This window comes from Litorilituus lipolyticus (assembly GCF_006439335.1).
GTDB classification, from domain to species: domain Bacteria; phylum Pseudomonadota; class Gammaproteobacteria; order Enterobacterales; family Alteromonadaceae; genus Colwellia; species Colwellia lipolytica.
On sequence record NZ_SAWY01000005.1, the window covers coordinates 57,672 to 115,342 of the forward strand.

Here is a 57,671-nt window from a genome sequence, read left to right on the forward strand (position 1 = left end):
ATCGACTTGAGTAAACTGCTCAAAAATGAAGTCGATCATTTCTTTAGCGATACCTACACCGGTATCTTTTACAGAAAAATAAAGAAATGCTAAATCGTTATGGATATGAAAAGTAATCTCACCATTTTTAGTAAATTTACAGGCATTACTTAATAAGTTTAAAAATACTTGCATCAACTTTTGTCTATCAATAAATAAAGTTGTCGCTAACTCACCTACATCCATAGTTAATTTATTATTGTTTGCTGCCGCCATTGGAGTGATGGTATCTATTGTTTCACTAAGTAATAGCTGTATATCAGTCTCTTTAGCATGGAGATCCATTCTTCCTGCTTCAATTTTTGCCAAATCAAGAATGTTGTTTATTAGCGCTAATAAGTTGTTTGCACTGCGAATGCTTTTGTTGAGATCTTCTACTTGAGCGTCCATACACTCTAGTTCTAAATCTTCTCTTACTAAATCAGTGTAGCCTATAATAGCTTGTAACGGGGTTCGCAACTCGTGGCTAATATTGGCAAGAAATTCAGATTTGTGACGACTTGCTGTTAAAGCGCCATCTCTTGCTACGACCAGCTCTTGTGTTCTAATCTCGACCTCAGACTCTAAATTGTCTCTACTTTTTGCTAACTCGGCATTTTGTACTTCTAAAATAGCCATTAACTGATTATAGGCGTGAGCAATCTGTCTTAGTTCAAGCGCACCTGATACGGTCGCTTTAGGGTAACGTCCTGTTTCACGGGCAGTTTCCATTGTCTGCGATAGTGTGAGTAAAGGCTTAGTCATTTTAGTAATGATAAAACGCATTAATAAGGCAAGCAGTAGTGCGATTATACATCCCGTCACTATATTACTGATAAAGATGGTACGTTGAATTTGGTGTAGTTCTTTCTTGCTGTACTCAACTAAAACATAACCTAATAATTCATGTGCTGGCATTTCGCTATCAGGTTCAATTAACTCACTATCGTACTGTTCGTTTTGTAAATATACGGGTGAGCTAAATACCCAAAATTTATCTGATTCATGGATTAATTGGCTATGATTTTTTAGCGCGTTGATATCTGATACGAGGTCATTTATCACAATGGACTCTGATGATAGCAGTACTTCACCTTTGGTATTAAATATTGAAACAGCCATTATTGCTCTAAACCCTAGAGTACTAGCTATTGCTTCATTGGCATTTTCGATACTTCCGGTTAGTAAGGCTAAAACACTTTGCTCAGCAAAGTTGTGGGTGATTTGTAGGCCATTTTCAATGGTTGCTTCACTGATAGTTTTACTACTTTGCCATGCAGTTAGTGCGGAAGTGGTTAATGCAAGAATTATTACCATAAACAAGAATAAGCCTATTAATTGGCTCTTAAAGCTGCTTTTATATGAAAATAAATGAGAAAATTTCATCATATAAGGTTACTTCGGAAAGGTGAGCTTAAAAGCTTCTTGTTGCTTACTTGTGTATTTAAACCCTAAGTGAGCAGCAGTTCTTAAATTGACAGCCAGTAGTGTTGATTTCAAAGGGGCAAAATTTTTCTGCAATGGCTGTTGAGACAGCTCATTTACCATCGTAAATAGTTGCGCGCCCATAGAGAAATTATCAGGGTAGGTTGAAAACAAAACCCCACGTTTTGCATGAGAAGGTTTACTCGAAAAAACGACCACTTCTTTTGACCAAGCTTTTTCTAAAATGAGCGGTAAAGTCACTTTGTCATTTGAAGCAACTCTATCTAATGGTAACCAAATAGCATCCTTGTTTGAAATGTTGGTCTTAAAAAGGTTTTTATAATAACTAAAGGCTTCTTTTGTGCTCGTGACTTTATGGGCATTTAGTACTAAACCTTTATCGATTGCTGCTTGCTTAGCTATATCAAGCAACCATTCACTTTGTTTACTGTAAGCAAAGTGAATGGTTTTAACCGTTGGCGCAATATCGGTTAAATAGTCAAATAAAGCTGATGGTGCGGTTATTAAACTAATTCCAGATAATCCATTAGGACTTATAGGTAAAGCACCAGAAACTATTTGAAATGACGAACGACCATCTTCTTCTTTATAAACAGAGAGTTCTTTTGCTAACTTCCAACCAAGTCTTCCAAGAACAATAGTTTTAACAATTCCCTTCGCTTTGAGATCTAGAGCAATAATTTCACTGTTAAAGTTTTTATCTAAAATCATACGTTCAAAAACGATAGGTTGCGATGAGGATTTTGCTTTGCTATCACTACCTTTCATGATGGCTTGGTAAATACTACGATATGGCTCTTTTGAACGAGGGTAAAAGATCGCTATTTTTTGACTTGAAGATTCAACAGAACTTGAGTCGCTCGCTATTGCCACCTCCACAAAGAGAAGTGCCCATGACAATAGACAGGAAAAGAAGAGAGTAATTGAAAAAAGCTTTTTCAAGACATTACTTCCCAATGGGTGAGACCTAATATAACTAAGACAATGTTTAGTATACACTTATAACAAAAAGGGTCAAAAGTACCATAAATACTTTTGACCCTTTTTTATTGGGTAATATGTTTTAAAACAAAGAATTGAGTTTGTTATTAAAAGTTATAAACCAATGTTAATGATGTTTCAGTGTTGGTGTTTTCAAACTCAGGCTCTACTTCTGTGTCGTAATCGATTCGAAGTGCAAATTTAAGCTGCATTGATTCAATTAATTTAGTAGTAATTGATGTTTCAGATTGATAAACACTGTTTTTTCCTGATTCAAAGGTTTGCTTAGCCACTAAATACTGCTTGAACTCAACAAATTCATTAATTTTAGTTGTGTAAAGTGCTTGTGCTTGAACGATGAAGTTTGTTTCTTCATTTTTAGGTTGGGTGTCAGTTTGACGAATAACGTCATATTTTACACCCGGACCAATATCAGCAAAAAGTGAACTGGTTTCAGTGTCGATCCAATGACGACCCCAACCCATAGATAAAGAGCTTTGGCTTTCAAAACCGCTGAACTTATCTTGTTGGTAACCTAAGTTAGCATATAAATAGTTTTTGCCATTCTCATGTAACGCGTAGTTAGTTTGCGTTTTTAAATCCCACTTGTTGTCTGTGGTTACAAACTCTTTATCACCGGTGTCGTCATCTTTTTCTTCAAGTTTCTTTGCTAAGGCATTAACAGCAAGAAGGTTAGTCCATTGGTTCTTCTTATGTTTTACATTAAAGCCGGCTTTAATGTCGCCGCTTTTGGTGTTTCCTGATTTGAATAAAAAACCAAGTTCAGCTGACATAGTTAATTCTGAAGCATCTTTTGCTTCTTCAGCAAAAGCCGTTTGGCTAGCTAATGGTAATAAGCATAGGGCGGTAATCGCTAATTTTGTTTTCATGATCATCCTTTACAATAGAATATGAGGTGTTACTCCCTATGAGTTACGAGCTCTTTAAAAAAGACTCAAAAGGAGCAGAGAATAATTTGACGCGATTCTAACAAATTTTTAACACTAGCTGTGCATTTTTTGTAAAGTTTTCTGAGTTTTTTATTTTTTAATTATCTTTTTAGGCCGATGAAAAAAGTGACTACAATTTGGCTGTAAGATTAATTGTTTTAACATCGACCCAGTGACTATTTATGTCTCATTCAATAATATCGTTTCACCATTTGAAAGCCCTGAAATAACAGATACTTGGTCAATGCTGACGCGATTGCCTACTCTGATGAAACGCTTTTGCTTGATACCATTTTCAATCAGCCAGACAAAATCGAGTTGACCTATTTGGGTAATACTTGATGTAGGGATAGTTATTTTCTCACTAAAACCTGCAGGAATTAGCATGCGTGCATACATCCCCGGCAATAACCCTTGTTGATAATCAATACTGACCTTAACTAAAAAGCTCCGTGAGCCTGTATTAGCCGCAGGTACTATTTCTTCTACTTGTCCTTGAAATACTTTCATTAAGCTAAGCAATTCGACATTAATGGTTTGCCCAGGTGTTAATGTCAGAGCGACGGCTTCTCTTACTTGTGCCTCCACTCTTAGTGAAACTGGGTTATAAAGGGCAAGTAGCTTTGTACCTGGTTGCGCGGTATTGCCCGGCTCGGTAAAACGATCTACTACTTTGCCTGAAATGGGAGATTTGATTGTGGCATAGCTTAAGGCGGTTACTGCTTGGGCTTTACTTTGTTCTGCGGCGGTTAACTCAGCGCTAATACTATCGAAATTAGCTTTGGCTTTATCAAGGTCAAACGCTGAAGCGATCTTTTTGTCAAATAACTCTTTAGCACGTTCAAAGTTGGCTTGTGCTTCTTGTACTCTAGCATTGATGGCCGTTATCTGTTGCTCAGCTTCTTTGACTTGCGCTAATAAATCGCTTTTTTCTAACTCGATTAAAATATCGCCCTGTTTAACGTCATCACCTGCTCGCACGTTGACTTTGGCAACTCTTGCTAACATACGAGAAGAAATGGTTGTCCCTTGTTTTGCAACTAAACTTGCCGCAACACCTTCAATGTTTTGCGTTAAGGTACTTTGCACAATAAAGGTATCGGCTTTGTTTATTTGGCTGTCTGCTGTTAAAGGCAGTGTTTCTGGTGCGACTTGCTCATTAAAAAAACCGGCTAACCAAGCAACCATCAATAATAAAATAATTAACGCTAGGCTAGGTATCAACCATGATGTTTTTTTAGTTGAGCTTACTGAGTTTGAATGTTGTGCTGTCATGTTACACCTTTTAAGTGTCAATAGTTGTTGATGCTTGCTGCTGTGCTACTTGAGTGTTTTTTTCTGGTTGATCAAACACTAATGAGTAGACAATAGGCACCACTAACAAAGTAAAAATGGTTGAAGAAATAATGCCAAAAATAATGGCAATGGCGAGGCCACTAAATACGGGGTCTAATGTGATGATTAAATTACCGAGCAAAGTTGTGCCAGCCGTTAATAACACCGGACGCATACGAACAGCTCCTGCTTGTAATAACGATTCTTTAATCATTAGTCCTTGCTGTTGCGCTTGGTTAATAAACTCAATCAAGATGAGCGAGTTACGCACAACAATGCCGGCAAGCGCAATCATGCCTATCATGGCCGTAGCCGTAAAAAGTACGGGTTCAGGTGCACCTGCAATTTCCCTTTCACCAAACTGATTTAAAAGTAAAAAGCCGGGCATAATACCAATAACCGTTAAGGGGATAGCCGACATAATAATGCCTGATAATGCTGCAGAGCCTGTTTGAATGCGAAGTACTATAAAAATAGCTGTCAAAGCAAAAGCAAAGGCAAGCCCCATATCACGAAATACTCTAATAGTAATGCGCCATTCACCTTCGCCACTAAACGATAAGTTAATATCTTCTGGTAATTGCCAGTATTGTTTTGCTCCACTGGTTAAAAAGGTTCGCGATGACCAATGTGGGCTTTCATTATCTTTATCGGCTATTGTTGAAGATAACTCGCTATTACCTTCATTGGATAGCAAGTCGCTGTTAATATCTGCAATGACTTCAGCGGGTGTTCTGCCTGATATATCGGCGGTGACATAAACAACAGGCTTTAAGTCCTTACGAAAGATAACTTTGTCATTAATGGATTGCTCAAAACGGCCTAATTCACCTAGTGATACAATGGATTGTGGCGCCATATCAATACCTTGTGGTGTTTGACTTTGCACAATACCGGCTTCACCTTTTACGGTAATTCGAGATAATTGGCTTAAGGTTTCTCGTTCATCAATGGCTAATTTTAACTTAATCGCAAGCGGGGTGGCTTCTTGCTCTATGTGCAAATAACTGACGACTTCGCCTTGATTCGCAATGTTAAGAACTTGGTTAATATTTTGCGTAGAAACACCTGATAAAGCCGCTTTGGTTTTATCGGTAACAAAACGTTGTTGTGTTTGGCTATCACCTACGGTGGTATCAACTTCTACCACATGTGGCTCGGCTTCAAGACGCTTTGCCACGATTTTTGACGCGTCTCTTAAGGCATCATATGAGGTGAACTCATTACCATAAACTTCAGCAACTAAAGTACTTAATACTGGAGGGCCTGGTGGCACTTCGACAACCTTTATTTTGATATTGCCAGATTCAAGTAATTGATTTAACGGTGCAAGTAAGGCACGTAAACGTAAAACGATCCCATGAGATTGATGCTCACGCTGACTTTTATCCAATAAGGTTAAGCGTAAGTCTGCCAAGTTATTTGCATGACGTTGATAATACTGTCTGACCATACCGTTAAAGTCGATAGGTGAGGGCAGTCCAACATAGCTTGCTATGGCAACCACTTCAGGTAGTTGCTGGCTAATTAGTGATACTTTCTTGGCCATTGCTGCTGTTTGTTCAAGACTTGCAGACTCAGGCATGTCAATAATAATTTGAACTTCATTTTTATTATCGTAAGGTAATAGTTTCAACGGAACTAGCCTTAGCACAGGTAACATGGCCGCCAGTATAAACAGAGCTAATACTAGCCATAATGCAGTCTTCCCTTTGCGTTTGTCTTCAAGTAATGGTGTTAGTAGCTTACGATACAAACTTGTAAACCCTGTGTGCTCCACAGTACTTGTCACAGCTGAGTTGTCTTGCTTAGGTGCTCTGATGAACTTGGCTGCCAGCCAAGGCGTAACGAGAAAAGCAACTAAAGTAGAGCTAATAACACTTAAAGGTACGTTAAATGCCATCGGTGCCATGTAAGGCCCCATCATTCCTGTTATAAAGGCTAGTGGTAAAAAAGCTAATACTATGGTGATAGTTGACATAAGTAAGGGCACGCGAATTTCATTGATAGCGCCAACAATGTTCTCGGTAAGAGAAGCTTTTTTTCGTTTTAAATAGCGCTCGATATTATCAACGCCAGTAATGGGATCATCAACTAATAACCCTAAAGACAGGATAAGTGCGAAGAGGGTGACACGGTTTATGGTGTAACCAAAGGCTAAATCTAAAGCGAGTGTTATGCCATAGCAAATAGGTACCGCAAGACCAACGACCAAAGCTGAACGCCAGCCAAGAAATACACCGATAAAAACCACTACCGTAAATACCGCAAAGGCAAGGCTTGTCGTTAAGTTATTGACTTTTTCGTTGGCTGTTTGGCCATAATCTCTCAATGTGACCAGCTGTACCGGTTCAGGAAATATTTTCTCTTGCAATTCAGCCATGACTTGATGCACGGATTTAGCCACAGAAACAGCATTACTGCCCGCTTGCTTTGCAATACTTAAGGTGACTAAAGGATTATCACTTGATGCTTGTTGCTGGTTGTTTGAGGCAAAATCAATCCACGAATAATGGTCTTGCTCAGTAGGGCCATCAGTTATGGTAGCCACGTCTTTTAGCATCACGACGCTGCCATCAATGACACTAATAGGCGTAGTGGCTAAACTTTCTACATCACGAAAAACATCACCACTTTGTAGGGCGACACTTTCATGTTTTAATGTGATATTGCCAATATGTGATAATTGATTTGATGATTGAATAGCTTGCACAATTTCTTGCATAGATAATTGCCTAGCCGCTAATTGCTCGGGTATGACATTGATTTGAATTTCCCTTGTTCTGCCTGCAACAATGTTTACTTCACTGGTATTCTCAATGGCTTGCAGGTGTATCGAGACTTCTTCTGCTAGGCGTCTGAGGGTAAAATCGTCTACTTGCTTGCTATCAGAGCTCCATAAGCCGAGCATTAAAATAGGCACGTCGTCAACTTCAATAGGTTTTACTTGCCAATGGTTAACAAGTGCTGGAATTTTATCGGTATTAGAGTGAAGTTTGTTGTAGGTGTTTAATAAAGAACGCTCTCTGCTTTCGCCAACATGAAATCTCAAGGTAACAATAGCTTGGCTTTCTTTGCTTACGGAATAAATGTGTTCTACGCCATTTACTTGGGCAAGAAGTTTTTCAAGGGGCGTGGTAACTAAACGCTCCACTTGTTTGGCACTAACCCCTGGTGCTTGAACCATCACATCTATCATTGGTACTACAATTTGAGGCTCTTCTTCACGCGGGGTGAATTTTAGCGCCAACATGCCGGCAATGATTGACAAAATCAATACAAATAGCGGCAGCTTACTTTGTAGCACGTAAGCTAAAAATCGACTTGTTTTATTCGTGGCTGTATTCATTTTATGTTCATCTATGCTTAAGAAATTTGACCATGATGTATGACATGCTGCGCGAATTAATCGGCTTTATGACAAAATTTTTCCTGCAAAATCACCAATAATTCTTTGATTTGCTCATTGGCCACGCGGTAATAAATGGTTTGAGATTCACGACGTGTGGTCACGATATTACTCTCTCTTAATTTAGCTAAATGTTGAGAAAGTGCAGATTGAGATAAATCAATTTGCTCATTTAATTCACCCACGGTGAGTTCATGATCACTGATGCAACATAAAATCATCAACCGATAAGGGTTTGATAATTTCTTTAACATGTCGGCAACCTGTAAGGCATTTTGTTTGAGTTCTTGTTGTTCAATATTCATCAGTTAAAGCTCACTGTTATGACAATCTAATCAATTCTTGTATTTTCGCTAAGTTTATAGTTGTTTTCTAAATTAGTAAAGGCTAATATATATAATATTAGTAATTGCTAATATTTGTTTGGCAATTACCATTGCAATGCAAATTAAACGAGGAGAGTTACTATGACAGTTAATGAAGCGTTAAGATTAATTGCCGGCGCTATGATTTTACTTTCGCTATTTTTAGCGGTGAATGTGTCGATGAACTGGCTTTGGTTCACAGTATTTATCGCCGTTAATTTAATTCAATCATCATTTACCAAGTGGTGTTTAATGATGACAATATTAAGAAAATTTGGCTTACAAGAAAGTCGCAATTGCAGTTAAAGTTATTAAATACTCATACAGTGTACACCCTGTTACTAAGGAAAATTTATTATGTTAAAAACAATCCCGGAAATTGTTGCCAGTATTAAAGAAGAACTTACAGTAGTCAGTGCAGAAAAGGCCGTAGCTGAATGTCAGCAAAATCAAGGTGTTATTATTGATGTGAGGGAGCCGGCAGAGTTTGCGCAAAAATCAGCAAATAATGCCATTAATATCCCTCGTGGCTTATTAGAAATGCAAGTGTTGCAAAAATTTCCTGATGCTAGCAAACCTATTTATCTACATTGTGCAACGGGGGCGAGAGCTTCGTTTGCAGCTGAGCAACTCAAACGTGTTGGTTACGAGCAGGTGTCAATTATTGCTTGTCAATTAGATGATGTTTGTCAGGCGTGTGATTAAGCTAACAAAGGCAGTATGTCAATAAAATGCCTTGTTAGGTCATTAGCAAGGCATTAATTAGGAATGAGTTAGGCATTAAGTAGCGTTGGTGATATCTAATATTTAACTAATACCTAACTAATGCCTGTAGGTGCAATCTTGCAACAAGATCAGGCTAACCAGTCAGGTACAATGTCTTGTTTGATTAAGTCATCATAACTTGGTCTTTTGCGAATAAGGGCAAAATTATCTTTGCTAACTAAGACTTCAGGTACGGTTAATCTGGCATTGTAATTCGACGCCATTACCGCACCATAAGCACCACAGCTCATTATAGCGATAAGATCGCCAGCTTCTGAGCGGTTAATTTTTCGTGATTTTGCAAAAGTATCGCCTGTTTCGCAAACAGGGCCAACAATGTCATAGGCCTGTTGTTCTGTTTGGCTATTATCAACCGCCAAAATGTCGTGGTAGGCATCATAAAGGCTAGGTCTGAGTAGATCATTCATGCCCGCATCTAGCATTAAAAATTCACGCTCTTCACCATGTTTGACAAAAACAACGCTGGAAACCAAGATACCGGCATCACCTAATAATGAGCGCCCTGGTTCAATGACTATTTGGCAATTTAAATCCCCTAAGGCGTCATGCACCACTTGTGCATATTCCGCTTTAGTCGGTACTTGCTCACCTTGATAGTCAATGCCAAGGCCACCACCAATATCAACAACGCTAATAGTATGACCATCCTCATTTAATTGAGTGACTAACTCAGCTACGCGAGCAAATGCCTCTGCAAAAGGAGAAAGTTGGGTGAGTTGTGAGCCTATATGGACATCAACTCCTTGCACTTTAATGGCAGGTAATGATGCCGCTTGTTGGTATGCTTGACGCGCTTTAGAAATAGGCACACCAAATTTATTTTCAGCTTTACCCGTTGAGATTTTTTCGTGGGTTTGTGCGCAAACATCAGGATTAATTCGAAAGGCTATAGCGGCTGTCGTATTTAAACGACTGGCTACTTGAGATATTAATTCTAGCTCAGGCTCAGATTCAACATTAAATTGAAAGATATCTTGCTCGAGGGCGAATTCTATTTCACTTTCAGATTTTGCTACCCCCGAGTAAACAATTTTATTAGCTGGAATACCAGCGCTCAATGCTCGCTTTATTTCGCCTACAGATACTACATCGGCACCTGAGCCTAAATTAGCTAGCGTTGTTAATACTGCTTGGTTACCGTTCGCTTTTACGGCATAACAAATTAGCGCATCTTGTTTTGCAAAAGCTTGCTGATAACTTAAATAGTTTTCTTCAATTGCCTGTTGTGAGTAACAATAAAAAGGGGTTTTGACTTGTTTAGCAATATCGGCAATGGCGACTTGCTCAGTAAACATGTGCGAATTGATATAGGGAAAGTGCTTTGCTGCCGTCATGAGTATTATTTAGCCTTTTGGTCGTGAGCATCAAGTATGAAACTGACATTATAAAGAGTTAGCTATGCTAATATGCTTGAGTAATTTATGCCAACTCGTCATTATATTCAAGGGATATGACTTATGCTTTAGTGCATGCAAAACTTGTTAAAGGGTCAAGAGTGAAAAAAAATAACCGAGAATCAATCATTGGAAAAGTTATTGCTAAATTAAGGGGCATGGGCACTTTCATGCTTGTTACTTTTGCCGTTTCGCTTCCTGCATTAGCTGAGCCTACAGCGCAAAGTCAACGAGTTATCCATCAGCAATTAAAAACTGATGTAATTGATATACAAGCAGAACACTTAACTGCGAAATATTGGCTAAATAAGTTACCTGCGCCAGATAAGGTTTTAATGAGTCAGCAAGAGATAAGTGCATTCAATCAAACGTTAGTTAACACAAATCCATATATTACTGACCCTTTGGCCATAAAGCCTGTATTGACAAAGTCTTTATTGCTGGGAAAGATAAACCAAATTAGCTCAATTCCTAGCAGCGCTCGACATTTTGCCAATAAAACGCCATTAACAGAATCTGATTACCAAGAACTGCGTGATAAGGTCAATCTAGCTGCTATAACCGAGGCTAATTCGGTTGCTTATGGCTTAGTTACTAGACGCTCTGTGTTAAGAAAGTTTCCAACATGGCAACGAGCGTTTAAATTAAATGATGATGACACCATTGATCATGAATTAGACCTATTTCAAGAAAGTGGTATTTTCCCGGGCGAAGTTGTTGCTGTGTTGCATAACAGTAAAGATGGCCTTTGGTCGTTAGTACAGGCTTATAATTACCTTGCTTGGATGCCGAGCAAAGATTTAGCGATAGGTGAAAAAGATCAAATAGCACAATTTAATAAGGCGGCTCACTTTATCACAATAACGGGAGGCAAAGTCTTTGTTGATATCCCAAGAAATGCTCAAAATAATGAAGCAGAATTATTGCAACTAGATATGGGCGTTCGTTTACCCTTGGTAACTCACTTAGAACTTAGCCTAAACGATAGCTCAAATAACGATAGCCTTTATAACGTTAATGGGCAAAATCCCTATGCTAACCACATTGTTCGATTCCCAACGAAAAACTCATTTGGTAAGTTAGCGTTTACTACGCTATCTATTCCTAAAAGTAAAGATGTGACTGTAGGCACATTGGCGATGACACAGGGTAATATCATTAAGCAATCGTTCAAGTTTTTAGGTGAGCGCTATGGCTGGGGTCATGATTTTAATGGCAGAGATTGCACTGGTTTTATTGGTGAAATTTATAAAAGCTTTGGACTATTAATGCCAAGAAATTCAGGGCAACAAGCTAAGAGTGATTATGGTTACAATATTCGATTTCAAATGCCGATAAATGAACAGTTACAAGCTAAGAGTAAGCATGAGCAAGATACATTAATCGAACTTCAATATAAGAAAAAGCAACAAGGCTTAGAATCGTTGCAAGTGGGTGATTTATTGTATTTACCAGGACATGTAGTGATGTTTTTAGGTATGGATAAAGGTCAGCCTTATATTATTCACGACGTAAAAGATTATAAGGTTTTACAAGAAAATGGTCAGTTGTATGAAGGGGTACTCAATGGTGTTTCTGTTACGCCACTACAACCGATGCATGATTATGTTAACCAGCTAAGTGTAATAAAGCGACTTGCTTACAGCACCAGCCAAGGTGACTTAAGTCATAATAATCATTAAAACTTAGCAAAGGTTTATGAAAATTAGCAAAGCAATTAAAGTATTTTCCTCGATATGAACATTACTGAAATCCGTTTAGCCAAACTGAACGTACCGCTAGTAACGCCATTTAAAACGTCACTACGTAGTGTGACTGAAATTGATGATTTAGTGGTGGTTATTCATACTGATAGTGGCGAAGTGGGCTATGGCTCTGCACCTGAAACGCCATTAATTACCGGTGATACGCATCAGAGTATGATTGATGTTATTCGTAACACTTTTACGCCATTACTTGTCGGTAAGAGTATCGAAGATACTTGGGCATTAGCTGCAACATTGCAACAAGCAATCCCGTTACATAACAGCGCCAAAGCTGCGTTAGAAATAGCACTATTTGATTTGTACGCTAAACGGCTTAACTTGCCTTTGTATCAAGTTTTATCAACAACTCGTGCTGGCGAGTCTCTCGATAATCAAAGTAATATCCCTTTGGTGTTAAAAACAGACATCACTATTAGTATGAATGATTTTGATACCATGTTCGTCGATTCGAAAAAGGCGATAGCACAAGGCTTTGATGTATTAAAAGTTAAAGTTGGTAATAACTTACAACAGGATATTGATTCGGTAATACGCTTATATAAAGAGTTTGGTGAAAGTGTTGCTATCAGGCTAGATGTAAATCAAGCATGGACAGCACAGCAAACGGTACAAGCAGCTCAATGTTTTACAGATAATCACGTGAGCATAGAACTTATTGAACAACCTGTTAAAGCTGATGATATTACAGGTTTAAAGTATATTGCTGAGCGAACGGCTATACCGATTATGGCTGATGAATCAGCGTTTAATTTAACGCAAGTCAAAAATTTAATTGAGCAACAAGCGGCAGATATTATAAATATTAAACTGATGAAAACAGCAGGTTTAACCCAAGCATTGGCCATTACTGATTATTGTCAATCAAAACAAGTTACTTGTATGATTGGCTGTATGCTAGAGGGGAGTATTGCCGTGGCTGCAGCTGCGCATTTAGCATTAGCTAAAAGTCAGACGATTTCAAAAATTGATTTAGATGGCCCAAGTTTAGGGTTATATGATCCTGTTCATGGTGGTGTTTGTTTTGATAAAGCCAATATTTATATATCTAATGAGGCGGGCTTAGGTATTAGTACTATTGAGGGGTTACAATTTTTGTCGTGAACTAGTCGTTAAATTTTAACATAAGCATAGAGCTCTCATTAATTGAGCATGAAAGAGCATAAAGGTAACCATGAAGAAAATAATCTTATATTTTATGAGCAGTGTACTGGTTAGTTCGGTACTTATATCAGCCTCTCAAGCAACAGCGTCTCAAGTAAAAACGCAAACGATTATTAGTGAACAGCATCAACAGCTTTTATTAATGATTTCTGATGATTGGCAAGCAACGCAGGGTAAACTATTTCAATTTGAAAAGCAGCAAGGGCAGTGGCTTCGCATTGAAGAGAGTACCTCAGTTACCTTAGGCAGAACTGGCTTAGCATGGGGGTTAGGTTTACATAATAAACAAAAAGGACAATACAAAAAGGAAGGTGATGGCAAAGCGCCTGCTGGCGTTTTCACCCTGGGTGATGCTTTTGGTTATTTACCTGATTTAGTGACAGGTTTAACCTACCAAGCAATGTCGGCAAATGATTACTGTATTGATGTAAAGGGCTCTAAGTTTTATAACCAAATAATTTCTAGCAAACAGTATGGTAAAAAGGCCATCAAAGGCTCAAGTGAGCCAATGCGCCGTGATATTCATTTAAACAATGATCAGGTCTATAAGAAAGGTCTTATCATTAATCATAATAGCCAAAATATTTCAGGTGCTGGGAGTTGTATCTTTATGCATGTTTGGCGAAGTATTGATAAACCAACGGCAGGCTGCACTGCGATGGAAGAAACTCAAATGGCCAATATACTGAAATGGTTGGATAAAACAAAACAACCTGTGTATGTTGCTTTACCTAAAGCTGAATATAAAAAACTAAAAGAACGTTGGGGGTTACCGTCAGTTAACCGTCTTTAGTTAACTGTCCTTGTTAACCTGCACCATAGAGTTTTTTAAACGTTTTTAGATTCCAGCCAATCATCACTTCATCCCCGATTTTAAGGGCTGGAACAGAGCGTGCTCCTATAGCATCAAGCTCTTTTCTACCGCGCTGCATTTTTGCATTGGTTAGTCTGTACTTAATGCCATTAGCATCTAAGTATTTTTGAGCTTCACGACAATGTGGGCATTTATCTGAAATATATAAAACAACGCGTTTCATTACTCACCTTTAAAAAGCTGTTAAAAGCTCACTATTTTACTGTAGTTACCAGAAAACAAAAGTTAATCAAGTGAACTATCGGTTATAGACAAAGAAGTTTAAGCTATGGAAAAACCAATAGCGTGCAAAGATATTTGAATAGGCAACTATTCACCATATTGCTGTTCAAAGAAGCTCTCGAGGATCAAACGTGCTGATTCAGCATCAATGTTGTCTTTTTTTAAATTACGATAACCACCGCGAGAGAAAAGCTGTTCTTTAGCGTCTGCTGTGGTTAATCGTTCATCTTGAAATTCAACCTTAATGCCGAAACGACCAGAGACTCTGTTGCCAAATTTTTTTGCATCTAAAGTAAGTTGTTGTTCGCTACCATCCATATTTAAAGGTAAACCAACAATAATTAAATCAGGCTGCCACTCTTTTAAAAAGTTGGCAAGGCTGTCCCAGTGAGGAATACCGTCAGAAGCTTTTATTGAGCCTAGCGGCGTAGCACTGCCGGTAATTTCTTGTCCTACAGCGACACCAATATATTTCTTACCAAAGTCAAAGCCGATAAGAGTACGTTGGCCAACGGGAGTTGCTTTTTGTTTTGCCATGAAAAGTGATGAACCTTTTAAATTATAATTAACGTTTGTTAATGCGTGTTAGGCTTTGCTACCAAAAAAAACTTAAGCGTGACCAACATCAGACGATAAATGGGCTAAATCTATACCAAGTTTCTCGGTTGCTTTCTTCCATCGCTGTTCAACTGGGGTGTTGAATATAATGTCGGTATCAACTGGTGTTGTTAGCCAAGAGTTATCTTTTAGTTCTTGTTCTAATTGGCCTGGTCCCCAACTAGCATAGCCAAGCGTGACAATAAAGTTATCTGGCGCTTCATCAGTGCCTAAAGCTAGTAGAATATCTTTTGAAGTGGTGATCATTAATTGATCATTTAAAGATAAAGAACTGCTCCAGCCACTTTGCTTGCTATGAAGTACAAAGCCTCGTTGTTGGGCAACGGGCCCACCTGAGAGAACACGTTGTTGAAGGTGAATATTCTGTTCATCTTCCTGTGCTAACTCAAGGCTTTCTTTAATGCGACCTGTTGATGGTTTGTCCTGACTTTGCTGTTTTTTTGAGTCAGCTGAAGAGGCATCGTTAGCATCAGGTTCAATTTGCTTTAATAACTCGCAAAGATTAAGGCTTACCGGCAAATTAATAATTAAGCCCATGGCGCCATCTTCATTATGCTCGCAAATGTAGGTGACTGTTTTATTAAAAAAAGAGTCATCTAACGACGGCATAGCAATTAAAAACTGATTCTCTAAACTTTCCATCAATCCTCCAACAGCTTAACTACGTAATTTATCTTCAATAGCATCCATAAGCTTACCACTAATATTAATAGGGTAGGCGGCTTCAATTTCTCGGATACAAGTCGGGCTAGTCACATTAATTTCAGTAACTTTATCGCCAATAACATCGAGCCCAACAAAATACAAACCTCGTTTCTTAAGTTCAGGGCCAATGGTTTGCGCAATTAACTTATCACTTGGGCTTAGCGGTCTAGCAACGCCGCTACCACCGGCAGCTAAGTTACCACGTGTTTCACCTTGTGCAGGAATACGAGCTAAACAATATGGCATAGGTTCGCCGTTAACAATTAATATACGCTTATCACCGTCTACTATTTCAGGCATATACTCTTGTACCATAGCGTATTGCTGGCCATGATTGGTTAAGGTTTCAATGATCACCCCAACGTTTGCATCATTGGCTTTAATTCTAAAGATAGAGGCTCCGCCCATGCCATCAAGGGGTTTGATAATGACGTCTTTTTGGCTTTGGTGAAATTCACGAATTTTATCGCTACTGCGTGTTACCAAAGTGCGTGGTGTTAAATCACTAAACCATGCGGTAAATAATTTTTCATTACAGTCACGTAAGCTTTGAGGTTTATTTACTATGAGTGTGCCTGCTACTTCTGCTCTTTCAAGCATGTATGTGGCGTAGATAAACTCTGTATCAAAAGGAGGATCTTTACGCATTAACACAACATCTAAGTCACTCAATTCAATATCTTGAGCGGAAGCAAGTTCATACCAGTGTTCACTATCATCAAACACTTTAACTCTTTGAACATTAGCGCGACAAACACCTTGATCTAAGTAAAGATCTTTAAGCTCCATATAGTAAATTTCGTAGCCGCGTTTTTGTGCTTCAAGCATCATTGCCATGGAAGAATCTTTAGCAACTTTAACTTGTGATATTGGGTCCATTACAACCCCAAGCTTTATGGGAGACGTGCTCATATGTTTTCCTTTATCGTGATTGCGCTAACGTATACTCGCTATCATGTGTAAATTATTGAACTAGGTTAAATCATTAAACAAACTAGGTTAAATCGCCAAAACGACATTGCAATGCGGTTATGGCAGTTAACGCGGCTGTTTCTGTTCTTAATACTCTTGGGCCAAGCAATACGTCAGTAAAGCTTGCATCATTAGCTAATTGAATTTCTTCATCACTAAGACCCCCTTCAGGGCCAATTAATAATCTTACTTGTTTGTCACCGGCTAATGTATCTGCAGGTAATGTCATAATTGAATGACTGGCTTTAGGGTGCAAGTTTAACTTTAATGCACGGGTTTGTTGTTCAAGCCACTGTGATAACAAAATAGGCGTGTTAACAGTTGGCACGTAAACGCGGCCACTTTGCTCACAAGCACTAATGACAATTTTTTGCCATTGCTGCTGCTTTTTAATGAGACGTTCACCGCTCAGTTTCACGCCACAACGTTCGGTAAATAAGGGCGTAATTGACTTAACGCCAAGCTCAACAGATTTTTGCAAGGTAAAGTCCATTCGATCACCGCGAGAAATACCCTGTCCTAAATGAATATCTAAAGGTGATTCACGCTTAATCACTTCTTCAGCAGTAATGTTAATCATGGCTTGTTTTTTACTTACATCGATAAGTTCAGCGGTGTACTGCTTATTTTCATTACCATTGAAAAGAGTAATGACATCACCTTGCGTTAATCTAAGTACCCTGATTACATGACCAAACGCCTCGTCAGATAATTTCACAGTTTGGTTTACGCTAAACTCTGTGGCTTGGTAAATTCTAGGGTTTGACATAATCTATTGAGCTTTTCTTTTTCTTCTGTTGAATAGCTAAAAGATAGGGGCTGAGCATATAAAAAACAATGGCTGGGGCTTTTTATTTTCATCAAAAATAACAAAACCTCCCGAAGGAGGTTTTGTTATGGCTTATTTCGGCAAAAGAGTACTGCGATTATAAACCAGCAGCTTGACGTAAATCGTCAGCTTTGTCTGTTTTTTCCCAACTAAAGGCAGTAAAGGTATCTTCACCTACAGTCATTTCAAATGGTTCACGACCGAAGTGGCCATAAGCCGCTGTTTGTTGGTACATTGGGTGTAATAAATCAAGCATTTTAGTGATGCCGTATGGACGTAAGTCAAAGTGCTCACGTACTAACTCAACTAGTTTCTCTTCAGATATTTTACCTGTGCCAAATGTTTCAATTGAAATTGAAGTAGGCTCTGCTACACCAATGGCATAAGACACTTGAATTTCACAACGATCAGCTAAACCGGCAGCAACAATATTTTTAGCTACATAACGGCCAGCGTATGCGGCACTTCTATCAACCTTTGATGGATCTTTACCTGAGAAAGCTCCGCCACCATGTCTAGCCATACCGCCGTAGGTATCAACAATAATTTTACGACCAGTTAAACCACAATCACCCACAGGACCACCAATAACAAAGCGACCTGTTGGATTAATAAAGTATTTTGTTTCTGGAGTTAACAACTCAGCAGGCAAGGTGTGCTTAATGATGTTTTCCATCACAGCATCGTGTAAATCTTCTTGCTTAATTTCAGGGTTGTGTTGAGTTGATAAAACAACCGTATCAATAGCAACTGGCTTATTATCTTCATAAACAAAGGTGACTTGAGATTTTGCATCAGGGCGTAACCAAGGCAATACGCCTGATTTACGCGCTTCGGCTTGACGCTCAACTAAACGATGCGAGTAGTATAACGGCGCAGGCATTAATGTTTCGGTTTCATTGGTTGCATAACCAAACATTAAACCTTGGTCACCAGCACCTTGATCTTCTGGTTTTGAACGATCAACACCTTGAGCAATTTCAGGTGATTGTTGACCAATTAAATTCATGATGCCACAGGTTTCACCATCAAAACCAACATCTGAAGAGGTATAACCAATTTCACTAATAACGTTTCGAGTTAGTTTCTCTAAATCTACCCAAGCGGTTGTGGAAACTTCACCTGAGATAATCGCTACTCCAGTTTTAACCATAGTTTCACAAGCAACACGGGCATGCTTATCTTGTGTGATAATAGCGTCTAATACCGCATCAGAAATTTGATCGGCAATTTTATCTGGATGACCTTCAGATACTGATTCTGAAGTAAAGTAATGTTTAGACATAAACCCTCTGCAATTTGTTAGTTTTTGTACTTAACCGTTAATGTAACAATCAATAACGATGACAAAATAATAATATGAGCATAGAAATAAATTCAATTGGGGGCGATATTACACCTTTCCATAGGGGTTTTCTAGTTTTTTTACGCCTAGACGGCTAAACGTCTTTATGACATTCCGTAACTAATTGAAATTATGCTCTTATTGATATCGTCCAAACGTAAAAATGCTTTAGAGCTTAATTGAATATAGCAGTGTGCATGAAGTTTTAGTGCTTATAGCGCCTTAAGTGCTACAGGGCTTTGCCATAGTTTAGAAAAAAGTTGTTGCTGATATTCACTTTGCTGTGAACTATAAAAAAGCCGAGTTCCTTGGCGTGATTTAGAAGCCGAGATATTGTGCTTCTCTAATTGGTTGATGAGTTGAAGTGTTACGGGTAATGCGGTTTCAACCAGTGTAATGCTGGCATTCTCTTCCTTAATAATTCGCTCAATTTGTTGTAAAAGAAAAGGGTAGTGGGTACAACCAAGCACAATACGATCAACCTTTTTGGCAATCAATGGTGAAAGGTAGCTGCGTAATAATTGCTCGCAACAATGGTTGTCAATTAAGCCTTGCTCGACTTTTTCAACTAAACCCGGGCAGGGTTGTATAAAGACTTCTGCACCATTTTGATGTTTAGCAATGAGCGATTTAAATTGACTGTTTTCACTCGTTGCTTGAGTCACTAAAACGGCAACCTTTTTCGACTCACTTTGTAAAGCGGCCGGTTTAATCGCAGGTTCTACACCTATAATCGGGATTGAAAGTTGCTCTCTTAATTGAGTTACCGCATTAACCGTTGCGGTATTACAGGCAATTACCAATACTTTTGCGCCTTGTTTTACTAGATGGTGAGCAATGGTATTAACTCTTTCTATGATGAGTTCAATTGATTTATCACCATAAGGGGCGTGCAAAGTATCAGCGACATAAACTAAATTTTCGTGAGGTAATTGCTCACTAATACATTTAGCAATTGATAAACCACCGACACCAGAGTCAAAAATACCTATTGGGGCATTATCAAATGTGCTGTTAGGGTCTGTTGTGTTTGTCAAAACGGTCTCAAAAGCTAGGAGTATCAGTGAAATTGTATTAGTTTCTGTATCTTGAAATCAATAGCTTTCTTTATGGCTCCTTTGATATTAATAATTATGCTTTTGCAGACCGTTTTTTTAATTAAGAAATAAGTAAAGTAATTTGTTTATTTAATCTTTACTTAGATTGGTACAAATGGTAACTTTGGCGTGATGATAATAAGCGTATTTTTTTAGTGAGTAAGAGTAATTATGTCGAGTGATGTTTCAATAAGCCGAATGAAGCAATTTCCGCTATTAATGTGGATATTACTTTTTGGCTCCTTTATTACCCGCGGCAGCTTTTACATGGTATGGCCTTTTCTGGCAGTGATCCTTTATGAAAAATTTTCTCTAACAGCGACAGAAGTTGGATTGATTCTATCGGTAGCTGCCATTGTCTCTGTATTGATTAGTTTCGTCGGCAGCGCATTATCTGATCGTATTGGTCGCAAGAAGTTAATGTATTTCAGTGGCTTGCTCTATATTATTTCCTTCTCTTTATTAGCTGAAATTGATCATATTGAAGGTTATATCATCGTGATTACCTTGTGTTCAATTGCAACAGCGTTATGGCGACCATTAATTAGTGCACTCATTGGTGACATGATTGATGACAGCAAAACCCGTGAACTTGCTATGCAGTCTCTTTATTTTGTGGTGAATGTTGGCTGTGCAGTAGGTCCTATGTTAGGTGTATGGATGGGCCTTACGGGAGAGCAATCAAGCTTTTATATTACCGCAATGGCCTTTGTGTTTTTACTGTGTTTATTGTCTTGGGGCTTCCATCAGCATGAGAAAAAAGAGGGGATCTTAGTTACCAATAATAATGCTAAAAAGCCTGAGGCACTTGAAGAAAATACTGCCCAAAATGGTCTAATTGATGAAAATGAAGCAAAAAACGAAAATGTAAGTTTTAAAGAAATAACTAAAATCCTATTAAAAGATAAACTTTTTCAATGCCTTATATTGGCAAACTTATTTTGCTTCTTTATTTATGGTCAAATGGATAGTTCACTTATTCAGTACTTAACTCGTGCTGAAGTGCCTGAACTGCTGATGCTTATCTCAACAATTATATTTACTAATGCCATGGTGATTATTGCAACACAATTTATCATGCTGAGAATGATGGCACATCTAAGTTTAACTACGCGAATTCAAATTGGCTTAGTGCTGTTAACAGTTTCACAATTGTGGATGGGGTTAAATCCTGTTTCATTTTTCTGGGGGTGGATAGGCGCTGTCATCATTATGAGTTTAGCTGAAACGATACTCTTTCCAACGATGAATGTGCAAATTGATCGCATAGCACCACAGCATCTTCGTGGTGCTTATTTTGGTGCTTCATCTTTCTATGATTTTGGTTTTGCTTTAGCACCTCTTGGTGGTGGTTTGATATTAGATTATTTCGGTGGCTCTGCTTTATTCATTTTCAGTGCAGTGCTTTCGCTGGTAGTAATTTATTTGTATGCGATTTTGCATAAAATGCCAAGACCTGATTTTGTGACTACAGAGCGAGATGAAAGCCTGGTAAATCAGTAAAATAAACATGATCTATTGAGTGAGAGATTGCTTGACTAGATTTGTGCTAGAAAAGATAGCTTGCGCCTCTATAAATGTTTGATTTAGTGCCGTAGCTCACAATAGTCCTGAACGCCGTGCGTTGTTCTAGTGCCGCACGGAAATATCTAATTGAAAATATGAAAGCTGCCTGCGAGTTTTCTTTATTGAATTATTGAATTATTGAATTATTGAATTCTTGAGAAAGGAAAGGTTGCGCTTCCAAGATGCCGCAGCTCACAATAGTCCTGAACACCGTGTGTTCAGGGCGGAAATATCATGCTAACCGTAGGCTTCCCGATACATGCCGGGCTTGCACAATAGCTAATAGTCAATTCCCTAAGGTAAAACTTATCGGCTCAGGGACACAGTTCACATACGAACATCCCAGAAGACACTTTCAGTATAGCGAAAAATTACTGTTGGAATAAGTTTTTTTTAACAGGTAAGAGCTGAATGCCCAGTTAATAAACGTTATGCACGTTTATTGTTCGATGGGGATAAGGCTTGTTCTATAGTCGCTTGTAAAAGCGCTATTTTTTCTTGGTTTTCTTGTTGTTCAACTTTTAGCTGCTGCTGAGCTTGCAACAAATCGTTAGCTAAATTCAAGGCAGTCATGAGTAAAGATTGCTCAGGTGTGGTAATCGCTTTGGCATTATTAGAATGGCTTAACCTTTTACTGAGTTCTTCTGCAGCAGAAAGCAATGCGGTTTCTTGTCCTGAGGGACAAGCAACTTTTAGTTTGCGATCTAGTACATTAATTTCAACAGTTCGTTGACTCATTTTTTCAAAAATTCCAAGGTTAATTAATAATATAGCGCGGTTCCATTGCAAGCATGCACTATAACTAGGCTTTTGTCGCTATGCAAGTGAATGCGGTTAATTGTGACAAATAAATTACCTGTTAGGGTACAAAGGTTATATCAACGTAAAAAATAGTTGCCGAGCCTTACCATATCGCTAGTTCGCTTGATAATTACTTTGTTACTCACTTGGGTATTGTTTGTAGCAGTGATACCATAGCCAGCAATATCTATCTTTTATTATAGTTCCTTTATTATGACTGACCATTTTGATGAGCCAAAGGCTCTAGATTTTTCTGCTTTGCAGGCTATTTTAACCAGTGAAAGTGTTGAAGCTCACGCGAGTGAATTGCATGGTGTATTAACTGGCTTAATTTGCGCAGGATTTGCCCTAGAAGATAAAAGCTATATTGCCATGCTAAATGATTTATTTAATCAAGGTGATCATTTTCCAAGTCCTGTAAAATTAGCCTTAACTCAGTTGTACCATGAAATTTGGGGCAGCGTTTTAGATGACGCATACAGTTTTAATTTATTATTACCTGACGATGACGACTCTATCGCAGAGCGTGGTAATGCCTTAGGTGTTTGGGTGCAAGGGTTTAATCTTGGCTTTGGTTTACAACAAAAAGACAGCCCGGTGTTATCTGCCGAAGTGAAAGAGGTACTGGCTGATTTTAGTGAAATTGCTAATCTTTCTGATGAAATGGAAGAAGATGAAGCAACAGAGCAAGCTTATTTCGAAATAAGTGAATATGTTAGAATTTCAGCTTTATTATGTTTTAGTGAGCTAGCTACTTTACCTAGCAGTGGGGCAAAAAACGCTCCGAAAGACAATACAACAGAAAATAAAACCTTGCATTAATGTGTAGTTATTTGCGCTATGTTAAAGCTTCAATGCACTATGTAGCGCAAAATACCCATCAGGTTTTATTTTAATATACCTCTTTTTAATCATTGATTTAGGTTACTCCATGTCATTATCTATGTTATCAAAACTACCTATTGAAGAATTTCAAGCACACCGCTTAGCCTTCTTTGAGCAAATGCCAACAAATTCTGTGGCTATTATTCCAGCCAACTCAGAAGTGACTCGAAGTAATGATACTGAGTTTGTTTTTTGCCAAGATAAGAACTTTTACTACTTAACCGGTTTTAATGAGCCAGATGCTTTATTAGTGCTTGTTAAAAATGATGATAGTTGTGAAAGTGTTTTGTTTTGCTTAGCAAAAGATGAATTACAAGAAGTTTGGCATGGCAGAAGAATTGGACAAGAAAAAGCGGTTGCTGATTATAAAGTCGAGCAAGCTTTTACTAGTGATGAGATTGACTCTTATTTGCCAGATTATTTAGACGGTAAGTCGCAAGTATTTTTCCCCTTTGCTAATGAAGCGCTAACTCACAAAGTTTTTGCTTGGATCGCGCAAGTTAAGTCCACTTTTCGCCAAGGCGGTAAAGCCCCAGCCAATTTGCTCGATAGTGCTGACATTACTAACGAGTTACGTTTGATTAAATCTGACAATGAATTGGCCTTGATGCGTCAAGCAAATGTTATTTCTGGCAATGCACATCAAAGAGCCATGCAAAAAGCGGCTGTTGGTAAGTTTGAGTATCAAGTAGAAGCGGAAATATTGCATGAGTTTGCGCGAAATGGTGCTCGCCATGCAGCTTACGGCACAATAGTCGCTGGTGGAGATAACGCTAATATTTTACATTACACCAATAATAGCGACGTACTTAATGATAATGAATTATTACTCATTGATGCAGGCGGTGAATTAGATGGCTACGCTGCAGATATTACACGTACATTCCCAGTTAACGGTAGATTCACTCAAGAGCAAAAAGCCATTTATCAATTGGTGCTAGATGCGAAAAACCTTGCAGTAAATGCCATTAAACCGGGCATGTCCTTTGCAAAATTAAACATCATAACTAATGAGTTTTTAACTAAAGGTTTGCTTGATTTAGGCATATTAACGGGTGATTTAGCAACACTAATTGAAGAGAAAAAAGTTAAAGATTATTTCATTCATGGTTTAGGTCATTGGCTAGGTTTAGATGTGCACGATGTTGGGGATTACCATGCTAATGCTGAACGTGAACAGCACCGTGCATTTAAACAAGGCATGGTCATGACGATTGAGCCTGGTATATACATTCCCTTATCTGATATGAATGTAGAACAAAAATGGCGCGGTATTGGCGTACGTATTGAAGATAATATTGCCGTTACCGCAACAGGTTATGAAAATTTAACGCAAGACGCCCCTGATACCATCGATGCAATTGAAGCATTAATGGCTAAGGCGAATAGTTAAACATAGTTCAGAAAGAGCGCAGGTTAATGGCACAGTCAGAAGCAGAGTTCGACGTTATTATTTCAGGTGGTGGTTTATCGGGGAGCTTAATGGCACTCAGTTTGAGCGACCATAAGAAAGCTGATGGAAGTTTATTATCGATTGCTATTATTGAAGCCAATGAGCATCAACAGGTAAACCTTAGTAAGCACACACCAGTGTTTGATGATAGAGTGCTGGCATTATCACACGGTAGTGCTCAGTATTTAAAACAAGTGGATGTATGGCCGTTACTGGCTGATAAAGCCTGCGCCATTAAAAATATTGATATTTCAGATCGCGGACATTTTGGTAAATCTCGTTTAGCTTCAGATGAATTTTCCGTTGATGCCCTAGGTTATGTCATAGATATGGCGCTTATTGGTAAAGCTATTTTGCAAAAGTTAGCCGATAAAACCAATGTTGCTTGGTTTAGCCCAGACTCAATACAAGATATAGACTGGCAAAGCCAAAGTGTTAATGTACAACTCAGCTCAGGTCAAGCTTTAACTGCGCAGTTGCTACTTGCTTGCGATGGCGCAAATTCGGTGTGCAGAAAACAAGCGCAAATAGATATTGAACATAATGACTATGAGCAGGTCGCGGTAATTGCCAATGTTTGTACTGAAAAAGCACATTTTAATAAAGCCTTTGAACGCTTTACTGAGCACGGCCCTATTGCAATGTTACCTTTGCCACTTTTAAGTGAGCAAAAAAGCAAATATAAAAGCAACCAACTAGGTCAAGGTCGGTGTTCACTCGTATGGACAATGACCCCAAATCAAGCGCAAGAAATTACTGCACTTTCTGATGAAGAGTTTGCTTTGGCGCTCGAGCAAGCCTTTGGTTTATGGCTTGGAAAAATCACTCAAGTGGGTAAGAGCGATGTTTATCCTTTGGCGTTACTGCAAGCTAAACAACAAGTGTTTCATCGTATGGCACTTATTGGCAATGCTTCTCATACTATTCACCCAATTGCAGGACAAGGCTTCAACTTAGGTTTACGTGATGTTGCTTACTTAAGTGAGTTAATAGCTCATGTCTTATCTGACTCAGCATCTCACTTAGCCAATCAAGGAAAAGTCGATATAGGTAGTTTTGCATTATTACAGAAATATCAGTTGGCGCGCAGTAAAGACCAACAACAAGTGATTCAATTAACAGACTCGTTAGTTACTTTATTTGCTAGCGATTTACCGCCGTTAGTGGTGGGCAGAAATACTGGTTTAAAATTATTTGATAATGTATCAGTATTGAAAAATGTACTCGTTAAAAAAACGATGGGTTATTAGAACTAAGTCAAAAGAGAATGACATGCAAAAGTTTGATGTATTAATTGTTGGTGCAGGTATGGTGGGGTTAACCTTAGCCCTAGCGCTACGTAAAAATAGCCAACTCAATATTGCTATTGCCGACACGCTACCTGTATCAGCAGTGAGTGAAGAGCCTGAAATCCGTGTCAGTGCCATCAATATTGCAAGTAAACATATTTTTGAGAACTTAGCGGTATGGTCTGATATTACTACAAGCAGACACCAAGCTTATCAACACATGCATGTGTGGGATAAATCGGGTTTAGGAAAACTAGATTTCTCTGTTGATGATATTGATTGCATAGGAACAAATGATCAAGATCAGCAGTTAGGCTGGATCATTGAAAATAGCATTATTCGCAATGCGCTATGGAAAAAGGCTGAGCTTGATGATGGCATCACTTTTTTCACAGGAAGTAAGTTAGCAAACCTTGCACAGGGCGAAAGTGAAGTTTTCGCCAGCTTTGAAAATAACGCTCAGCCTATTATGGCTAACTATGTTGTGGGCGCTGATGGCGCAAACTCTTGGGTGAGAAAACAAATGGATATGGCGATGATCTTTAAAGATTATGATCACCATGCCATTGTAGCGACGGTTAAATGCCCACAAGGCCATAAAAATACTGCTTGGCAGGTCTTTTTACCCACAGGTCCTTTAGCATTTTTACCTTTAGATGCTAAACACCAAGAGCAAGATTTATGCTCAATTGTTTATTCAACATCCCCTGATGAAGCTAAGCGACTAACCGCTTTAAATAGCGTTGATTTTGCTAAAGAATTAACCGCAGCTAGTGATGGAAAGCTTGGGGCAATTGAGCTCATGAGCGACAGAGCAACCTATCCTTTAACGATGCGCTTAGTTCAAGAAAGCGTTAAAGAGCGTGTTATTTTAATTGGCGATGCCGCACACACTATTCACCCGTTGGCAGGACAAGGGGTCAATCTTGGCTTGTTAGACGCCGCGGCGTTAGCGCAAACCTTTGAACAAGCAACAGCGCAAGCATTAGAGCAGCAAGCATTACTCGCATTTGCTCGCTGGCGTAAAAGTGAAGCCAGTGAAATGATAGCTGCTATGGCGGGAATCAAAGAGGCCTTTACCCCGCAGCAATCAGCCGTAAAATTTATTCGTGGTTTAGGCATGAACTTAATTAATAATGTTCCCTTTGTAAAAAAACAATTGATTAGCCAAGCGCTCGGTTTAAAAGAGGGATTACCTAAACTCACGAAACGTGCAGGGTAACTACGAGCTGGAGTTCTTTTTAGGCAAAAAATCACCTCGTAATATCAGCTGCCCTTAGACAATTTATAATAAAAAATCGTTGAAACATTGAATTTGTCATAAGTGCCTATATTAAGTTAATAATATGAAACAGTTTCCTTGGCTTTTACTTATTGTATTGCCATAAGTAAGTGTCAGAAAAGAAGTCTTTATAGTGCGATTTGCTTTTTTATTTTTTATCTTTCTTTCGGTATTAGCGCAACATGCTAATGCTTTATCGATCGTGAGTGAAAATAATAACGAGCTTACCCAAGTTGCTAGCAGCCAAGGGCTTAGCAATCTTGAGGTTATAACTAATTCCCAAGGGCTAACCCCGTTAACTTCCTTAAGCACTCACACTTTGCATGAACTTTATAAACAGGCTATTGCTAGCATTGAGCTTGAAAAAGGCGATGAAAATCACACCGACTATTTCCCTCGGAATATAAGAGTAAGCGCGACAACTTTTACTTCAGAGCTACAGTTATCGCCTGAGTATTGCCTATTGGTTGAGTTTTTTGAAATTAAGCTCAAAGCCAGTTTATATAAAAACTTAACAAATCCTCCTTTAGTGTTGGCGTGGTATATCAATAAACCAATCACTAACCGTTCATCTCGACTCTCTGGTTGGAAAGAGTCTAATGCGCTTTATTCCGCAACCATAACTTATCACAGTTAAATTCATTATTTGACGAACTTGAGCTTTGCTCAATTTGTCAACGAGTATGTGTCACCTGCTATTACGATCTGTTACTTGCGAATACGCGCGATGACTTGTGCTCGTTAAATTTCTCATTTTCCATTTTTAATTCTTCAGTTGCTAATTAATAAGCCTGTTGGGCACAGCTGAAGATCGTATATATCGAGATTTTTTAATGAATTTTCCAAAAAAAGCGCCAAGGCGCATAGTAAAGTGGCAACACTTAGTGTTGCTTTTAACCTTAATTTTGATGGTTATAAGTGCGTTACCCAACTTTTATGGTGATAAGGCCACTCTGAATATTACCAATAAACTAGAAGCGCCGAAACACTTAACCGAGCAATTAATCCCCGAATTATCGCCACAAACTATTAAGCAATTACTACATGAGCAAAATATTCAGGTAAGTAGTGTTAAAAGCTCAGCTGATGGCTTTAGTATTGTGTTAGCAAAGCAAGAGCATTTAGCAAAGGCTAAGCAAGTACTCATAGATACGCTACCTGACGATAAAGTCGTTGAAGGAGCAATTAAAAATGATAGTCCGAGTTGGTTAAAGCAGCTTGGTGGCCAGCCAATAAAATTAGGGTTAGATCTTAGTGGTGGCGTATTGTTTGTGCTTGATGTGGATATTGAAAGAGCGATATCAGATAAAGTAGCAGACATAGCGCTAGATATAAAATCATTAGCAAGAGAGCAGCGTATACGGGCACTGAAAGTGAAGCAAGTAAGCGCTACAAGCATTAAGGTTGACTTTTCATCAACAAATAGTAAAAGCACTAAAGCGCTATTTAAGCAGGTGCTTTCTACCTACCCTGAGTTAATTCAGCAAAAACTAAGCGCACAGCAAGTGTCATTTACTTTTACTGAACAAGCAACAACAACTTTTCGTCAGCAAACAATGGCTCAAACGCTGAAAACCATGCGTGGTCGCATTGAAGAGTTAGGCATTACCGAAGCTGTTACACAGAAGCAGGGCAAGAATAGAATTCGCATTGAATTACCCGGCGTTCATGATCCTGAAGAAGCAAAGCGTATTATTGGCGCAACAGCTTCATTAGATTTTTATCAATTAGCGAAACACAATAACTCAATCAACGTGAAGCATATTCGCAATGAATATGGTCAGTTATTGTCATTAAATAATAAGGTGATATTTTCTGGCAGTAATATTAAAAATGCACAAGCAGGGCGTGATGAAATGGGCTCTCCTTTAGTTAACCTTCGCCTTGATGCTCTAGGTGGCAAAAAGATGTCGGATTTTTCTAAACGTAATATTGGTGCACCAATGATCACCGTGTTTTCTGAATATTATCGCGATGCTAACAATGAACTCATGAAGAAAAGTAAAGTGATCAGTGAGGCGACTATTCAAGGCCACTTAAGCTCTGTATTTAGTATTACTAATATGAAAAGTACCGCGGCAGCGCAAGAGTTAGCTTTGTTATTACGAGCAGGTTCACTAGCCGCCCCAGTAACTATTGTTAAGCAACGTACCATAGCGGCAACGTTAGGTGATGATAATATCGACAATGGTGTTAAAGCACTGGTTATTGGAGTAAGTATCACCTTAATTTTTATGGCGTTGTGGTATCGAGCGCTTGGCATGATTGCCAACGTTGCTTTGGCTTGTAATTTACTGAGCTTATTAGGGCTAATGTCATTATTACCTGGTGCGGTATTAACCTTGCCAGGTATTGCAGGTTTAGTGCTAACTGTGGGCATGGCGGTAGACACTAATGTCTTGATATTTGAAAGAATAAAAGAGGAGATAAAAAAAGGGCTTAGTCCTTTATTGGCGATAGAACGTGGTTATAAAAATGCATCAGCAACCATTTTTGATGCCAATATCACCACTATGATCACTGGTATTATTTTATATTCAATTGGCTATGGCCCAGTAAAAGGCTTCGCACTCATATTATGTTTGGGCATTTTGACCAGTATGTTTACTGGCATTTTGATCTCTAAAGCAATAACCAATGTGGTTATAAATCGCAACGATACAATATTATTAGGAGCCAAATAATGACTAAGTTTCGAGTAATCAGTTTTTATACAGCTATTTTTGTCGTGTTATTTGCGCTTATGGGCTTGTTTAGCAAAGGCCTTAATTTTGGCTTAGATTTTACGGGAGGTTATTTAACAGAGTTTTCAACTAACCAGCCAGTTTCTCTTCAAGCAATGAATGAAATGATTACGCTTTTTATTGCGGATGATTTTCAACTCTCTAGTGCTGAAAACGGTAGCTATTGGACTGTGCGAACACCTGATAATAGTGCATCAGGCAACAGTTGGTTATTTAACTTCATTGAAGCACAAAAAATACTCGCTGGAGATATTGATAAAGCGTTAATAGTGACACCACAAGATGCTGTATATATCGGTAGTCAAGTTGGTGAGGAATTAATTAATCAAGGAGGTTTGGCTTTATTAACGGCTCTGGTGATTATCCTATTGTATTTATCATTTCGTTTTGAATGGCGACTTGCTATTGGTGCTGTCGCCGCACTGTTTCATGATGTGATTATTGTTTTAGGCATATTTGCATGGTTAGGGTTATCGTTTGATTTAACAATACTTGCTAGTATTTTGGCGATTATTGGTTATTCACTTAATGACTCCATTATTGTGGGTGATCGTATTCGGGAAATCATGAAAACCAATAAAGAGAATAATATCGATACCATCATTAATAGTGCAATTAAAACCACGTTAGTGCGTACTTTAATTACCTCAGGTACTACACTGGCTACCATTGTGGCAATTTGGTTTTTTGCGGGAGATTCTCTACATGGCTTTGCTGTGTCATTGTTCAGCGGCATTTTGGTGGGAACATTTTCATCCATAGCTATCTCGGCCACTTTGCCAAAGCTTGTTGGCTTACGTGCTGACTATTATCAGCAAAAAGCTCTGGAGCAAGAAGCACTCTGCCAGTTACCTTAATGTAAAGACCTCAAAAACCTGACTTATCAGTCAGGTTTTTGCTTTTAAATCCAATAAATAGTGAAAGTGAATAGCAGAGTTAATGGCTGTGAAATTGTTTTTGCTGCGCTTTATTTGTTCTCGACATTTAAAAAAACTCAATGACAGGTAAAAATTTTACAAAACGTGATTTTTGAAAATTTAATTCTGATATTTTAAATAAGTCAGTTTTATATTTTTTAATTATGGCTTTTTCTGTTGAATAAACGGGCACCTGACGGTATAATTACTTAACTTTGTCAAATAGAATTGTTGTTAATTTAGCGCTAGCGACTAAGCTTGCTAGCCAAGGTGTCTCGACCTAGTTACAACAGCACACTAAAACATTAGGTGAAAACATGACTAACAAAACTGTACTACATGCAAAACACTTAGAATCTGGCGCCAAAATGGTTGATTTTTATGGCTGGGAAATGCCAATTAACTACGGTTCACAAATTGAAGAGCATCATGCGGTTCGTACCGATGCGGGTATGTTTGATGTTTCACACATGACTATTGTTGACGTTCAAGGTAATGACGCACAAAAGTTCTTACGTCGTTTAGTGATTAATGATGTAGCCAAACTTGCAACACCGGGTAAAGCACTTTACACAGGTATGTGTAATGAAGAAGGTGGTGTAATTGATGATTTAATTATCTACTACTTCTCAGAAACTAATTATCGTTTAGTGGTTAACTCAGCCACTCGTGAAAAAGATTTAGCATGGATGTCAAAACAGTCTGAAGGTTTTGATATTACAATTACTGAACGCCCTGAATTTGGCATGATTGCAGTTCAAGGGCCTGAAGCTAAAGCGAAAGTAGCAAACCTATTAACACCAGCTGAAATTGTTGCAGTAGAAGGTATGAAGCCTTTCTACGGTGTTCAAGTAGGTGATTTATTTATCGCTACTACGGGTTACACTGGTGAAGACGGTTACGAAATTATTGTACCAGATAGTGCCGCAGAAGATTTTTGGCAAAAACTATTAAAAGTTGGTGTTAAGCCTTGTGGTCTAGGCGCACGTGATACTTTACGTTTAGAAGCTGGTATGAACCTATACGGTTTAGATATGGATGAAAGCGTATCTCCACTAGCTGCTAACATGGCGTGGACAATTAGCTGGGAACCAGAAGAACGTAACTTCATTGGTCGTGAAGTTATTGCCGCACAACGTGCAGCTGGCGATCAACCTAAACTTGTTGGTTTAGTACTAGAAGAAAAAGGTGTGCTTCGTTCACATCAAAAAGTAGTTACCGAATTTGGTGACGGCGAAATTACTTCAGGTACATTTTCTCCAACATTAGAGCACAGCGTTGCTTTAGCACGTGTACCACGTAGTGTAAAAGTGGGTGATACCGTTGAAGTTGAAATGCGTAAGAAATTAGTTAAGGTACAAGTGACTAAACCAAGCTTCGTTCGTAACGGTAAAAAAGTATTTTAACTTTTTGACGAAAATTTGATTTGTATTACCTTTTTGTCGTATACCTTTGACGAAAAGCAAGTATATACTATGGTTAGTTTTTGACCTTTAAATGAATTTAATAATATTAAAATAGGAACATAAAAATGAGCAACATTCCTTCTGAATTAAAATATGTTACATCACACGAATGGGTTCGCAACGAAGGTGACGGTACCGTTACTGTTGGTATTACTGAACACGCTCAAGGCCTTTTAGGTGACATGGTTTTTGTTGAATTACCAGAAGTTGGCGAAGCAGTAAGTACAGGTGATGACATTTGTGTTGCTGAATCTGTTAAAGCGGCATCAGACATCTATGCACCAGTATCAGGTGAGATCGTTGAAGTAAATGAAGAGTTAGAAGATTCTCCTGAACTTGTAAACTCAGATGCATTTGGTGACGGTTGGTTATTCAAAATTAAACTTGATGACGCTGGTGAGTTAGACGACTTATTAGACGCTGAAGGTTATGCTAATTCAATCGACGAAGATTAATCGTTAATTAACAAAGTATTAAAAGCCCTGAACATAAGTTCGGGGCTTTCTTTTTTATTTTTAGGTAAATTGTTTTATGACTACTCAATCATTAGACGCTTTAGAGCAAAAACAAGATTTTATCCGTCGCCACATCGGCCCAGATGCAGCACAAACTCAAGCTATGTTGAATGACATCGGCGCTGAGTCAGTTGATGCCCTTATTGATGAAATTGTGCCAAGCGATATTCGCTTATCACAATTACCAAACATAGGTGAAAGCAAAACTGAAGTGCAAGCATTGGCTGATTTAAAAGCTGTTGCTAGCAAAAATAAGGTGAACGATTCATACATTGGTCTTGGCTATTACGGTACGTTAACGCCAAACGTAATTTTACGTAACGTATTAGAAAATCCAGGTTGGTACACAGCCTATACACCATACCAGCCAGAAATTGCTCAGGGTCGTTTAGAGTCATTATTAAACTACCAACAAATGTGTTTAGATTTAACAGGTTTAGATTTAGCTTCAGCTTCACTTCTTGATGAAGGTACTGCCGCAGCTGAAGCCATGGCACTTGCTAAGCGTGTAGCTAAAAATAAAAAATCTAACCTTTTCTTTATTTCAAGTGATGTTTACCCACAAACCATTGACGTGGTAAAACAGCGTGCAGAAATGTTTGGTTTTGACATTATTGTAGCGCCTGCTGATGAAGCAGCGGATCACGATATCTTTGGTGCACTTTTACAATACCCAAGTGCAACAGGTGAAGTGAAAGACATCAGTGATTTAATTGCTAAAATTCACGAGAAAAAAGCCATTGTTGCTGTAGCAGCAGACATCATGAGTTTAGTGATGTTAAAAGCTCCGGGCGAGTTAGGTGCTGATGCGGTAATTGGTTCAAGCCAACGTTTTGGTGTACCTATGGGGTACGGTGGTCCACACGCAGCTTTCTTTACTACTTCTGATAAGTACAAGCGTTCTTTACCAGGTCGTATTATCGGTGTTTCAAAAGATACCCGTGATAACCCAGCGCTTCGTATGGCAATGCAAACTCGTGAGCAACATATTCGTCGTGAAAAAGCGAACTCAAATATTTGTACTGCACAAGTATTACTCGCGAACATGGCAGCGTTTTATGCGGTTTACCATGGCCCACAAGGCTTAAAAACGATTGCTAACCGCATTCACCGTTTAACTGACATTTTATGTTTAGGTACGGCAACAAAAGGCTTAACTGCACTTCATGCTAACTACTTTGATACGTTAACGTTCAACGTTGATAATAAAGAAGAAATTGTTGCTCGCGCACTAGCGGCTAATCTGAACTTCCGTACTGATGTTGATGGTCAAATTTCAGTTTCATTAGATGAAACTACCACACGTGACAACGTAACAACATTATTTGATGTGTTATTAGGTGAAGGCCACGGTTTAGACGTAGCGGCACTTGATAAGCAAATTACTGATTGTGGTCACTCGTCAATTCCTGCTTCATTAGTACGTGAATCTGAAATTTTAACTCACCCAGTATTTAACTCGTATCACAGTGAAACTGAGATGCTACGTTACATCAAAAAACTAGAGAACAAAGATTTAGCATTGAATCACTCAATGATTTCTCTTGGCTCTTGTACCATGAAGTTAAATGCTACAGCACAAATGATCCCAGTATCATGGCCTGAATTTGCTAACATGCACCCATTCGCACCAGTTGACCAAGCTGTTGGTTACAAAGAGATGATTACTGAATTAGGTGATTGGTTAGTTGAATTAACAGGTTACGACAACATCTCAATGCAACCTAACTCAGGTGCACAAGGTGAATATGCAGGTCTTATCGCAATTCACAAGTACCATGAAAGCCGTGGTGAAGGTCACCGTAATATTTGTTTAATACCAGCGTCTGCACACGGTACTAACCCAGCATCAGCCATGATGGTTGGTATGAAGGTTGTTGTTGTTGATTGTGACAAAGAAGGTAACGTTGATATGGCTGACTTGAAAGCGAAAGCTGAAGAGTTACGCGATAGCTTATCTTGTATCATGATCACGTACCCATCAACGCACGGTGTTTACGAGAAGACCATTGCTGAAATTTGTAACATTATTCATGACAATGGTGGTCAAGTTTACCTTGATGGCGCGAACATGAACGCACAAGTTGGCTTAACGTCTCCAGGTCACATTGGTGCTGACGTTTCTCACTTAAACTTACACAAAACTTTCGCTATTCCACATGGTGGCGGTGGTCCAGGTATGGGTCCTATCGGCGTTAAGTCGCACTTAGCACCATTCTTACCAGATCACGCGTTAATCAACGTAAGTGAAAGCACTCAAGGTAACGGTGCAGTATCAGCAGCTCCATTTGGTAGTGCAGGTATTTTATGTATTTCTTACCTATATTGTGCAATGTTAGGTAAGCAAGGTGTAACTGATTCAACTAAGTACGCAATTACTAACGCAAACTACTTAGCGAAGAAATTAAGCGAACACTACCCAATTTTATACACAGGTGATAACGGCCGTGTTGCCCACGAGTGTATTGTTGATTTACGCCCACTTAAAGAAGCTTCTGGTATCACTGAAATGGACGTAGCTAAGCGTTTAATGGATTACGGTTTCCATGCACCGACTATGTCATTCCCAGTAGCTGGCACGCTAATGATTGAGCCAACTGAGTCTGAAAGCAAAGTTGAAATCGATCGTTTCATTGAAGCTATGGTATGCATTCGTGAAGAAATCAGCAAAGTAGAAAGCGGTGAGTGGACAGGTGATGACAACCCGTTACACAACGCACCACACACTATGGCTGACGTTACATCTGAGTGGAACCGTGCTTATTCAATTAAAGAAGCGGTTTACCCAGTAGCTGCAGTTGCTGAAAACAAATTCTGGCCAACAGTGAACCGTATTGATGATGTGTACGGTGACCGTAACTTGATTTGTTCTTGTCCTGCCACGGATACGTATAAAGACTAGGTAACTAGTTGATGTCACTTTCGAATAAAGTTTGAAACAACAAAAACAAGTTTGAAACTTTAATAGAGTTTGAAAGTAAAATCTGTGAAGGCGAATCAGAGGTGATTCGCCTTTTTTGTTGTCCGTTCGTAAACCACCTACTTTAGTAGGTGGTCATTGTTAAAGTGGCTATGCCTGAAATATCTACTCATGTTTAATCGTTTTTGATTTTTACCAGAAGTCAAAAGGAGAAAGAGCATGAGTAGATATGAGCAAGCATCGCATGTATTTTGGCGGTGTCAATATCATATAGTTTGGACGCCAAAGTACCGATTCAAAATATTAAAGAATAATATTGGGAAAGACGTATTTAGATTTATTCACATTTACAGTGAAAAGTTAGGTGTTAAAGTTGTTGAACTGAATGTTCAAGTTGACCATATCCATTTGGTAGCTAAAGTTCCTCCCAAGCTATCAATTTCAAAAGTGATGGGATGTTTAAAAGGGCGATTAGCGCTCAAGTTATTTAGTAAATATCCACACTTAAGAAAGAATAAAGCTTGGGGAGGTCGATTTTGGCAACGAGGTTACTTTGTTGACACCGTAGGGGTTAATGAAGAAATAATCAGGCGATATGTTAGGCACCAAGATAAGATGGAAAAGCAAGAAGAGCGGCGACAACTTAACTTGCTAGGATAACCCTGCCCCCTTGTTTAGGGGGCTAATGCAAAGCCACCTTCTTTAGAAGGTGGTAATTTACTGTAAAGGCACTCTTCATCAGGATGTAAAACTCACGACGATAAACCTAGGTGATTAACTGAATATATATGGAAGTAGTATTCCTTAATTGATATTTTTCCTTGAAATTTTCTACAGTTATGTGAAAGTCGAAGTAATAAAACCCCTTGAATAAACTCTCATATTGGTAATTTGGTAAAAAGATGGACGACGACTTTTATCTTGAACGAAGACTTATTCGTGAAGACCTTATTTTCACTGAGGATCAGCTGTTAACTGAATCTAAATACATTATTATTCTTGCAGAACCAGGTGCAGGCAAAACTGTTTTGTTAAACAGTTTAGCACGTAAGTTAAACACAAAAACAATAACTGCAAGTGTATTTAATTATATCGATGTCACAGTAAACAACGGTGCAATTGTATTAGATGCTTTTGATGAACTGGCTAAAATTGATGATGCCGGTATTCATAAGTTATTAGGCAAGGTTTCATCTGTACACCCAGACTATGTCATAATTTCAAGTCGCTCGTCGGAGTGGGGCAATTCATCATCAAGCGTTTTTAAACAGTTTATTGGTCAAGAGCCTTTAATTGTTAAACTCTCTGAGTTTGATGAAGTAGAACAGAGAGCTATTTATTCTAATCATACCGGTAGAGGTGATTTTGACGACTTTAATGCTGAAATCGGGAGGTTTGAGCTTAGCCCTATACTACCTAACCCTCAATTTTTGAAGTTGTTTGCTGATGCATACATAGAAAGCGACGGACACTTTTCAGATAAAAGCACAATATTCCAACAAGCCTTGTACCATTTAGCGCGTGAAGTAAATAATGCAGTTAAAGTTAACTCTACGCTAACCGTAGAGGATAAAGTTTCTTTAGCATCAGAAGTCTTTGCGAAACTACTTTTATCGGGCTCAGAGGGTATTAGTGTAAGCGAAACTAGCCAAGACAGGATCTACCCTTCGATATATTCATTGTTAAAGGTGGATAAAAATGATCAAAATGCACTATTAGCGACTAAGCTGTTCAAGCTAGGTGACAATTCCGACCAACACCGACCTATTCATAAAATAGTTGCGGAGTATGGCGCAGCTACTTACCTTGTTAAACGCATTTGTACTCCATCAGATTCGCTTACAGTTGAACAATGTTTTTCAGTAATTGCTCCTAATGGCGTAGTTCGAGATGAACTGCGTGGCTTAGTTGCTTGGATGGCATCGTTAGGAAATCAAGACCTTGAAAGGGTAATTATTGAACTGGACCCTTACGCTGTTATTGCTAATGGAGATCCATCTCAGTTATCTCATTCATCCAAACGTTTTCTGTTGACTAGACTGGTTGAAGTTGAAGTAGCCGATCCATATTTTAGGCGTGGCGATTTTTGGCGTAGTTATAGTGTGGCAGGCTTCTTCACAGAGGAGGTTGTAGCCGAAATCAAAACGATTATTACGACAAATAATGATGGTGATTTACGTAATTTTATTTTGGAGTTACTAAAAGGTTCACCTGCCGTTTCGCAACTTTTAGTGGAGTTGCAGCAAATAGTTCACTGTTCAAGCGAAAGCTTTACTACTCGCTTGCAAGCTATCGTTAGCCTTCTTGATTGCAATGAATATGATACTTACCCTGACGTGTTACAATTAATTGATGAGGCAAATAATGATTCACTAAGACTTGCAACTCATGTGATAACCAAAACCTCTATTGATAATTTTTCACTACAAGAGCTAGAACGCTATTTTAGAAACTGTTCTCAACTTTATTCTAATTGCTCAGAACGTTCTGAACGAACATTTGAAAGCCGATACTATATTAAATCATTGATTTCGAGTTTATCACTTAGCGTGGTTACTTCTTTATTAGATCGATTAAGTGAAGATTTAGCCTGTACTTGTGGCAAAAAAGCTTATGAATGTGATTGTCGTATTGGAATTAGCAAAATTATTGGGGCGCTATTAGATCGTTTCTTTGAATTAGCAAAACCACCATTACAGCCATTGCAAATATGGCAATGGGTAGAAAATCTAAACTTCTCGGGATACGGAAGAACAAACGATATAGCTTCTGTTAAAGCACTGCAAGAAAACCATGAACTACGGCAAGAAATTATTGCTCATGTATTTGGAAACCTAACCAATAGTGACGCTATTTTTCAAATGCGAATCGATAAGTTCAATGGGCATTATTCTCATGCAGGCTTGTGCTTGCGTCCAAATGATATTCAGTTTCTTGTAGATTTCGCATATGAAAATAATAATGTTGAATTATGGGAACATTTCATTCCAGCTCACTATCACCAAGACAATAAAAAAGGCAATAAAAATCCTATTAAGCAGCATATGCGTAGCCAAGCTAATAGTAAGCCAACGTTTATGCGTAATTGGGCATTAAAGGTAAGAAAAGCAAGGATGGCGAGAAAGGAAGAATATGTTAAATGGGAGCAGAGACATCGCCGTATTATGAGGCGTAGGCAAAATCAAGAGGATAAAACTCGTATAGAAAACATCGCTTACTTTAATAATAATCGAGAGATGATTGAAAAAGGAGGAGATTTTGGTGCTCTTCGTTTTTTTTCATACCTAGTACTTAACAAGCCAGCCGAAATTAACGAAAAAGTAGGGGATGAAAAGTTAGTAAGAATGGCGTTACGCAATTGCCTTGACTTTATTGAACCAGACGTCCCTAGTTTAGAAAAGCTCGCAGAATTGCAATGCGCATCCCAATTTATGTACGTCGAAACTATATTATTAGCAGCGTGCATAGAAATTTTTAGGTTAAATGGCCACCTAGAGAACGTTAAGCCAGCAATGTTATTGGCTCTTCGAACCAACTTAAGCGTGAGCTATCAGGAATTTGAGCAGGCGGAACGAGACTCGCTAAAAGCTGAAGTAGATCGTCTAGTATTTCCCGATATCGAGTCGGCCAAAAAATTTCTCATTCTATATCTAGAACCACAGTTGGCTAATGGAAACTGTAAACATCCAGAGATAGGTTTACTAAAGTATGATGAAGTTTTCGCTTCGTTACGCGGAGAACTTGCGATTGACTGGTTATCTCATTTTGAAAAACTTGATATATATGCTTTAGATGAGTTATTTGATATTGCTGCTCAATACTCTGAGAGAAGTAAATTAGATAACGTTATACGTACCCGTTGTCATGCCTTACTTTCACAATTGCCAGAAATGAAAAGTGACGAAAAACATCTAAATCAGTGTAAGTTTTGGTTTATTAGGGCCTTTTATTTTTTAACCTTAGAAGAGGCTGAGCCTTATTGGGATTGGCTTAAGTCAGATAAGCAGTCTATTTTTTTACTTGAGAGCCGTTCGGGGTCATTTAACAGAGGAGAACATCCTTACTGGCCTAAACCTAATTCTCAAATGGTTGAGGCTATATTAATTGCTTTCTATGACAAGTGGCCAAAAGTCCATTTACCAAGCCATTGGGGAACAGACAGTCCCGACAATGAAGTAGCTTATCGATTTATAACAGATATTATTTGGTGTATGAACAGTGATGTACCCGAGGAAGCAATTACCGTCATTAATCGTCTACTTCATAATAAATGCTATGAAGACATTCATTTGCCATTAAAAGGTATTAAGGCGGAGCAGCAAAGAAAGTTGGCTTTAAGAGATTTTGAGCCACCATCAGCCCAGGATATTGTTGAGTTGTTAGATAATAATGAGGTGGTTACTGTCGAAGGACTACGTGCGTTAATTATTCATACGTTAGAACGCTATCAAAAAGAAATACAAGGTGGGGAGTTCAATGCAGCTAATCGTTTTTATAACAAAGATACCAATGGAAACTATGGTCGACTAGATGAAGTGAATTCAGTTGAAATTGTTGCCGAGCGCCTTCATGTTATGCTTCAGCCTTTGAATATAATTATTAGATCAGAACATCAAACTAAAAATCAAAATCGAATTGATATAACGGCAACAAAGGCATTTGGAGGGGAGCAAAAGCTTCTTGTTATCGAAGCAAAAGGACAATGGCATTCAGAGCTATATTCTGCTGCATCAACTCAACTTTACGAACGATATTCTATTCATCCTGATGCTGAGCAACAGGGGATTTATCTTGTTATCTGGTTTGGCTCCGATGAAAAGGTCGCTAACCGTAAATCGCATGGAATAACGACAGCAAACGAGCTTAAAAATGATATAGAAAAGCAATTACCATCTGAGTTAAAAGGGCTTATAGATGTATTTGTTTTAGATGTATCCCGAAGCTAAAAGTAGGTGGATAAGTCTTCAATTAGGCTCGATTAGTAGGATTCAATCAACTCTGGAAGTCGTCTCTGTGAAAATCATGGGCGGGGTAGCCCTTCAATAACTGGTAAGTCATCCTAGCGCAAAATGAGCGAAGAATTAACGCGTTTCTGGCATTATGCGTTCTCCTCAATTGGATTGGCATAAACAAACTGCATACTACTGTATGAAACCTGGCGCTATTTTCATCGAACTAACCTTTAAAAGTTCATGTAAATTTAACAATCTATATTGAAAGTATTCCGGACTTAACGTACCTTCTCGTTATGCATCAACCGCTAACTCTGCCAATTTAAAAACTGCAAGAGCCTTTGGGACTGTTAAATTAAACACAAATTTATCTAGTAATTCCGAATATGGAATGCAGATTGGCCTATTCCCATCAGTGGCCTTTAGTTAAGGTCAGCATTTCAGCATTCAGATTTACAAGCTCCTGTTTTGCATCGTAGATTTAAGCATTTCATCTGAAAAAGTGGTTAGATCAACTTCTAGATCTCATTTTAATTTAAATTTTTTAATTGTATTTTGGAATAGAAATCTTGATTGAAGCTATAAATAGTTATTAAAAAGGAAGCTAATAAAATTAGTGAAAAACACATTTTAAATAAAATCAATGACATAAATACGGGCTACTGACATAACTATTATTTATTGAAATAATATGTAAATCAACAACTTACGTTGATATTGTTTGGTTTTTACCCTATATCTGAGTTAATTAGATATAGGTGTAAAAATGAAACCAATTTATAGAACTAATTTAAAAGAGCTTGCTAGGCTTCGAAATTGGAAGTTGAAAAATAAAGAGGACCGGAACCAAAAGTTAGAGCACCCACTTCAGTACTACCAACCATTCATTGATATTGATGCTGTTAATTCTATTAGTCGAAGACACCTATACCATTGTCCTATCCAAAAACGCCTTGTTCACCTGTTAAGTGATGGCGAAGCTAATGCATACAAGCGCTTAATTTATGAACCAGATGTTATTGGTATTCGAGAGCAGTTTCCTCTGCACCTCCCTAAAACTTTAAAAATAGCGAGTAAACTGAGATTTATTCATCCAAGGAATTGGGAGACAAAAGAGCTTTATATCATGACAACAGACTTACTTGTTGATCGTGTCGACTTTACTTCGGGCGAGGTTTATCAGCAGGCGTGGAACTACAAATATTGGGACGCCATATATCAATACACCAAGGACGGTGCAGTCATCAAGAAAAGCTGGCGTACTTGGCAGAAAAATAAGATAGAGGGAGTTTATTGGCTTGATAAAGGTATTGAGTGTATTCAGACAACTGAGAGAGACTCAAGCAAAGTCGCTGTTCAAAATATTACTTGGTTTCAGATGCGTCATGATTTAGATGTTGGGGCGGAAGAACTGAATCAATTTAAGACCTATTTTACTCAAAGCTATATCAATAATCCTCGGGCTTGGTTAGAGGAGCATCTGTGTAATGTATGCAAGCATATGAACCGCTCTTTTCGAGATGCCCAAGCAATGTTTCAGTTTGCAGCATTTCACCATGAATTTAGTCTTAACATTGAATGCCCCATAAGGCTATCTGAGCCATTAGCGGTGAATATGTAATGTTTAGTGTTAATGAAGTATTCAGCGATGTTAAGCAAACTATTCAGCTTAAAGTTTGTCATGTAGCAATTAATCTGGCGAAAGTCGCAGTAGTTGATTTGGTGCGCTTAGAAGATAAAAAGCCCATCTGTAAACCACAAGTTTTTCAATTCGATGAGTTTGCTCAGTACATCAAAGATAACAAGTTAAAACGCACCATTGAGATGCTACCCAAATGGATTAATTTTGATGATGAAAAATTAATCGCTATTGGAAAAGAAAACTGGATAAAAAAACGAGATAAAAAGCTCAAAATTGCCGGTTCGTTGCTTAATGAAGAAACAATATGTGAGTACCTCTACGGTAGTGGAGTAGGAGATCAAATAAGTGATCTTCTAAAATCTAGCACAAAGTGGAAAAAATCTAGTAATTACTACCGCCAACTCAATCGTTACATCACTTATGGTTGCATAAATAATGCGTTATTACCTTTCAGTTATGAAAACTGTGGCAGTAATTATTTTATCCCAGAAGAAAGTGGTGAGGATAATGTAAAGCGTGGACGTAAAACAATGCCAGCAAAATTGGATGGACACCCACCACAGCTTGTGTTTTCAAAGTCTCCGGGTATCACGAATAAAGCAAAAAAGAAAATTAAAAAAATTGTTAGAGCAGCTCTTAGAAGGAATCGAAAAAACATTACTGCTCGGGCTCGGTTAATGTATCGGCGGGATAATGAGTGTCGATTTGAAGATGAGAAAACCCCTTACGGAACAAATAAAAGATTGGTCTGGGACGATGAGTCTCAATGTCTATCCGAAGGTCAATTTAATTATCATTTCCAAAAGTTCATAACGGAAGAAGATAAAATCAAAGCGGCTAAAGGGCAGATTGTTTTTGATAAAGATCATGCCGATAGAAGTGGCTCTACTCATGAATTTTTAATCGGTCCTACTGAGCTTTATGAAATCGATGCAACAGTGATGGATATTCATGTTCGATATCCCTATTCAGATAATGAACGTTTAGCGATGGGGCGACCTGTGCTTTATGTCGTTGTCGATGTTTTTTCTACCTGTATTGTTGGGATTTATATCGGTTTTCATGGTCCTGATTGGATTGGTGCAGCAGAAGCATTAGTTAACGCCTTTATGGATAAAGTATCTTTTGCAGCACGTTATGGCTTGGAAATTCAACCTGAAGATTGGCCTTGCTTTCATCTTTGTTATTGGATTAACAGTGATAATGGTGGAGAGTATTCTCTGGGTAACATATCTCCATTATTGAAAGCTAACCTAGGCCTCCAAGAGTGGACGAAGACTCGTAGTTACATGGGGGTTGCTAAAGCTGTTTCTGAAAGAAAGTTCGGCGTTATTAATGACAGCTTTCTTCATTATCAACCAGGTGCTGTGTATGAAGTTCGCAGAGAAGAACAAGACTCATCACAAAATGCAGTATGGGATCTAGATTCTTTATATCAAGCAGTCATTTCAGAGGTTATCTATTACAACCATACTGCCCATAGAGAAGAACACCATGATTTTAAAGCTTCCAAGCTGCACATTGGCTTCTCACCTCAGGCTATATTCGATTATTTTCTTGAGCAGGAAATGGCAGGAGGAAGGCCTACAACAGCAGAGGATGAAGGCCGAATTAGGTTAGCTTGCTTACCGGAAGCTGAGGCTTCTGTAACCGAGCAAGGAGTCCGGTTTCAAGGTGTTTTCTACACCTCGCCATATGCTAAAAAACAAAAATGGTATTTTCGAGCAAAACGCTTTGGGGTTTTTAACATCACTATTAAATGGAGCCGAACATCTGGTGACATAATATGGTTTCAGACCCCTGGGAATGAGGTTATTGCATTCAAAATAAAGCCAGACAAGAGTCGTAGATATCAGAGGTAGGCTTGGGAAGCAATTGCAATTCGTCAAACCGAGTACGCTAGAGAAAAGCATGAAGCTAAACGTGAAAAAGCGAGACGAGAATTAATTAAAGATGATCATCAGCGGCAATTGCTAAAAGGTAATCAGGATGAAATGAAAGAGTTGCCGGAAAATACTGCTAAGTCTCGCCAACGTGGAATTCAAGAGCGAAAGGATGAGCAGTCAACCATCGATAAAGCAAATATTGATCGCAGAAATAAAGTCGCTATTTCTAAAATAGAAACCAAATATTCAAATGAGACCAAAAGCACTGATGAGCCTATCTCTAAACCATCAAATAAAAGTGCGACGAAGCGAAAAAGACAAACCTTAAACTCGCGTTTGCAAAGCTCAAACAATCAAAAGAAGGATAGTTAAATGAAGTTATTTGAACCTGCGTTTCCTAAACCTATTTTGATCGAGGAAGCGGGATACCATGATCATGAAGATGAGTGGTTAAATGAAAACCCGCTGATTAGGGCTATACCTGCAAAAGATACTAATCAAATTGAAAAAGAAGTTAGATTTGTACCTGAACTGCCAAATAACCTTAACAACCTACTTGGCGTTTATCAAAAAACGACTTTAAAACGGCTAAGTTGTATTAACGTTGTGCACCCTTGGGTAGGTACGCTCTATGAAGATATCCTATCATCGATTTTATTCAATTATATAGATCGTGACCCCAGAAGACCTGAGATTCGAAGATTTCAAAAAGAGTTAACGGCGTTATGTAGCGAGAAAGACAGAGATAAAATATATGAGAAAATTGTCGTTTCGCCACTTAGTCCTCTAACTACTACCAATAATGCTGTTGTTACAGGTCCTTCGGGTAGTGGGAAAACAACAACAATCCGGCGAACACTCTTATCTATTCCACAAGTAATAATTCATCCAGAGTTTGACAATACCCCTGAAAAATTAACCCAAATAGTATGGTTAAGTTTTGATATGGCGGCAAGTGACTCGCCTAAAGCACTTGCGTTAGCATTTTTCAGATCAATAGATATGGCAATAGGGAGCAATTATTACACAGAATGGAAGGCAAGAAAGTCAGAGAGTATTGAGCATCATTATGCCGCAATGCAGCTATTAATACTTGAATACAATATTGGGTTTATTCACATTGATGAAATGCAATTTATGTTGAAGTTTGGTTCAGGGCGTAACTCAATTACATTACAAGCTGTAGAAGCTTTATTTAACAAGTTATCTGTGCCAACACTCATAAGTTGTACGCCTGAAGGCTTAACATTATTTGATCCTATCCCAACTGAAACATTAAATGCTTTAGATGTTATTACAACAACACGACGAATATATTCAGATCAAATTTATGTGTTCGAATTAGCGCCTGTAGGTTCTGGTTTATTTGATGACTTATTTGCCGCATTTTTCCCTGCTTCACTAAGCCAAAAACAGAGGGGGTTTAATGAATCCTTCAAAGTGAAAGTAGCAACACTAACAGCAGGACTTTTAGCTGTTATTACTCGACTGGCTCAACTATATCATCGGATCGCATTAAGAATAACTGATATACCAGAAGAAGAACTACTTGAAGCTGTGTTTGTAGAGCAATTTGGGCCACTAGCCGAAGCCTTACAAAATTTACATGAAACTGGTAACGAAAAAATGCTGGAAAATTTATTAAGTCGAGATGAAGCGAATAACGTTGTTTGGGCAGTTGCAGAGCAGAAAGGAAAAAATGTACACAAACGTGTTCCTGTTACGGATATTAGCAATGAGCATATAGGTTAAGCCATATGAGTGTTTATCATTTCCCTGCACCGCTTGAAAGAGAACACCTATTGAGCTGTTTAATGCGGTATGCCATATCTCAAGGTCGAAAGGAGTACGTTAAAGTTGCTAAACAAGTATCGACGAATGTCAGTCGAGTTGATTGTAATAGTTACTGGCGGGCAATATATCGTGATGCTTTGAACCAGTATTTACCTAAGTATCATCATCAAATTGCTTTTGATAATACACTGCTTAAAGTTTATTCAGTTTTTACTCAATGCGAGTTTTCCACTTTATTAATACAGCAATTAGAACAACCTCATAAGTTGCAACTGAAGTATGCCAACCTAGAACAAGTTCATAATGGTTGGAAATGGTGCCCAGAGTGCGTTGTTGAAGATGAAGAAACTCATGGTGTAGCCTACTGGCACTGCGACCATCAATTTGCTCTTAAAAAACGCTGTAGCCAACATGGTACGTTGCTAATATCTGAGTGCCAGCATTGTAATTACTCATTTAGTTCAATATTACAGGGAGCTCCTCCATTAAATACTTGCCCTAAGTGTGGAGAAAGTTTTGTTCATCAAAATAGAGAAGATACAGGCGAAGATTTGTGGATTGAAGATTGTGCCAATCGTATTCTAAAGGACGAATTTGATTTCAATAAGGCTGAAGTTCAAGAGTTTTTTAAGGCTCAATATGGGGTTAATGAACCAAAGCGGCAATGGACGTTAGCAGAAAGAAAGCAGATAACTAACCAGCAAGATTTATTTGGTAAATGGCTTGATACTTTAAATTTATCAAACCATTTAACACTGTTAACTTCAAATAGACCTTATTCTCAGCATCCTGCATTTAATGTGAGTGCCTACACATTCAAAAATCAGAATTTAGCGCCACTGATTCATCTGGTCTTTAAACGCTACTACTTGGAGAAGTTATGTTAGGCATTCTCCCCAACGAAAGTATTTATAGCTACCTCATCCGTTATTGCTTAAAGGATGGTTATCCTAATTTAACCAGCGCCGTTAAATACTATATTGGCAGTGTAAGCAAGCAGTGGAGCGCACAATTCCCGAGTTTTATTTCTCAAGTTTCAGCATTTTCTGGAATACCATTTCAACGACTTCTTTTTGAGCATAGTGTTTATCCAGCTTATAGAACCTTTCTCTCAAAGGAAGTTACCAATAAGGTCGAAGAGCTTTTACAAACAGGAGGTACATTAAACCTTGAATCAAAAATGTCACTGGTTGCTAATCGATTACAGGCTCCTAGCAAGTTGAAGTATTGCCCTTTGTGTGTTCTAGAAGACCTTGAAAATTACGCTTGGGAATATTGGCACATTGAACATCAGTTGCCGGGCTCCCTGGCTTGTAGCAAACATAGCTGCAAACTCATTGGAGTTAAAGTTAATCGAAAGCGTTTGATACTTCCTCCAACAGAAAACCTCATTCGTTCATCAGCTACTGATTTAGCCATTAAATTATCAACGCTTAGTGAAAGCTTATTTGAGCTAAACGGCTTCAGATTAACAAGCGAAGTGCTGAACAATGTTTATCGTTATCGTTTGGTTGAACTTGGCTTGGCTACTCATAACCGCTCTTTCAGAATTAAAGTAGCTAAATGGCGAGAACGGTTGAAACAATACTGGGAGCCAATAAGCAATGACCCTCAAATATCAGAAATATTAAATAAAGATAAAGGCTGGCAGTACCCTGTAAATTTACTTTATGGAAGAGATAAAGCTTTCCACCCTTTAAAACACTTACTTGTTATAGGCCACTTATTTGAAACGTTCGATGAATTTATTTCGCAATACCGTTTGGTTGAATGTGGCCATGAGCCAATCAGTGTTACAGAAGAAAAAATCCATGATTTCAATGGCAATGATAAACCTGACGATAAAATTATTGAGCTTCTCAGGGCTGGACACAGTTTAAGAAAGATTTCTTCTGCATGTGAAGTCAGTATTGGGTATGCAAAGAAGATTGCTCAGTTAAATGGTGTTGCCATAAATAGACGAACTCAATTTATTCATGAGTCAGAACGGCGTGATGTTTGGCGAAAGTTATTTATAGGTCAAACGACTGAAAACATAGCTGACACTATGGGGATCTCTATTGGGGCTGTCGAGCAAATATTGTCTTGTTACCCTGAGCTTGTTCAGCTCAGGAAGAAAATCCGCTATTTCAATAAGCGAAAGAAGCACCGACAAAGTCTTATTAAATCAAATCATAAATACACTACTCGCAAAGAGATCAGGGCTGACTGCTCTGCAAGTTATATTTGGCTGTACAAGCATGATAAGGGGTGGCTTTATTCAAATTTACCTGAAGCTATTCCAAGACAACACCGCTACTCACGTAAGGAGAAGTAAATGACTATAGCAATCAACAATTGGGTGGTATTTGAAGTTTTTAGTGACGACGAACTAACCGAGTACTTTGGGGGGGCAGTTTCTGGTTTTGTAACAAATGCTTGTAGCCCAAGATTGGAATTAGGAGAAAGAGTTTGTACTGCTGGTGTAACTGATATTTGCATGAACGATAAGCTTGTTCGAACAAAGTCTGGTGAGACATTTAACTTAAAAGGTAACGGTCAATTCGTTCAGCTTTCTATCGGTGATTTTGATTCATATAGTCGCACAGGGTATAGCGAAAAGCTCTTTAAAAATCACTTATCAATGGATCAAGTACCGCCTGATATTAAAAACGAATTGAATCTGTTTTTTAAAAATAATGAGAAATTGATAGTTGAGTGGTTGGTTAACCCCAAACGACCACTAAACGGACAAGCTCCAATTGAAGTGTTGGCTACTGAGGAGGGCATCAAGCAGGTTTTAGATATGCTTGAGCGAATGCGAACAGGGGATTTTTCCTAACATGAACATCTTATTCCTGTGCACGGCAAATATTCAAAGAAGCCGAACTGCTGAAAACCTTTTTAAAGCTCTTGATAAGAAGAATACCTATAAGTCCGCCGGATTAAGCGCTAAATACTGTGAAGAATACGGAACAACCTTATGCACAATTGAAATGCTTAAAGGTGCTGACAAAATTTTTGTAATGGAAAAAATGCATCTTGAGCGGATAAAAGAGTATGCCGGCGAACAGTACCTAGCAAATGTTTTGGTATTGGATATTGAGGATAAGTATCAGTACATGCAGGCAGAGTTGGTTGAACTTCTTAAAAGCAAACTGGCTGGTTTAATTTAAAACAAGTGGTTATATCGCAATTTTAAAACGGATATATAAACGAAAAATGAAAGGTGATGAATATGATTAAAGTGACTGATTTAGTTCTAAAGTCAATTGAATTGATTGAAAGATATGGCGAATTAATATCGGTAGAAAACTTGCCGGGGCAAGCCCAGTCATTGGAACGTGATGACTTTCTTATCGTCTATACAACGCCTTTTTCTGGGGCAGAAGTTTTGCCAGGGGAGCTCAGTTACATAGTTGATGTTTGGTTTAAAAATAAGAAAGTGTTTAGTGAATACTTTAAAAGCCATGAAGAGCTACATGGGGGTGAGCGAAAGAAAAGAGCAGAATGGTGCAAACTTTTAATGCTATTAGACTGATTAGCTGCTTAAAAGCTAGAATACCCGATATGTGTGAATACAGCTAAAAGACCAGCATAAACGTCTGCCTTGAGTTTAAGTTCGGTCTTATCTTCTGAATATCAAAGAATTTACTTTTTTTACTGTAAATTTTTTAAAAGAGGTGCTCTGTATATAATTGAGACCAAATTAAATCATTCATTACCGATATTTCTACTTCCTAAAGCATCAAATGACCAATCTTGGTTTTCTTCTCATTTCGAAGAAATGAGGTATGCCGACGCTATGCGTCGAAATTTTCCAGCTACATATTGCTGAGCTATTGCAAATGTTGGGGGGGGCGGTTTGGGCTAGACTCAGAACTAACTCACTTTATATGCTTGCTAGATACCAAATTAGCTTGTTCACTGGAATTGCATCATGATGCAATCTAGCATAAAAATTTTAGTAGGAACTTTTGAGTGAACTGTACTAGAATTAATCTGGTAGTATAAAGTAGGATTATATCCTTACGAGATTTCTTTCATTGGAGGTAAATTATGGCAATGGTAAAGAAAAGTATCACAGTAACTGATCAACAAGAGCAATGGATGCAAGCTCAACTTGCAACTGGCAATTATGCTAGTGACAGCGAGTTATTACGAGATTTGATCAGAAAAGAGCAAATGCGTACGAGCCAAGTTGAAGTTATTAGGCAAGAACTGATCAAAGCAGAGCAAAGCGGTTTCAGCTCTCGTTCTCCTGAAGATATTGTTAATGCGGTGATTGCTAGAAAACAAACTAATGGCGAAGTATAGATTAAGTAATGCTGCCGATCAGGACTTCGAGCAGCTATTTGAATATGGCATTGATAACTTTGGTTTAGCTCGGGCTAAATCATATGTTGATGGGTTGATTATTCAGTTTCAAAGCATTGCGGAAACCCCCTTGCATTATCAGGCTGTTGATCACATTCGTAAGGGATATAGGCGTAGCGTGTATGGAAAACATGCTATTTACTATGTCGTTTCTAATGACTACGTTGATGTCATGCGAATACTAAGAGCAGAAAACCTTAAAACAGCTTTTGAGTAATTAATGTGTCTAGTGCGTTATCAGATAGGCTCTTAGAAATTGATAATCGGCTTCAGCGACTCGATGAAGAAAAAGAGTTATTGTTAAATGAACGCAATAGTATTCTTGCACAACAAGAAGTCGAGCTAGCCAAACATTTTAACCAACACGTTTCACCTGAAGCTAAAGTCGATTTATTCATTTCTTATTTTAAAGGTCGAAATGACGTTTACCCGTTTCGTTGGGAGTCACAAAATGGGCGAAGTGGCTATTCGCCAGCGTGTTGGAATGAATGGAAACCTAAAATCTGTAATAAACCACGGATTAGTTGCACGGAATGCTCAAATCAACAATTCAAGTATTATGATGGTCAGGCGATATTTGATCACCTCAAAGGCAATCAAACGATTGGGATATACCCACTTCTAGAGAATAATACGACCCAAATACTCGCCGCTGATTTCGATAAAGATGATTGGGTTCACTCCGTTAAAGCTTTTTCTGAAGCTTGTGATTTTTATAAAGTACCCCACATTATCGAACGCTCTAGAAGCGGAAATGGTGGGCATGTATGGATCTTCTTTTCGCAGGCAGTTGAAGCAGCTAAAGCTAGAAAACTAGGTAACGGCTTATTAACGAAAGCCATGGAAATGTATCCCGCTCTTTCATTTACTTGCTTTGATCGTTTATTTCCGAATCAAGATGTTATGCCAGAAGGTGGCTTTGGTAACTTAATAGCATTACCTCTTCAATTAGAGCCAAGAAAGCAAGGCAATAGTGTATTCATAGATTCGTCAGGGACACCTTATAAAGATCAGTGGGCTAAGCTCGCTTCTATCCCCAAAATTGACAATACGGCACTTGATAGCTTGCTGGGTGAAATAACGTTAATCGATGAAAAAGCTAATAATGATTTGGCAGACACACCTTGGAAGAAACTCACTTCTATTGATAATGATGTGATTGTCAATTGCCCAGAAGAAATAACCTTAGTTATTGCAGATCAAATTTATATTCCTATCGATAAACTTCCCGGTAAATTAACATCAAGACTTAAACAGTTAGCAGTATTTTCTAACCCAGAGTTTTATAAACGGCAAGGCCTTCGCTTATCTACTATTGGCATTCCAAGATATATTTGCGCCGCTCATATTGAAGGTAAATTTTTAATTTTACCCAGAGGGTGTTTATCATCTGTAAAAACTCAATTAACTGAACAAAAAATTGAAATAAACTTCGATGACAAAAGGTTTTCAGGTGACAAGCTTGCCAAAGTTAAGTTTACTGGAAAGCTGAAAAGTCAGCAGAATAAGGCTGTTAATGCGTTATTAGAATCATCGGTTGGCATACTGGAAGCTTCTACTGGCTTTGGTAAAACTGTCACGGCTCTAGCATTGGTTGCTAAACGTAAAGTAAACACATTGATATTAGTTCACAGCCGGCAACTGGCTGAACAGTGGTTAGAACGTATTAATGTTTTTCTAAAAGATACTGAAGTTGGTTCATTACTTGGTGGCAAGGAAAAGCTGTCTTATCAGGTTGATGTAGCCACATATCAAAGTTTAGTGAGTCGAAATGGCATGGATATTAAGCCATATATTGAGAGGTATGGGCAGATTATTGTGGATGAGTGTCACCATCTGCCAGCATCAAACTATGAAAGCTTGATTAAGTCCAGTCACGCCCAATTCATTCATGGATTTACCGCAACACCAAAACGCCAAGATGGCTTAGAAAAGCTGATGATGTTTCAACTGGGAGATATTGTTTATAAAGGCGCTAAATCAGGTTCAATGCTAAATCAGCAAGTTATTGCCCATGAAACTAATACTACGTTTCCTACAGAATGGTTTGAGCCTGATACTAAACCTCATATCTCACAAGTTTATAAGCTCCTAGTAAACAGTGATGGCAGAAACCAAAAGATCGTCGTCGATATTCTCAGTTGTATTGATGACAAACGTGCAGTAATGGTATTAACCGAAAGAAAAGAGCACATCGAACAGCTGTCAGCTCTATTAACGCAAAAAGGTCTCCTGGTTGTAGAGCTGCATGGTGGTATATCTGCTAAGCAGCGGCAAGAGCGTATCGCAATGCTCGAAGAAAACAAAGATCTAAGTAACGATAAACTGGTAATTCTTGCAACAGGTAAATACGTTGGCGAAGGATTTGATTTACCGTACTTGGATACCTTGTTTATCACATTACCCATAGCATGGAAGGGGATATTAGCTCAATATGCTGGACGAATAGGACGAGAGTGGAGTAATAAAAACTCGGTTCAAGTTTATGATTATCTTGATCCCTTCCCGACACTTAAGCGGATGTTCTCAAAACGTGAAAAGGGTTACAAAGCACTTGGTTATCAAATTACTTATAGGTAAAAGAACTACTCTTTAACAGATTTTTGCCTAACGATGGATTATAGATGATCTCGGGTTTGCGTTTACTATGAACGTTGAAATTTAAGTATCTGTTAACATTGACTTGTGAAATTAACAGTTTCAAACTCAATTCGAACTGTAATGGCTGAAAGTATATGTTTATGCTTACTGTTTCAAATTTGGAATTTTAATCTATCCCTTTAAAATAAAGGGTTTTAGTTTCAAACTTTATTCGAAACTGACAGTTGATATAGAATAATAAAAAGCGAGCTACTGCTCGCTTTTTTTTTGACGATTTTTGTTCGTGGACAAAACCATCGTTATCATAGTTTTCATGGAATGTCGTGTTACAATTAAGTATGTGACTAAATTCCGGTAGTTTGTGACTGGAAATATATAAGGGTGAGCCTAGTGCTCACCTTTTTTGTACCTGTAAATTATCACTTTTTAATACTGCCATTTTATTAAGGTTTGTAATTCAGTTTTATAAAACAGATATTCCTCTGGCATTGCATACATCATCAATCTCAAAAATAGTATAAAATTTGCTTTTAGATTGAATATGGATTGTGATCATATGTGGTACATTACACATATAAAATTACAATTAGAAAACTATTGAAAATAAGTAATAGTTAGGTTTTTATACTCAAATTTCAATTCTCTATTTTAAAAGCGACTTTTTTATGGAATTCGATTCAAGACAAACAGTTATCATAGCTATTATTGTTCTACTTATAGGAAAGCTTTTAAAAAAAAGAGTCAACTTCTTCCAAAAATATAACATTCCAGAGCCTGTTATTGGTGGCATACTAGCCTCTTTAGTTTTTAGTAGTTTTTATTTTGCATTTGAGAGTGTGATCTCTTTCTCCCTAGAGCAACGTGATGCTTTGCTAGTCGTCTTTTTTACTTGTGTAGGATTGTCAGCAAAATTATCTACCCTGATGAAAGGTGGGAAGTCTCTTGTTATTTTACTTGCGATTGCCACAATCTTTTTAATATTCCAAAACATTACAGGTATTGGAATTGCTTGGCTAACAGGATTATCTGACAAAGTAGGTGTTTTAGGTGGCTCTGTTTCTTTAAGTGGCGGACATGGCACTGCAATAGCATGGGCACCCGTATTTGTAGAGAAATATGGTATATCTAATGCCGTTGAAATAGGTATTGCGTGCGCTACTTTTGGTCTAGTGCTCGGGGGAGTATCTGGCGGACCAATTTTTAATTATTTGTCTAAAAAGCATCATCTTAAATCTCAACAGGAAGAGGTCAATATTGTTGGTTTTTCCCAAGAAGAAAAAGCTAAGATAACGGTAGATACTGCATACAATGTCTTGTTGGCAGTTTGCATTGCAATAGGTATTGGCTTGTCTTTGCATGAATTGAGTTTAGAGCTGGGTTTTAAACTTCCCATTTTTGTACCTTGTTTGTTTGGTGGTATCATTTTAACCAACACAGTGCCTTATCTTTGGAAGTCTGTACCTTGGGCATCAGGTAAGCCTACACTTGCGCTATTATCTGACTTTAGTTTAGGTTTGTTTCTAGCTATGTCTTTAATGAGTTTGCAATTATGGACCTTGATTGATTTAGCTTTGCCTATTCTTTTGCTATTAGCATCGCAAGTATTACTCGCTGCATTCTTTGCAATTTTTGTCGTTTTTATTGTATTAGGGAAAAATTATGACGCAGCAGTTATGGCATCAGGTTATGTAGGGCTAGGCTTAGGAGCTACACCTACGGCTGTAGCAAATATGACAGCCGTAACACAAAAGTGTGGACCTTCTACTCAGGCATTTATTGTTATCCCATTGATAGGTGCATTTTTTATTGATATAGCGAACGCAATTATTATTCAATTTTTTCTAAGCTAAGTAGAATGATGTAAGTTGTTTACTTGTAAGAACGATTTTAAAGGTAACAGAAAAATAATGAATACAACTCGTTTTAAGAATATTCTATTTGTAGTTTTTACTTCACTACTTTGTGCCTCATGCGCACAAAAGGTAGCCCATACCCCACTTTCAAAAAGCGAGTATAATGCGATTGATTTTGCCGACTCTAAACGTGTTGAACGCTGGTGGGGCGATGTAAAGCCACCATTGTTAGAGAAAAACTTACAGCATCAAGCCATAATTTTACAACAACGTTTCCCAAGTGCAGTAAAAGCTAAAAGTGATACTTCGCCTAGTTTTGATGCTTTAACCTTGTCAGGTGGGGGAGCTGATGGTGCCTTTGGTGCAGGTATTTTAATCGGTTGGACTCAATCTGGGAATAGACCTGAATTTGAGCTTGTTGTGGGGACAAGTACAGGGGCTGTTATCGCTCCTTTTGCATTTTTAGGCGCTGAATATGATGACACATTATTTGAAATATATTCGCAATTAACACAAGAGAAAGTTTACCAATCTCAACTGTTAAGCGGCATTTTGGGCGGCTCATCAATTGCAGATACAAAATACCTAAAATTACAAATAAAAAAATATATCACATTAGATCTAATAAAGAAGATTGCTATAGAGCATAAAAAAGCTAGAAGCCTTCTGGTTGTAACTACTCATTTTGACGCTATGAGACCTATGATTTGGGATATAGGCACAATTGCGATGAAAGAAAATATTGCTGCGGTAGAACAAATCAGGGAGATCATCTTAGCGTCTGCATCAATCCCTATTTATTTCCCGCCTGTTGCGATTGAACTGCATGGCAAGACTAAACCTTACACTGAACTGCATGTTGACGGTGGGTTAACACGTAATGCTTTTTCTTACCCTGCACAAATAAGTATTGATGAAATTGAGAGAATCCAAGGTTTATACTTTAATCGTAATATTTATGTGATCCAAAATGGTAACAGTAGAATGCAATATGAACCCGCAGAGACAGATTTATCAAGTATTGCCGCAAGAACAATGCTTGGCTTACTTCAAGATAAAATTAATTCTGATATTGAACGAATATACTATCTATCACAGCGAGATAAATTAAATTTTAATATGATTGAAATCCCAGATGATTTTATTGCAGACAAAGCAATAGAGTTTGACTCAACATACATTAATAATTTACTAAAACTAGGGATAAAGTTAGGAAAAAATGGAGATTTCTGGCACAAGAAACCTCCATCAGAAAGGTAATAATATGCAATTTACGATAACATTTCTAGAGCTGTTTTTTTGGTCAATCTATTTAACTTTACCAATAATACTTTTCTTAAGCGTGATTATTGTTTTCTTAGGCCAAGTCGTTGGTTATGTGGAGCACTGGAGTAAATTTGATAGCCTATATTGGTCATTGATTACCGCTACAACGGTAGGCTACGGTGACTTTAGGCCAATAAGAAAAGTGTCAAAACTTATTTCAACTATAATTGCAATTGTGGGGATGATCTTAACAGGTATCATAATTGCTGTAGCATTAAATACAGCATCAACGGCATTAGAACGCCATGCCGATCAAAACATAATCGAACATATGAAAGAGATTTAATTAATTTTTACATAATTTTAAGAGGTCGAATGAAAGATACTCAAACCACTGAAGACTTTACTTCTGAATACTTTAAAGAAGTATTAACCATCTTTTTCGATGCTTTACCTGACCCTATATTTGTTATCAATCAAAACGGTTTAATCCTTAGAGTTCTTGGCGGTAATTCCCATAAAATCAACTGTTTTCCCAATATTGTAGAAAGCCAATACTTACACGAAACCCTCCCAAAAGAGATTGCCGATGTTTGTTTACAAACAATAAATAAGGCTATTGAAGATGACTCTCTAACCTGTATAGACTATGAAGTAGAAAAGGAGCATCTCTCACCTGAATTTTGCAGTAATCAGTTTTATCAAGGGAGAATATTCCCACTAAAGCAACATGAGTCTGATCTGAGGGCTGTTTTATGGATAGCAATTAATACCACAGAAAAAGTATTATTCACTAAAAAGTTAAATGAACTTGCTACTAAAGATGAATTAACAGGGATTAACAATAGAAGGTACTTTAATGGAGTAATGAAGAGAACTTTTGATATGTTTCAAAGAGATAAGGTTTCTTTTTGTATTCTCATGTTGGACGTAGACTTTTTTAAAAAGGTGAATGACAACTACGGACACGATGGCGGTGATTCAGTGCTAAAGAGCATAACTTGCACTTTAACAGAATCTTTAAGGGATATAGATTTGTTAGCCCGTTATGGTGGTGAAGAATTTATTGCCTTACTTCCTAATACAAATATGCCAGATGCGTTTATTGTTGCCCAAAGAGTGCGATTAGCTGTTGAAAAAAGTATTGTTCAGCATGGCGCACACGAAATAAGGGTAACAACGAGTGTAGGTATTAGTGAAATATCTCCTG

At 38.1% G+C, this 57,671-nt stretch carries 49 protein-coding genes and 1 other RNA gene (2 of these 50 cut by a window edge); 34 read left to right on the forward strand and 16 right to left on the reverse strand.

Going from position 1 to position 57,671, the window contains the following annotated elements; genetic code table 11:
• From EPA86_RS02740 to EPA86_RS02765, 6 genes are all read right to left on the reverse strand, one after another.
• Positions 1-1,407, reverse strand: partial view of a sensor histidine kinase gene (locus EPA86_RS02740; protein WP_140601655.1) — the 5' portion only. It extends 174 nt beyond the left edge of the window; 1,407 of the gene's 1,581 nt are visible here — the first part of the coding sequence; its start codon is at positions 1,405-1,407; the stop codon falls past the left edge of the window.
• Positions 1,408-1,413: 6 nt separating this feature from the next.
• Positions 1,414-2,406 (reverse strand): ABC transporter substrate binding protein, encoded by a 993-nt coding sequence (locus tag EPA86_RS02745; RefSeq protein ID WP_140601657.1) that lies wholly within the window; start codon positions 2,404-2,406, stop codon positions 1,414-1,416.
• A gap of 146 nt (positions 2,407-2,552) precedes the next feature.
• The gene (locus tag EPA86_RS02750) at positions 2,553-3,335 is read right to left on the reverse strand and encodes a DUF481 domain-containing protein (protein WP_140601659.1); all 783 of its coding nucleotides are present in this window, start codon (positions 3,333-3,335) and stop codon (positions 2,553-2,555) included.
• 240 nt (positions 3,336-3,575) lie between these two features.
• Positions 3,576-4,670 (reverse strand): efflux RND transporter periplasmic adaptor subunit, encoded by a 1,095-nt coding sequence (locus EPA86_RS02755; RefSeq protein WP_140601661.1) that lies wholly within the window; start codon positions 4,668-4,670, stop codon positions 3,576-3,578.
• 10 nt (positions 4,671-4,680) lie between these two features.
• Complete coding sequence (locus EPA86_RS02760) at positions 4,681-8,079, reverse strand: efflux RND transporter permease subunit (protein ID WP_140601663.1); 3,399 nt, start codon at positions 8,077-8,079, stop codon at positions 4,681-4,683.
• Positions 8,080-8,135: 56 nt separating this feature from the next.
• Positions 8,136-8,444, reverse strand: a complete 309-nt coding sequence (locus tag EPA86_RS02765; protein WP_140601665.1) for an ArsR/SmtB family transcription factor — start codon at positions 8,442-8,444, stop codon at positions 8,136-8,138.
• A 162-nt stretch (positions 8,445-8,606) separates the two neighbouring features.
• Between EPA86_RS02765 and EPA86_RS02770 the strand changes: the two genes are divergently transcribed.
• Together EPA86_RS02770 and EPA86_RS02775 are read left to right on the forward strand one after the other, a co-directional pair.
• Positions 8,607-8,810: a YgaP family membrane protein gene (locus EPA86_RS02770; RefSeq protein WP_140601667.1), complete on the forward strand. Its 204-nt coding sequence runs from the start codon at positions 8,607-8,609 to the stop codon at positions 8,808-8,810.
• A gap of 51 nt (positions 8,811-8,861) precedes the next feature.
• Positions 8,862-9,209, forward strand: coding sequence for a rhodanese-like domain-containing protein (locus EPA86_RS02775; protein WP_140601669.1), 348 nt, complete (start codon positions 8,862-8,864; stop codon positions 9,207-9,209).
• Positions 9,210-9,358: 149 nt separating this feature from the next.
• Here the strand turns inward: EPA86_RS02775 and lysA are convergent, their stop codons facing one another.
• Positions 9,359-10,624 carry a diaminopimelate decarboxylase gene (gene lysA / locus EPA86_RS02780; protein WP_140601671.1) on the reverse strand — a complete coding sequence of 422 codons (1,266 nt, stop codon included), beginning with the start codon at positions 10,622-10,624 and terminating at the stop codon, positions 9,359-9,361.
• Positions 10,625-10,785: 161 nt separating this feature from the next.
• Between lysA and EPA86_RS02785 the strand changes: the two genes are divergently transcribed.
• The 3 genes from EPA86_RS02785 (at position 10,786) to EPA86_RS02795 (ending at position 14,404) form a co-directional block, all read left to right on the forward strand.
• On the forward strand, positions 10,786-12,366 hold the full coding sequence (locus EPA86_RS02785) for an SH3 domain-containing protein (RefSeq protein WP_170309552.1): 1,581 nt from the start codon (positions 10,786-10,788) through the stop codon (positions 12,364-12,366).
• A 54-nt stretch (positions 12,367-12,420) separates the two neighbouring features.
• On the forward strand, positions 12,421-13,551 hold the full coding sequence (locus EPA86_RS02790) for a dipeptide epimerase (RefSeq protein WP_140601675.1): 1,131 nt from the start codon (positions 12,421-12,423) through the stop codon (positions 13,549-13,551).
• A 70-nt stretch (positions 13,552-13,621) separates the two neighbouring features.
• Positions 13,622-14,404, forward strand: coding sequence for a L,D-transpeptidase family protein (locus EPA86_RS02795; RefSeq protein WP_140601677.1), 783 nt, complete (start codon positions 13,622-13,624; stop codon positions 14,402-14,404).
• A gap of 13 nt (positions 14,405-14,417) precedes the next feature.
• Here EPA86_RS02795 and EPA86_RS02800 read toward each other — a convergent pair whose 3' ends face one another.
• From EPA86_RS02800 to murI, 7 genes are all read right to left on the reverse strand, one after another.
• Complete coding sequence (locus tag EPA86_RS02800) at positions 14,418-14,648, reverse strand: glutaredoxin family protein (protein ID WP_140601679.1); 231 nt, start codon at positions 14,646-14,648, stop codon at positions 14,418-14,420.
• A gap of 146 nt (positions 14,649-14,794) precedes the next feature.
• Positions 14,795-15,244: a Holliday junction resolvase RuvX gene (gene ruvX, locus EPA86_RS02805; protein WP_140601681.1), complete on the reverse strand. Its 450-nt coding sequence runs from the start codon at positions 15,242-15,244 to the stop codon at positions 14,795-14,797.
• Between the two features lie 72 nt (positions 15,245-15,316).
• The gene (locus tag EPA86_RS02810) at positions 15,317-15,967 is read right to left on the reverse strand and encodes a YqgE/AlgH family protein (RefSeq protein WP_140601683.1); all 651 of its coding nucleotides are present in this window, start codon (positions 15,965-15,967) and stop codon (positions 15,317-15,319) included.
• A gap of 15 nt (positions 15,968-15,982) precedes the next feature.
• Positions 15,983-16,942 (reverse strand): glutathione synthase, encoded by a 960-nt coding sequence (gshB, locus tag EPA86_RS02815; RefSeq protein ID WP_140601685.1) that lies wholly within the window; start codon positions 16,940-16,942, stop codon positions 15,983-15,985.
• A gap of 82 nt (positions 16,943-17,024) precedes the next feature.
• The gene (rsmE, locus tag EPA86_RS02820; protein WP_140601687.1) at positions 17,025-17,771 is read right to left on the reverse strand and encodes a 16S rRNA (uracil(1498)-N(3))-methyltransferase; all 747 of its coding nucleotides are present in this window, start codon (positions 17,769-17,771) and stop codon (positions 17,025-17,027) included.
• A 157-nt stretch (positions 17,772-17,928) separates the two neighbouring features.
• On the reverse strand, positions 17,929-19,116 hold the full coding sequence (gene metK / locus EPA86_RS02825) for a methionine adenosyltransferase (RefSeq protein ID WP_140601689.1): 1,188 nt from the start codon (positions 19,114-19,116) through the stop codon (positions 17,929-17,931).
• 272 nt (positions 19,117-19,388) lie between these two features.
• On the reverse strand, positions 19,389-20,213 hold the full coding sequence (murI, locus tag EPA86_RS02830) for a glutamate racemase (protein WP_246058224.1): 825 nt from the start codon (positions 20,211-20,213) through the stop codon (positions 19,389-19,391).
• A gap of 231 nt (positions 20,214-20,444) precedes the next feature.
• Between murI and EPA86_RS02835 the strand changes: the two genes are divergently transcribed.
• Positions 20,445-21,776 (forward strand): MDR family MFS transporter, encoded by a 1,332-nt coding sequence (locus EPA86_RS02835; RefSeq protein ID WP_140601690.1) that lies wholly within the window; start codon positions 20,445-20,447, stop codon positions 21,774-21,776.
• A gap of 233 nt (positions 21,777-22,009) precedes the next feature.
• Here EPA86_RS02835 and ssrS read toward each other — a convergent pair.
• Positions 22,010-22,191, reverse strand: a non-coding RNA gene (gene ssrS / locus EPA86_RS02840) — 6S RNA.
• Positions 22,192-22,268: 77 nt separating this feature from the next.
• Positions 22,269-22,577, reverse strand: coding sequence for a cell division protein ZapA (locus EPA86_RS02845; protein WP_140601692.1), 309 nt, complete (start codon positions 22,575-22,577; stop codon positions 22,269-22,271).
• A gap of 276 nt (positions 22,578-22,853) precedes the next feature.
• On the opposite strand from EPA86_RS02845, the gene EPA86_RS02850 reads away from it, so the two are divergent.
• The 28 genes from EPA86_RS02850 to EPA86_RS02985 form a co-directional block, all read left to right on the forward strand.
• Positions 22,854-23,462 (forward strand): UPF0149 family protein, encoded by a 609-nt coding sequence (locus tag EPA86_RS02850; RefSeq protein WP_140601694.1) that lies wholly within the window; start codon positions 22,854-22,856, stop codon positions 23,460-23,462.
• Between the two features lie 109 nt (positions 23,463-23,571).
• A complete protein-coding gene (pepP, locus tag EPA86_RS02855; protein ID WP_425462559.1) occupies positions 23,572-24,918 on the forward strand; it encodes a Xaa-Pro aminopeptidase in 1,347 nt (448 codons plus the stop codon).
• 26 nt (positions 24,919-24,944) lie between these two features.
• On the forward strand, positions 24,945-26,228 hold the full coding sequence (ubiH, locus tag EPA86_RS02860; protein WP_140601696.1) for a 2-octaprenyl-6-methoxyphenyl hydroxylase: 1,284 nt from the start codon (positions 24,945-24,947) through the stop codon (positions 26,226-26,228).
• A 22-nt stretch (positions 26,229-26,250) separates the two neighbouring features.
• The gene (locus EPA86_RS02865; protein WP_140601698.1) at positions 26,251-27,489 is read left to right on the forward strand and encodes an FAD-dependent monooxygenase; all 1,239 of its coding nucleotides are present in this window, start codon (positions 26,251-26,253) and stop codon (positions 27,487-27,489) included.
• A gap of 193 nt (positions 27,490-27,682) precedes the next feature.
• Positions 27,683-28,186 carry a hypothetical protein gene (locus EPA86_RS02870; protein WP_140601700.1) on the forward strand — a complete coding sequence of 168 codons (504 nt, stop codon included), beginning with the start codon at positions 27,683-27,685 and terminating at the stop codon, positions 28,184-28,186.
• A gap of 196 nt (positions 28,187-28,382) precedes the next feature.
• Positions 28,383-30,233 carry a protein translocase subunit SecD gene (secD, locus tag EPA86_RS02875; protein WP_140601702.1) on the forward strand — a complete coding sequence of 617 codons (1,851 nt, stop codon included), beginning with the start codon at positions 28,383-28,385 and terminating at the stop codon, positions 30,231-30,233.
• On the forward strand, positions 30,233-31,150 hold the full coding sequence (secF, locus tag EPA86_RS02880) for a protein translocase subunit SecF (RefSeq protein ID WP_140601704.1): 918 nt from the start codon (positions 30,233-30,235) through the stop codon (positions 31,148-31,150). Before secD ends, secF begins: the two co-directional genes overlap by 1 nt.
• Positions 31,151-31,527: 377 nt before the next feature.
• Positions 31,528-32,616 (forward strand): glycine cleavage system aminomethyltransferase GcvT, encoded by a 1,089-nt coding sequence (gene gcvT / locus EPA86_RS02885; RefSeq protein WP_140601706.1) that lies wholly within the window; start codon positions 31,528-31,530, stop codon positions 32,614-32,616.
• Positions 32,617-32,741: 125 nt separating this feature from the next.
• On the forward strand, positions 32,742-33,131 hold the full coding sequence (gene gcvH, locus EPA86_RS02890; protein ID WP_140601707.1) for a glycine cleavage system protein GcvH: 390 nt from the start codon (positions 32,742-32,744) through the stop codon (positions 33,129-33,131).
• 76 nt (positions 33,132-33,207) lie between these two features.
• Positions 33,208-36,093 (forward strand): aminomethyl-transferring glycine dehydrogenase, encoded by a 2,886-nt coding sequence (gcvP, locus tag EPA86_RS02895; RefSeq protein WP_140601709.1) that lies wholly within the window; start codon positions 33,208-33,210, stop codon positions 36,091-36,093.
• A 237-nt stretch (positions 36,094-36,330) separates the two neighbouring features.
• The gene (gene tnpA, locus EPA86_RS02900; RefSeq protein ID WP_140601711.1) at positions 36,331-36,771 is read left to right on the forward strand and encodes an IS200/IS605 family transposase; all 441 of its coding nucleotides are present in this window, start codon (positions 36,331-36,333) and stop codon (positions 36,769-36,771) included.
• 242 nt (positions 36,772-37,013) lie between these two features.
• Positions 37,014-41,057 carry an NACHT domain-containing protein gene (locus tag EPA86_RS18285; RefSeq protein ID WP_140601713.1) on the forward strand — a complete coding sequence of 1,348 codons (4,044 nt, stop codon included), beginning with the start codon at positions 37,014-37,016 and terminating at the stop codon, positions 41,055-41,057.
• A 772-nt stretch (positions 41,058-41,829) separates the two neighbouring features.
• Positions 41,830-42,684, forward strand: a complete 855-nt coding sequence (locus tag EPA86_RS02910) for a TnsA endonuclease N-terminal domain-containing protein (protein ID WP_140601716.1) — start codon at positions 41,830-41,832, stop codon at positions 42,682-42,684.
• Positions 42,684-44,567: a hypothetical protein gene (locus EPA86_RS02915; protein WP_140601718.1), complete on the forward strand. Its 1,884-nt coding sequence runs from the start codon at positions 42,684-42,686 to the stop codon at positions 44,565-44,567. Before EPA86_RS02910 ends, EPA86_RS02915 begins: the two co-directional genes overlap by 1 nt.
• 132 nt (positions 44,568-44,699) lie before the next feature.
• Entirely contained in the window at positions 44,700-44,963 is a 264-nt protein-coding gene (locus EPA86_RS02920) for a hypothetical protein (protein ID WP_140601720.1), read from the forward strand.
• Complete coding sequence (locus EPA86_RS02925) at positions 44,964-46,343, forward strand: ATP-binding protein (RefSeq protein WP_140601722.1); 1,380 nt, start codon at positions 44,964-44,966, stop codon at positions 46,341-46,343.
• Positions 46,344-46,348: 5 nt separating this feature from the next.
• Complete coding sequence (locus EPA86_RS02930) at positions 46,349-47,272, forward strand: TniQ family protein (RefSeq protein ID WP_140601724.1); 924 nt, start codon at positions 46,349-46,351, stop codon at positions 47,270-47,272.
• Complete coding sequence (locus EPA86_RS02935) at positions 47,266-48,702, forward strand: TnsD family Tn7-like transposition protein (protein WP_140601726.1); 1,437 nt, start codon at positions 47,266-47,268, stop codon at positions 48,700-48,702. Before EPA86_RS02930 ends, EPA86_RS02935 begins: the two co-directional genes overlap by 7 nt.
• Entirely contained in the window at positions 48,703-49,206 is a 504-nt protein-coding gene (locus EPA86_RS02940; RefSeq protein ID WP_140601728.1) for an MbcA/ParS/Xre antitoxin family protein, read from the forward strand.
• Position 49,207: 1 nt separating this feature from the next.
• The gene (locus tag EPA86_RS02945) at positions 49,208-49,540 is read left to right on the forward strand and encodes an arsenate reductase/protein-tyrosine-phosphatase family protein (protein WP_140601730.1); all 333 of its coding nucleotides are present in this window, start codon (positions 49,208-49,210) and stop codon (positions 49,538-49,540) included.
• Between the two features lie 62 nt (positions 49,541-49,602).
• Positions 49,603-49,905, forward strand: a complete 303-nt coding sequence (locus EPA86_RS02950; protein ID WP_140601732.1) for a hypothetical protein — start codon at positions 49,603-49,605, stop codon at positions 49,903-49,905.
• Between the two features lie 518 nt (positions 49,906-50,423).
• Positions 50,424-50,681, forward strand: coding sequence for a ribbon-helix-helix domain-containing protein (locus tag EPA86_RS02955; protein ID WP_054552832.1), 258 nt, complete (start codon positions 50,424-50,426; stop codon positions 50,679-50,681).
• Positions 50,668-50,958, forward strand: coding sequence for a type II toxin-antitoxin system RelE/ParE family toxin (locus EPA86_RS02960; protein WP_140601734.1), 291 nt, complete (start codon positions 50,668-50,670; stop codon positions 50,956-50,958). Before EPA86_RS02955 ends, EPA86_RS02960 begins: the two co-directional genes overlap by 14 nt.
• Before the next feature lie 5 nt (positions 50,959-50,963).
• Positions 50,964-53,321, forward strand: coding sequence for a TOTE conflict system archaeo-eukaryotic primase domain-containing protein (locus tag EPA86_RS02965; RefSeq protein WP_140601736.1), 2,358 nt, complete (start codon positions 50,964-50,966; stop codon positions 53,319-53,321).
• Positions 53,322-54,007: 686 nt separating this feature from the next.
• Positions 54,008-55,192 (forward strand): sodium/glutamate symporter, encoded by a 1,185-nt coding sequence (gene gltS / locus EPA86_RS02970; RefSeq protein WP_140601738.1) that lies wholly within the window; start codon positions 54,008-54,010, stop codon positions 55,190-55,192.
• 57 nt (positions 55,193-55,249) lie between these two features.
• Positions 55,250-56,455, forward strand: a complete 1,206-nt coding sequence (locus EPA86_RS02975) for a patatin-like phospholipase family protein (RefSeq protein WP_140601740.1) — start codon at positions 55,250-55,252, stop codon at positions 56,453-56,455.
• A 4-nt stretch (positions 56,456-56,459) separates the two neighbouring features.
• On the forward strand, positions 56,460-56,807 hold the full coding sequence (locus tag EPA86_RS02980; RefSeq protein WP_140601742.1) for a potassium channel family protein: 348 nt from the start codon (positions 56,460-56,462) through the stop codon (positions 56,805-56,807).
• A 29-nt stretch (positions 56,808-56,836) separates the two neighbouring features.
• Positions 56,837-57,671, forward strand: partial view of a GGDEF domain-containing protein gene (locus EPA86_RS02985; protein ID WP_140601744.1) — the 5' portion only. It continues 92 nt past the right edge of the window; the window shows 835 of its 927 coding nt (coding positions 1-835); its start codon is at positions 56,837-56,839; the stop codon falls past the right edge of the window.

Bases quoted from the DNA above. Each gene is read 5' to 3' on its own strand.
- gshB (WP_140601685.1), bottom strand. From the start codon at position 16,942: ATGAGCACGTCTCCCATAAAGCTTGGGGTTGTAATGGACCCAATATCA.
- metK (WP_140601689.1), bottom strand. From the start codon at position 19,116: ATGTCTAAACATTACTTTACTTCAGAATCAGTATCTGAAGGTCATCCA.
- EPA86_RS02810 (WP_140601683.1), bottom strand. From the start codon at position 15,967: ATGGAAAGTTTAGAGAATCAGTTTTTAATTGCTATGCCGTCGTTAGAT.
- EPA86_RS02865 (WP_140601698.1), top strand. From the start codon at position 26,251: ATGCAAAAGTTTGATGTATTAATTGTTGGTGCAGGTATGGTGGGGTTA.
- EPA86_RS18285 (WP_140601713.1), top strand. From the start codon at position 37,014: ATGGACGACGACTTTTATCTTGAACGAAGACTTATTCGTGAAGACCTT.
- EPA86_RS02950 (WP_140601732.1), top strand. From the start codon at position 49,603: ATGATTAAAGTGACTGATTTAGTTCTAAAGTCAATTGAATTGATTGAA.
- EPA86_RS02915 (WP_140601718.1), top strand. From the start codon at position 42,684: ATGTTTAGTGTTAATGAAGTATTCAGCGATGTTAAGCAAACTATTCAG.
- EPA86_RS02770 (WP_140601667.1), top strand. From the start codon at position 8,607: ATGACAGTTAATGAAGCGTTAAGATTAATTGCCGGCGCTATGATTTTA.
- EPA86_RS02945 (WP_140601730.1), top strand. From the start codon at position 49,208: ATGAACATCTTATTCCTGTGCACGGCAAATATTCAAAGAAGCCGAACT.
- EPA86_RS02790 (WP_140601675.1), top strand. From the start codon at position 12,421: ATGAACATTACTGAAATCCGTTTAGCCAAACTGAACGTACCGCTAGTA.
- secD (WP_140601702.1), top strand. From the start codon at position 28,383: ATGAATTTTCCAAAAAAAGCGCCAAGGCGCATAGTAAAGTGGCAACAC.
- EPA86_RS02760 (WP_140601663.1), bottom strand. From the start codon at position 8,079: ATGAATACAGCCACGAATAAAACAAGTCGATTTTTAGCTTACGTGCTA.
- gcvT (WP_140601706.1), top strand. From the start codon at position 31,528: ATGACTAACAAAACTGTACTACATGCAAAACACTTAGAATCTGGCGCC.
- EPA86_RS02955 (WP_054552832.1), top strand. From the start codon at position 50,424: ATGGCAATGGTAAAGAAAAGTATCACAGTAACTGATCAACAAGAGCAA.
- EPA86_RS02975 (WP_140601740.1), top strand. From the start codon at position 55,250: ATGAATACAACTCGTTTTAAGAATATTCTATTTGTAGTTTTTACTTCA.
- tnpA (WP_140601711.1), top strand. From the start codon at position 36,331: ATGAGTAGATATGAGCAAGCATCGCATGTATTTTGGCGGTGTCAATAT.
- gltS (WP_140601738.1), top strand. From the start codon at position 54,008: ATGGAATTCGATTCAAGACAAACAGTTATCATAGCTATTATTGTTCTA.
- EPA86_RS02930 (WP_140601724.1), top strand. From the start codon at position 46,349: ATGAGTGTTTATCATTTCCCTGCACCGCTTGAAAGAGAACACCTATTG.
- EPA86_RS02845 (WP_140601692.1), bottom strand. From the start codon at position 22,577: ATGAGTCAACGAACTGTTGAAATTAATGTACTAGATCGCAAACTAAAA.
- EPA86_RS02925 (WP_140601722.1), top strand. From the start codon at position 44,964: ATGAAGTTATTTGAACCTGCGTTTCCTAAACCTATTTTGATCGAGGAA.
- lysA (WP_140601671.1), bottom strand. From the start codon at position 10,624: ATGACGGCAGCAAAGCACTTTCCCTATATCAATTCGCACATGTTTACT.
- EPA86_RS02835 (WP_140601690.1), top strand. From the start codon at position 20,445: ATGTCGAGTGATGTTTCAATAAGCCGAATGAAGCAATTTCCGCTATTA.
- EPA86_RS02920 (WP_140601720.1), top strand. From the start codon at position 44,700: ATGAAAGAGTTGCCGGAAAATACTGCTAAGTCTCGCCAACGTGGAATT.
- EPA86_RS02750 (WP_140601659.1), bottom strand. From the start codon at position 3,335: ATGAAAACAAAATTAGCGATTACCGCCCTATGCTTATTACCATTAGCT.
- secF (WP_140601704.1), top strand. From the start codon at position 30,233: ATGACTAAGTTTCGAGTAATCAGTTTTTATACAGCTATTTTTGTCGTG.
- EPA86_RS02795 (WP_140601677.1), top strand. From the start codon at position 13,622: ATGAAGAAAATAATCTTATATTTTATGAGCAGTGTACTGGTTAGTTCG.
- ubiH (WP_140601696.1), top strand. From the start codon at position 24,945: ATGGCACAGTCAGAAGCAGAGTTCGACGTTATTATTTCAGGTGGTGGT.
- gcvP (WP_140601709.1), top strand. From the start codon at position 33,208: ATGACTACTCAATCATTAGACGCTTTAGAGCAAAAACAAGATTTTATC.
- EPA86_RS02775 (WP_140601669.1), top strand. From the start codon at position 8,862: ATGTTAAAAACAATCCCGGAAATTGTTGCCAGTATTAAAGAAGAACTT.
- rsmE (WP_140601687.1), bottom strand. From the start codon at position 17,771: ATGTCAAACCCTAGAATTTACCAAGCCACAGAGTTTAGCGTAAACCAA.
- EPA86_RS02755 (WP_140601661.1), bottom strand. From the start codon at position 4,670: ATGACAGCACAACATTCAAACTCAGTAAGCTCAACTAAAAAAACATCA.
- EPA86_RS02800 (WP_140601679.1), bottom strand. From the start codon at position 14,648: ATGAAACGCGTTGTTTTATATATTTCAGATAAATGCCCACATTGTCGT.
- EPA86_RS02765 (WP_140601665.1), bottom strand. From the start codon at position 8,444: ATGAATATTGAACAACAAGAACTCAAACAAAATGCCTTACAGGTTGCC.
- EPA86_RS02935 (WP_140601726.1), top strand. From the start codon at position 47,266: ATGTTAGGCATTCTCCCCAACGAAAGTATTTATAGCTACCTCATCCGT.
- pepP (WP_425462559.1), top strand. From the start codon at position 23,572: ATGTCATTATCTATGTTATCAAAACTACCTATTGAAGAATTTCAAGCA.
- EPA86_RS02940 (WP_140601728.1), top strand. From the start codon at position 48,703: ATGACTATAGCAATCAACAATTGGGTGGTATTTGAAGTTTTTAGTGAC.
- EPA86_RS02960 (WP_140601734.1), top strand. From the start codon at position 50,668: ATGGCGAAGTATAGATTAAGTAATGCTGCCGATCAGGACTTCGAGCAG.
- EPA86_RS02910 (WP_140601716.1), top strand. From the start codon at position 41,830: ATGAAACCAATTTATAGAACTAATTTAAAAGAGCTTGCTAGGCTTCGA.
- gcvH (WP_140601707.1), top strand. From the start codon at position 32,742: ATGAGCAACATTCCTTCTGAATTAAAATATGTTACATCACACGAATGG.
- ruvX (WP_140601681.1), bottom strand. From the start codon at position 15,244: ATGGCAAAACAAAAAGCAACTCCCGTTGGCCAACGTACTCTTATCGGC.
- EPA86_RS02850 (WP_140601694.1), top strand. From the start codon at position 22,854: ATGACTGACCATTTTGATGAGCCAAAGGCTCTAGATTTTTCTGCTTTG.
- EPA86_RS02980 (WP_140601742.1), top strand. From the start codon at position 56,460: ATGCAATTTACGATAACATTTCTAGAGCTGTTTTTTTGGTCAATCTAT.